We start from the raw sequence: 57,083 nt of genomic DNA on the forward strand, positions 1-57,083 counted from the left end.
ATCATGCAGATGTTGAGCAGCACTGGCGCGGCGGCATTCACCCAGAAACGGTCGAGCGAATTCAATATGCCGCCCAGCAGCGACACCAGGCTGATGAGGGCGAGATAGGGGAAGGTTATGCGCGTCAGCGTGACCGCCAGGTCGAATTTTTCCGGCCCGCCATCGGGGAAGCCGCCGGTCATCGCCCACACCACCGGCGCGGCCAATAGCATCATCAGGGCGGTGAACAGCAGCAGCACCGGAAACAGAATCGAAAGAACCTGCCCGGCAAAGGCGACGGCGACGGCCCTGCCGCTCCCTGCCGACTCCTTGTCGCCCTGCGCCATGGAGCGGTTGAACATCGGCACAAAGACGGCGGCGAACGCCCCTTCGGCGAAGAGCGCGCGAAACAGGTTGGGCAGCCGCCAGGCGATCAGGAAGGCGTCCGACGCCAGGCCCGCGCCCAGATAGCGCGCAACGAGCATGTCGCGCGCCATGCCCAGGATGCGGCTGACCAGGGTGAGGCCGCCGATGGTGGAGGTGGCTCTCAGCAGGCCCATGACATGATCCAATCCCGTTCGCCCCGAGCTTGTCGAAGCGCCGCTCTTCTTACAAAGAAAAGCGCGGCTTCGACAGGCTCAGCCCGAACGGGGCGAGGCGGCAGGCTCTTCAGGCGTTGCCGATCGGGGCGCTGGTCGCCTGCATCGCTTCGGCCTGCTGCAGGTAAAGCGCACCGAAATCGATGGGGTCGAGCAGCAGCGGCGGGAAACCGCCGTCGCGCACGGCGTCGGCCAGCACCCGGCGGGCAAAGGGGAAGATGAGGCGCGGCGCTTCGGCCAGGACGAACGGCTGAATCTGGTCGTCGGGCACGTTGCGCATGCCAAACAGCGCCGCATAGACCAGTTCGACGGCAAAGGCGGTGCCCGCGGGCGTGGTCGCCTTGACGTCGATCTTGAGCGACACTTCGGTCACTTCATCGCCCAGCTTTTCGGCGCCGATGTTGAACTGCACGTCGATGGCGGGCTGGTCCTGCCATTGATATACCGCCGGCGCGTTGGGGTTTTCGAAGGACAGGTCCTTCACATATTGGCTGATGAGCGCGATCTGGGGCGCGGTATCGGCGCCATTGCCGGGCGTGGTCACGGTGATGAGGTCGGCATCGTCGGCCATGTCTTTTCCTAGCTTTTCCCTGTTTCCCGGCGTAGCATATGGCGTCCGCCGACTTGACCCGCGCGCTTAGCAGGGCGTGGAGGGCAGAGCAATGGCGACGCCAAAGTTCGCCATCGCGCCATTTGAATCTGGCCGCAAACATGCCTATGTTGACGTTTGTTGTGCCGAAGGAAGGGTTCTCGCCCCCGTGTATGTCATTGTCATTCTTGCCCTGATCGCCGGTTTTCTGGCTCTGCGCCTCTATTCCGTGCTCGGCAAGCGCACGGGACATGAGCAACAGCCCGCGATCCGGCCCGCCGACGAGCGGCCCAAGGTCGCTGCCAAGGGCGGGGTCATGCAGCCACGCGCACTGGGCGATGGGGGCGTCGAGCCCGTTCGCCTCGCTGACGGAATGATCGCGCCGGAAGCGGAAAATGGCGTTCGCGCGCTGATCGCCGCGGATCGCAGCTTCGACGTTCCGCAGTTCGTCGAAGGAGCCAAGTCCGCTTACAAGATGGTGCTCGAAGCCTTCTGGCGCGGCGACCGCGAGGAACTCGCCTGGCTGTGCGATGCGGACGTGCTGGCGTCGTTCGACGAAGCGATCGCATCGCGCGAGGCGCAGGGCCATGTGCTCGACAATCGTTTCGTGCGAATCGAAAAGGCCCAGATCGTGGAGGCGGGGATCGAAGCGGGCATGGCCCAGGTCGCCTTGCGGTTCGAGGCCGATATCGCCGCGGTCACACGCGACAAGGATGGCAATGTCGTGGCGGGTTCGCTGACCGACGCGATCGGCACCAATGACATCTGGACCTTCACCCGCGATATCCGCAGCGCCGACCCCAACTGGAAGCTCAGCGAGACCGACGAGGCCGCATGACGTTGCGCACGACGGGCGGGAGCCTGCTGCTGGCGCTGCTGCTGTCGGGCTGCGCCGGGGGAATGATACCGCCATCCGCGACGGGACCCGGCCCGGCGGTATCACGTCCCCCCCGCTCGACGCCGCAGGGAGAAGTCGCGACCCGGCCGCAAGCGGCGACGCCCCGCGCGCCCTTGCCGTCAGCTTCGCCGCCCGCCGCCGCGATCGACCCCGCCAGCGCCGCAGGGATCGGGCTGACCAAGGGGCCGGCCATCGGCGACCTTATTCCGTCGGGCGAGCGGGCGCGGCTGGCGCTCCAGGCGTTCCGCATCTCCTGCCCGACCCTGATGCGCCGCACCGACGCCAGCGGCCTGACGCGGGGCAGCGACTGGAATACGGCCTGTGCGGTCGCCGGAAGCTGGCCTGAGGCAAGCGCTACGGAGTTTTTCGCGCGCCATTTCGAGGCGGTTCAGGTCGGCGACGGCGCGGCGTTCGTGACCGGCTATTATGAGCCGGAAATCGCCGGATCGCGCACGCGCCAACCGGGATACGACATACCGATCTATCGCCGCCCCGCCGACCTGATCGACGTCAATCTCGGCCTGTTCAGCGACAACCTGAAAGGCAAAACGGTTCGGGGCAAGGTGGATGGCACCGCGCTTGTCCCCTATGACGAACGGTCGCAGATCGTGGCCGGGTCGCTTGCCGGGCGAGGGCTGGAACTCGCCTGGGCGGCCGATCCGGTCGAATTCTTCTTTCTGCAGGTCCAGGGCAGCGGCCGGCTGAACCTGCCCGATGGCAGCGTCATGCGGATCGGCTATGACGGGCAAAATGGCCGGGACTATACCGGCATCGGCAAGCTGATGAAGGATCGCGGGCTGATCCGGGCCGGGTCGATGCAGGACATCATGGCCTATCTGCGCGCCGACCCGGCGGAAGGCGCTGCGATCATGAACGAGAACAGGAGCTTCGTTTTCTTCCGCGAATTGACCGGACCGGGACCCATAGGCGCGCTGGGCGTGCCGGTGACGGCGGAGGGAACGGTGGCCGCCGATCCCAAATATGTGCCGCTGGGCGCGCCGGTGCTGCTCTCGCTCGACCGCGCCGAACCCAACGGCATCTGGATCGCGCAGGATACCGGCGGCGCAATCAAGGGGCCTAACCGGTTCGACAGTTTCTGGGGTGCAGGCGCGCGCGCGCGCGGGATTGCCGGTGGCATGTCGGCGCGCGGCAGCGCGCTGCTGTTGCTGCCGATCGGAACCTATGCACGCCTGACGGGCCGTTGAGCCGGCGCGATGGGCCAGCGACGGCTCACGCCTGAAGAGCGTTCGTTATGGGAGGCACTGGCCAGCACGGTGCGGCCGATCAAGGGACGCCGGCCTGCGCCGCCGCCGTCGCGCGCCGTTGGCCCTGCCGATCCGCCAGCGCGGCTGATATCGGCTGCGACGCCGCAGGCGCGGCATGTTCCGTCGCCCCGGTCGCCCGCCGCCGTGCTCGACACGAGCTGGGAAAAGCGGATCAGGAGCGGCACGTTGGCGCCCGACCTCAGCATCGACCTGCATGGACACAGCCTGTCGGCGGCGCATGTGCGGCTGGACCGGGCATTGACGATGGCGTTGGCGCAGGGCGCGCGCACGCTGCTGGTCATTACCGGCAAGCCGCGGAAAAGCGACATGTCGGGCCATGGTTCGACGCGCGGCGCGATCCGCGCCGAAATCGGTCATTGGCTTCAGATCAGCGCGCATGCCGATGCGATTGCCAGCGTTCGCCAGGCTCATCCGCGCCACGGTGGAGAAGGCGCGCTCTACATCATCCTGCGCCGCAAAAAATAGCCCTGCTGCGCCAGTTACACTGACGGTTTCTTAACCAGCATCCTTCATATTTTGTCATCCGCATATGTCCCATGTGGATCCAGCGGTGAAGGAGGCAAATGCAAGGCGTGACATTGACGAGCCGTGCCACCGCCTTCGCTACGGGCGCGGGTGCCGTTGTCTTCATTCTTTCCCTGATATTGGGTTACAGTTTCGGCGATGGTGACGACCTGTTCACCGTCGGACGATCGCTGATTATCGCGATATTGTGCGGCACAATGAGCTGGGCATCGGCGCAGCGTACCGTTGCGACAACCGCCGGTGCGATCGACGCCGCGACCGACCGGCTGATCGCTGCCGCGCATGGCGATCTTCAGTCGCGCGTGCCTGCGCCGATAGGGTTGGAGCTGCCCGATCTGGCCGTGGCGATGGAAAGTCTGTTCAGCCAGGTTCGCACCAATCTGGACCATGTGCAGGCGCTCGCGCTGTTCGATCAGGTTACCGGCCTTGCCAACCGCACCAGTTTTTGCCGCCAGGTCGAACGCATCCTTGCCGAACGGGAGGACAGCAGCCCCGCCGCCCTGTTCTTCATCGATCTCGACGGGTTCAAGGCAGTCAATGACACGCTGGGCCATGCCGCGGGCGATCAACTGCTCGCGCGCGTCGCGGGCCGGTTGCGCGAAGTGGTGATGGCGCAGGTCGCAGGCGGCACCGGCGACGCCGTGGTCGGCCGTCTTGCCGGCGACGAATTCACGATGTTCTTCCCTCGCCTGCCGAACCGCGACGCCGCGCCGAAGATCGCGCGCGCGATCCAGTTCGCGCTGGGCGAGCGGTTCGATCTTGGCAGCCAGCATGTCGATCTGGGCGCGTCGATCGGCATCGCCTGCTATCCCGACCATGGCGACACGCTGTCGGCGCTGCTGCGGGCGGCGGACATCGCCATGTATCATGCCAAGCATGAAGGGCGCGGGCGAGCGGAGATGTTCACCAGCGCGCTGGCGCTGGAAGCAGCCGATCGTGCGGAGTTGGAGCGGGAATTGCTGCTTGCGCTGGAGCGCGACGAATTTCTGCTGGAGTTTCAGCCGCAGATCGAAGCAGCCACCGGGCGCGCCGTCACCGCCGAGGCGCTGGTGCGCTGGGCGCATCCCGAACGCGACCTTGTCATGCCCGGATTTTTCGTGCCGGTTGCCGAGGAAAGCGGCGTCATCGTCGCGCTGGGTGACTGGATCATGGGCCGGGTGTGCGAAACGGCGGCGCGCTGGCACCGCATGGGGCTGGAAAATCGGATCGCGATCAACATATCCATGCGCGAACTGGGTCAGGGCGATTTTTTCCTGCGGTTGCGACATGCGATGGCGACGCACGGCACGCCGCCCGCCACGCTGGAACTGGAGATCACCGAATCGCTGGCGATGGAGCTGGACGATCGGGTGCTGTCGCAGTTGCGCGCGCTGCGTGCCGATGGCATCCGGATCGCGATCGACGATTTCGGCACCGGTTATTCCAACCTGTCACGCCTCAAGGACCTGCCCGTCGATCGGATCAAGATCGACCGCAGCCTGGTCCGCGACATCGCGACATCGGCAGAGGCCCGTACCATTTGCAGCGCCGTTGTCGGCCTGATCCAGGGACTGGGACTGGAGGTCGTGGTCGAAGGGGTAGAGAGCCAGGAGCAGATGGACATGCTGCGCGTGGTCGGCTGCACGATATTCCAGGGCTATTATTTCGCCCGGCCAGCAGGCGAAGAGGCGTATCTCCATGCCTATGGCGGATCGGCAAAGGCGCTCCGTCACGGTTAGGCGTGAATGCTGGCCCGCTAATAATCCTTTGAATATCGCAGGTTGGCCGATGATCCGGTATTACCGCCGGTCTTGGACAACAGGCTCAACGTCTTCGACAGGGCGACTTCGAGCTGGGTGGCGGTAAAGCCCTTGGCGTCGGTGATGATCTCCACATAGACGTTGTTGGAGATATGCTGGCCAAGCGCCAGCGCGGTGCCGCGCCCGCTCTCCTCGTCGCTGCCCAGCACGCGCAGGCGATCCACGCCCGAGGCGGTTTGCAGCTTGCCCAGCGGATTGAGCCCCCCGCCCCCGCCCCGCAATCCGTTGAGCGCGACCGCCAGCTGGATCGCCTGCGTAGCCGAAAGGTTGGCGACGTTGGCGCCGAACAGGATGCGCGAGAGTATTTCGTCCTGCGGCAACCCCGGCGTGGAGCTGAAGGCGATTTCGGGCTGCTGCCCGGTTCCGGCCACGACGATTGCGGCGGTCACATTGTCGATCCGGGTTTCGGCGCGGATGTTGAGCGTCGGGTTGGTCAGTTGCCCACCGTTGAAACTCACGGTTCCCCGTTCCAGATCGAACCGCCGGCCCGAAAAGCTGTAGGTGCCGCGAATGACATCCAGCCTGCCCACGACGCGCGGCGCGGCGGTGGTGCCGGTAATGCGAATGTCGGTCTTCCATTCCGATTCAAGTCCCATGCCCGACACATAGACTTCATTGTCGGCTCGCACGCGCAGGTCGAGTTTCCAGAGGGCGGGGATGCCCCCGCCGGCGCGCACGGCGGCGCGCTGGTCCAGAATGTCGCCGCCTTCGCCCTTTCGCCGCACGCCCTGGAGCTGACGAATTTCCGCGCCTCCTTGAAAAGCGATGCGATAGCGTAGCTCGGGCAGGCGCAGGTCACCCTTGATCAAGCCGCCATTGGCCCGGGAATTGGTGATGGCCATGTCGCCGGTGACGACAGTGCCGAGCTGTTCGCTGCGCGCCAGCCGAGCGCGATCGAGCGAGACGTTGACCGCCATCGGGAAGCCGTCGGCGGCCGCCAGCCCGATCGTGCCGCTCGCCTTGACCGAACCGTCGCCGGCCCTCCCGGAAAAATCGCGTATGTCGAGGCGGTCGTTGGTGAAGCGGCCGTCCAGGCGCATCTGGGTGACGCGCGTGCCGAACGTTTCATTTTCATAGGTCAGCGCGTTGGCGCGGACGAGGCCATTGAGGCGCGGCGCATCGACGCGCCCGCTGAAATCGGCAGCGACGGCAATCGGGCCGGTCAACTGCTGATCGGCCTGCCCCGCGAAGGAAAACAGCACGTCCGCAGGGCCGGCGTAACGAATGCCGCCGCGCATGGGCGCCGCCATCAACTGCGCCGTCCAGCTTGCACCGGGGCCGGGCGGCGCGAGCGTGGCGATGAACCGGCCCAGCGTCGCATCGTTGCGGCGGATGAGCCCGCGCAGGTCTCCGCCCGCCGCCGACAGTTTGCCTTCCATGTTCATCGATACCGGATCGGACACCGCCGACAGGCTGGAACGGCGAAAATCGCTGACTGCGATGCGGGTCGTGGCGGTGGGGAAGGCGGTGCCGTTCCGGGCAAAGTCGAACGTTCCGGTCGCCCGTCCGCCGATGCCAAGGCCGGGGCTGGCGATATTGGCGATGGCAAGATCGAAATCCTTGAACCGCGCCTGCAACGCCGTCCTATCGCCCCAGCGTCCGGCCAGATCCACCTTGCCCTGCGGCATCGCCAGCGTGACCGGCTCCAGGCGATAGCCCGCCGCTTCGCTGCGAATGATCGCGGGCCTGGCGAGGCGGAAGTCGATGCCGCTGGCACGCCCCTTGAGCGCGAGCGCGTAAAGGCCGGGACGAAGCGCGGCATTGGCGGCGATGCTGAACGGCACTCCGCTGGAGCCGTCCGCGACCATCTGGGCGGTGCCGCGCCCCCCCTTGTAATTCACCTTCGCCCTGCCCTTGCGCAGGATATAGTCGCCATAGGCGGCATTGGCGATCTGGACGTCGGCGACGATCTGCGGCTGATCGTAAAGGATGATTGACCCATCGACCAGCGCGCGACCGATGACGATGTCGGCGCTGCCGGGGATCTGCGCGTTGCTCGCGGTGGCCTTGATGTCGACGCCCTGCGCCTTGCCGACATTGGCCAGCCGGATCGCGCCGTCGATGCCCGATCCGTTCATGCTGAGCTGGCCCGCGAAGGGACCGGCGGGCGTCTGGCGCACGGTGCCGGCGAAGTCGACCCCGGCAAATCGCGCTTTGGCGATATCTATGGTCAGCGGTCCGCGAGCGGTGCGGATCAGCATGTTGGTGAAGAAGGGACCATAGTCCGAAGCCCCCGTCGCTTCCAGCCGATAGCCGGCGGCTTCGCCATTCAGCCTGGCCACGACATCGCTGAGCTGCACGCCGACATGGGGCCGGGCGGCGCGCAATATCGCCTGCGGCCGATCGACCGTGCCGCGCACCGACAGCGCGAGCGGGCCATATTGGCGCGAACTGGCGGCAGCGTCGAAAGCGATGCCGCCATCGGTTTCATACCGGCCAGAGCCGGATATTATGGTGAAATTCGGTGCGGCTCCCTTCAGCCGGGCAAGGGTGAAGACGCCCTCGGGCGTCATGCCGATGCGGCCCGTGACCAGCGCATTGCCACCCAGGAAATCGCGCACCGACGCATTGTCCCAGCGGGCCGTGCGGACCCCGAATTTGCCCGACAGGCCAAAGCCGCCGCTGGGGCCGGGCACCAGTTCGACGTCCGTGGTCAGGTTGACGATGCCGATGCCGTCGATGCGATAATCATTGACCCTGCCCTTGAGCGCGCCGCGATACACGCCATTGGCCACATCGGCGAGTATGATCGCGGTAGCGTCTATCTTGTTGCTGTCGATCTTGAGATTGTCGCTGATCAGCTTGCCGCCCGCATAAGCGAAATCGCCCTTGACCTTCAGATTTTCCATCAGCCCGCCTGCCGCTGCGTTCAGCCCGGTCACGCGGCGCGCGGTTGCGTTGATGGGAATGCGGATGCGATCGGCGTCGATGACCGCCCGGCCGCTGGCTTTGAGCCCTTCGATCCCGGTCGCGTCGAAGGCGATCTGCGCGGCGCTGATGTCATAATCGATGAAGGGCGTCGCCATCGGCCCGTCCAGGATCACCGAAGCGCGCACGTCGCGGCCACGCACGTCGTCCATGATCGCGCCGGGGGTGAGCAGCGTGGCGTCGATCTTCAATGCGCCAAAGCGGCTGGCGCCAAGGTCGATCAGACCCTGCGCGGTGGCGGCGAGCGCCGACGACCGCAGGACGCCCTTGAGCGTCACGCGCCGTTCGTTGAGGCCCGCTGCCAGGGCAACGTCAAGCGCGGGGCTGGTCAGGCGCTGCACCGGACCAGTCATGATCAGGCCGGGGCGAACCGGGCCCCTGGCCGAAAAATCGCCGTCGCGCGCCGCCAGAGCGATATTCGCCAGTTCGCCCCTGGGCGATGTCGCGACGATGCGGCCGTTCCATGTCTGCCAGCTGCCCGCGCCGTCCAGCGTCGCGGTCATCCCGTCGGTCAGGCCGCCCATCGCCGCGATGACGCCGCCGGCGGGCGCGACAAGCCGGCCCTTCATTGCAAGCCGGTTCTGGGCCGGCACGGCATCCAGGCTGGCCTGCAACTGGTCGCCGCTGTCGACCTTGGCCAATGCCGACAATTGTGCACGTCCATCGGCGATGTGGGTGCGGGCATCTATGGCGATGGTCCGCTTCTGGCCGATAACGGGTCGGGCCAGCACGAACCGCGCGATCTTCAGCCGGTCGATGTCGATGTCGATGTCGGGCAGGATCGGGGCATCGGGATCGCTTTGCACGACATTGAATTGCGGGCTGCGGGCCAGCACGATGAGCGGGCTTTCCAGGCTGCGCACCGAAATATGGTTCTGGAGATAGCGGAACGGGTTCCAGTCGACCCTCACCAGCGGGCTGACCGCGAACACGCCCTTGGGGTCGCGCAGGACAAGATCATGGATCGTCATCGCACCGTAGATCGAACCGTCGATCCGCCCGACCTCGATCTTCATGCCCGATTCCATTTCCAGCGCGGCGATCTGGCCGACCAGGAAACGCTTGCCGGGCTGGGTGTTGAGGCCAAGCAGCAGGGCCACGACCAGGATGATGATCGCCGCGATCAGGCCGCTCGCGCCCAGGGCGACACGCTGCCACAGCGGGCGTTTCACGCGATCTGCGTGGTCGCGGGGCGCTTCGCTCGCCATCAGAAGGCCTGCCCTATGCCGACATAGAGCGCGAATTTGGATTCGCCCGGCTGCCGGTTGATCGGCATCGCGATGTCGGCGCGGAAGGGACCGAAATTCGTGTAAAAGCGGCCGCCGATGCCCACGCCGTAACGAATGTCGGAAAATTTGGGGATCGAGCTTTCATAGACCTGCCCCGCATCGACAAAGGCGACGACGCCGTAATTGCCGAAACGATATCGTCCCTCGACCGCGAATTCGTTGACCGACCGGCCACCGATCGGGTCGTCATTGATGTCCTTGGGGCCAAGCTGCTGGTAGCCAAAGCCGCGCACCGATCCACCCCCGCCGGCATAGATGCGCCGCGACGGCGCAATGGTGTCGCGCGCGACGCCGCCGATGGTGCCGATCCGCGTCCGGGCGGCGATGACGATTGCGTCGGTTACGGGATAATAGCCCGACAGGTCGAAAGTCGCCCGGCCATAAGGCGAAACATCCCCCTGGAGCGACGCTTCGGGCGAGACGCGCAAGGTAGCGCGAAAGCCGCTGGTGGGATTGAGCAGGTCGTTTGACCGATCATAGCCAAGCTGAACCGGCAGCGCGCCGATGAAATAGGTCAGCCGGTCGGTCGCCGCAGTGGCCGGGTCGATCGTCGTCTTTTCGTTGGAAAGCAAAATTTCGAAGCCATAGCTGTAGGTCCAGCGCTTCTGGAAGATCGGCGTCGACGCGCGCGATATGCTGGCGCTCAAGCCGGCGGTAAAAGCCTCATAGGCATCATATTTCTGGTGATTGAGGTTGATCGCGGCCTGAAAGGTGCGGTCGCGCTTGCCCGCATTGGACCGTCGGAATGTGCCAGACACGCCCTGTTCCTGCGTGCCCGCGACCACACCCGCGATCAGCGCGCCTTCGGGCGGGAACAGGTTGCGGTGGGTCCATGTGCCCTCGGCGCGGAAACCCTGACCGGTGCCATAGCCAAGCTCTCCCGCCAGCGTCCGGGGCGGCCCGGCTTCCTGCTCGACATGCAGATCGACATATTCGGTATCTTCCGCCGCAGGCGCGTTGGTGCGGACCGGCTCGACACCGATGCTGGAAAACAGGCCGGTCGCGACCAGCGCCTTGCGCAGGTCGTCGACCTTGCGGCTGTCATAGAGTTCGCCTTTGCGAAAGCGGCTGATGACCTTGATATGCTCGGCATCGAACGCCTGCTTGCCGGCGGTGGTGATGCCCCGAAAGCGACCGCGCGGGCCGGTGTCGACCGGCAGCGTATAGTCACCAGTCACGGTTTCGCCATCCAGCAGGATGTCGCGCGCACCGACCTTGGCGAAGGCATAGCCCATCTCGGGCAGTTTCAGCGCGACATTGGCCTCGGCGCCTTCGACCCGTTCGGCGATGATCGGATCGCCGGTCTTGAGCGGAAGGCTGTCGCGGATAAGCGCCTCCGGTACGGTCGGGCGCGCCTGAATGACGATCGCACCCAATCTATATTGCTTGCCCGGCGTGACGTTGACGATGGCGTCGAGCATGCCGGTCTTGTCGCTCGCCTGATCCAGCGAGGCCAGCGCGGTGGCATCATAATAGCCCTGCGAATGGAGCAGGCGCACGGCAAGCGCCTCATCCTCCCGGGCGCGGGCCTGGACCATGGCCGTGGTGTCGGCGCGTCCCTTGCCATCGGCCAGCGTCGAAGCCGCGCGGAATTCGTCTTCCAGGCCGATGGCATCCAGCCCTTCTATCTTCAGGCTGTAGCGCACGTCCGGCAGCTTTTCCTGACGGTTTTCGTCGCCAGCGACCGCATCGGGCACCGTGACGCTGTCGAGCGGAGGTAGCGGCTGCGACAGTTCGGCCTGCGCCTGCGGCTCGGTTGCGGGAGGCAGTTCGCGTTGCATGTCCGCCTGTGGCATCTGCTGCTCGATATAGCTGTCGACAGAAGGCAGCGGCGCGTCCGGGTCGTCGGACAGGGCCGGCAAACTCTGTTCGAACTGGTCGTCAGGCAGGATAGGAGGCTCGCTCGCGGGTGCCGTGGGCTGGGCAAAGGCTGCGGAGCCGATGGACGCCAGCATCGCCAGGATCATGGCATGCCGAGCGTGCGTCGCCTGTGTCGCCCTCATGAAATCCGCTGCCCCCGATCGTCACACGCCTGTCGGGCGCCAACCGCCAATACGTTCAAGGGTTTGCTTTGGTTCCCCGTCGTCGACCCGGCGCTTCCATCCGCCTGTTGGCCGGAGTAGGGGGACATATGGCGATAGCACTCAACATCACCCATTCGCTGCTGGGGCAGCCATGGCGGTGGCGCGGGCAGGGGGCCGACGCGCGCGAACCGGGCTACCGGCCCGACGATCTCGTGACCCAGCTGCTGATGGCGCGCGGCTGTTCGCGCGACACGGTGGAGGCGCACCGCAATCCCACGATCCGGCACTTCATGCCCGATCCAAGCCATCTGCGCGACATGGACGCGGCCGCGACGCGGCTGGCCGACGCGGTGGAGCGCGGCGAGGATGTCCGCATCTTCGGCGATTATGATGTCGATGGCGCAACCAGCGCGGCGTTGCTGATCCGGCTGCTGCGCGACCTGGGCCTGGCGGCGCGACCCTATATTCCCGACCGGCTGATGGAAGGCTATGGCCCGTCCGGCGAGGCGCTGGTGCGGCTGGCGGGCGAAGGCGCCAGCCTGATCGTCACGGTCGATTGCGGCGCGCAGGCGTTCGAGGCGCTGGAGATGGCGCGGGTGGCCGGCGTCGACGTGATCGTCGTCGATCATCACAAATGCGCGGCCGCGCTGCCGCACGCGCTGGCGCTGGTCAATCCCAATCGGCTGGACGAAAGCGCGATCGGAGCAACGCACGGCCATCTTGCCGCCGTCGGCGTGGCGTTCCTGCTGGGCGCGGCGCTGATCCGCGCATTGCGCGCGCGCGGATGGTTCGCAAGCCGGGCCGAACCGCGCCTGATGGACCTGCTCGACATCGTCGCGCTGGGCACGGTGGCCGATGTCGCGCAATTGCGGGGTCTTAACCGTGCATTCGTGGCCCAGGGACTCAAGGTGATGGCGGGACGGCGCAATGTCGGGCTGGCGGCGCTGATGGACGCCAGCCGGCTGGCGCGCGCGCCGCTCTGCCACGATCTGGGCTTCGCGCTGGGGCCGCGTATCAATGCCGGCGGGCGCGTGGGCAAGGCGGACCTGGGCGTGCGGTTGCTGACGACGCAGGACCCGATCGAGGCGGCTGAGATCGCGGCGGAACTGGACCGGCTGAACGAGGACCGGCGCGGTATCGAAGGCGGCGTACAGGCGGAGGCGGAGGCGCTGCTCGAACGCCAGGGCAATCGCGCGGTGGCGGTGGTCGCGGGCGTCGGCTGGCATCCGGGTGTCATCGGCATCGTCGCCGGGCGGATCAAGGAAAGGGCCGGGCGGCCCGCGATCGTGATCGCACTCGACGATGCGGGCGTCGGCAAGGGGTCGGGCCGCTCGATCGGCGGTGTCGATCTCGGCGCGGCGGTGCTGGCGGCCAAGGACAGTGGCCTGCTGGTCGCGGGCGGCGGCCATGCGATGGCGGCCGGGCTGACCGTGGCGGCGGACGGGATCGATGCGCTTGCCGATTTCCTCGACGAGCGGCTGGCGGACGCGGTGGCGCGCGCGCGCGACGACCGGGCATTGCTGATCGACGCGGTGCTGGCGCCGGCCGGGGTCAATCCCGATTTCGTCGCCGCGATCGAGGCGGGGGGGCCCTATGGCGCCGGTTGGCCAGCGCCACGCATCGCCGCCGGGCCGATGCGCGTAATAAAGGCGGATGTGGTGGGCAACGGCCATCTGCGCGCGATCATGGCCGGCGACGATGGCCGTTCGATCAAGACCATCGCCTTTCGTCAGGCGGACAGCGCATTGGGCCAGGCGATCCTGGGCGCGCCGCGCGACCGGCGGCTGTGGGTCGCGGGCCGGGCAAAGATCGACGATTGGGGGCCGCGCCCGGCGGCGGAGCTGCATCTGGAGGATGCCGCCTGGGCGGAGTGACACGACTGTGCGGAAGGGGGTTGACCCCGCCGCAGCCACCCCCTAATGCCGCCCTCGCTTGGACGCGACGCTGCCTGCCGGCGCGCTTCACGGCCCCATCGTCTAGCGGTTAGGACGCGGCCCTTTCACGGCTGAAACACGGGTTCGATTCCCGTTGGGGTCACCATCCAGGCACATTTCATGCCTTGATTCTGTGCGATCACCTCCACCCCCTTGCGGCGCGCAGTCGCCGGTGGTTGTGCCGTCCTTGCACTTCAGCGCCGCGCCTCCGCACCATCGGGGCCAGCAGCGGGGACCGGACACTCCTTTTCGTCCTGACGCTGTGCAACGCCTCGCGCCTTCGGGTGCGGGGCGTTGCTGTGAGGTCATTTACGCCGCTGACGATTCAAAATCGCTTTCCGGGTCAGCAGTCCGATAGCGGTGCAGCTTGCAGCTACGATCAGTAACCCGAGCCAGAGCCATGTGCTGTCACTCTGGCATGGCTGGGGAGCACCCTCACACCCGCCGCTCGTGTAGGTCACTACGAACAGGAACGGCAACCCGAAGATAATTCCGAAAATGCTAGCGACGGCACAGCCAATACGGCCAGCGCCCGTTGTCGGGCTGCGGTATCGTTCGTCGTTCATCTCAAGATGACTGCCACGCTTGCCAGGTTGGATTCAACTGAAACAGCGCGCCCATTCGCGGCGGCGCTAGAAATACGCTAGACGGTAACACGCAAAGCAAAACGGGCAGCTTTCGCTGCCCGCTAAGCGCTTGTAAAAGCTGGAATTTTTGGTCGGGACGAGAGGATTCGAACCTCCGACCCCCACACCCCCAGTGTGATGCGCTACCAGGCTGCGCTACGTCCCGACCGAGGGGCGGCACATATAAGCCGCCGCGCCAAGTTGCAAGCATAGTTTCCGTCCGCCGTTCGCGCGCCCTGCGCTGTTGCCACTGCGCCCCCATCTGTGTTAGCCGCGCGCCCTTGATCGACGGGACAAGGCTTGTCCCGCGACTACCGCAATGAAGAGGCGCAGGTCCCCATGTTCATCTCCCCAGCCTATGCCCAGGCCGCCGGCGGGCAAGCGTCCGGCGCCGGCATCGCCATGCAGATGCTGCCGCTGGTCCTCATCTTCGTCGTCTTCTATTTCCTGCTCATCCGCCCCCAGCAAAAGCGGATGAAGGAGCATAAGGCCAAGATCGATGCGGTGAAGAAGGGCGATCAGGTCGTCACCGGCGGCGGCCTCGTCGGCAAGGTGGTGCGCGTCGACGATATTTATGCCGATGTCGAACTCGCCCCCGGCATGAAGGTCAAGGCGGTCAAGTCGACCTTTACCGACGTCATCGACCCGATGACCGCCAAGCCCGCGAACGACTGAACCCCAACATGCTCAGCTTCCCGCGCTGGAAAGTCCTGGCGATCATCCTGCCGCTGTTGATCGGCGTGCTGTGCGCCATCCCCAGCTTCCTGCCCGACAGCACGGTGGCGCATCTGCCATCGGCGCTGCGCACGCGCGTCAATCTGGGCCTTGACCTGTCGGGCGGCAGCCATCTGCTGCTCGAAGCATCGACCGACGATGTCGCCAGGCAGCGGCTCGCCAATATGGAAGAGCAGATTCGCACCGAACTGCGCCGGGGCACGCCCCGCATCGCGGTCGGCGATATTTCCAGCCGCGACGGCAAACTGTCCTTCATGGTCCGCGATCCCCGCCAGGTCGACGCTGCCGTCGAACGCATCCGCCCGATGACGCAGGGCGCCGGGCTCACCGGCCAGCGCGATTTCAATGTAGAGGTCGTCAACAGTTCGACCATCGTCGTCACGCCCACCAGCGCGGGCATCGACAATGCGGTCAAGGGCGCGATGGAAGTCGCGACCGAGGTGATCCGCAAGCGCATCGACGAAATGGGCACGCGCGAACCCACGATCCAGCAGCAGGGCAGCAACCGCATCGTCGTCCAGGTGCCGGGATTGCAGGACCCCAAGGCCTTGAAGGATCTGCTCGGCCAGACCGCCAAGCTCGAATTCAAGCTGGTCGACACCGCCGCCGACCCGTCCGAAGTGGCGCAGGGCCGTGCGCCGGTGGGCAGCGAGATCCTGCCCTATCCCGGCAATCCGTCGGGCGTGCCGCTGATCGCGGTCAAGCGCCAGGTGATGGTGTCGGGCGAGGAACTGACCGACGCCACCCAGAGCTACGACCAGCAGACCAACGAGCCACTGGTGTCGATCCGCTTCAATGGCGCGGGCGGCCGCAAGTTCGGCCAGGTGACGTCGCAGAACGTCAACCGCCCTTTCGCCATCATCCTGGACGGCACGGTCCTGTCCGCGCCCAATATCAACGAACCGATCCTGGGCGGATCGGCGCAGATTTCGGGCAGCTTCACCGTAGAGAGCGCCAACCAGCTCGCCATCGCGCTGCGGTCGGGCAAGCTGCCGGTCGCGCTCGCGGTGGTCGAGGAACGTACCGTCGGGCCACAGCTTGGCGCGGACTCGATCCGCTCGGGGCTCATCGCCTCGATCATTGCCGTCACCGCCGTCGCCGCCTTCATGTTCGTCAGCTACGGCCGCTTTGGCATGTATGCCAACATGGCCGTCGCCATCAACGTGCTGGTGATCCTGGGCGTCATGGGCATATTGAACGCCACCCTGACATTGCCGGGCATCGCCGGGTTCGTGCTGACCATCGGCACCGCGGTCGACGCCAACGTCCTCATCTATGAACGTATCCGCGAGGAAAGGCGGCGCGGCCGCAACGTCGTGCAGGCGGTCGAACATGGCTACAAGGAAGCCAGCCGCACCATCTTCGAAGCGAACGTCACCCACGCCATCGCCGGCGGCATCATGCTTGCGCTAGGCTCCGGCCCGGTCAAGGGCTTTGCCATCGTGCTGCTGATCGGCATCGCGACCAGCGTCTTCACCGCCGTCACCTTCACCCGCATGGTCGTCGCGAACTGGCTCCGCCGCACGCGCCCGACCGACATCACGATATGATCTGGGCACCTCCCTCTCATCCGTTCGTCCTGAGCGTGTCGAAGGGCTTTGCGGAGCCGCAGGCGAAGCTGCTTCGCTACGTTCGGCGGCAGGCTTCGACTTCGCTCAGCCCGAACGGGTATAGGTAATGGCTATGAAACTGCTCAAACTCGTTCCCGACAACACCAACATCGGCTTCGTCGCGATGCGGAAATGGGCCTTTGCCCTGACCGCGCTGCTGACGGTGCTGGCTGTCGGCGCGACCGCTCACCGGGGCCTGAACCTCGGCGTCGATTTCGTCGGCGGCCTGATGATCGAAGCGAAATTCCCGCAAGCCGTCCAGACCGACAAGGTCCGCGCGACCATCGGTTCGCTGGGCGTGGGCGAAAGCTCGCTCCAGCAGTTCGGCGATCCCAAGACGGTTCAGATCCGCCTGCCGGTGCCCGAACAGGGCGGTGCGGGTGCGGCCAACGCTGTCGTTGAAAAGACGCGCGCGGCGATGATTGCCCAATTCCCCGGCGTCACCTTCTCCCGCTATGATACCGTGTCGGGCAAGGTATCGGGCGAACTCATCCAGACCGGCGTGCTGGCGGTGATGCTGGCGGTGTTCGGCATCGCCATCTTTTCCTGGTTCCGCTACGAATGGCAGTTCGGGGTGTCAACCTTCGTCGCGATCATGCACGACGTGCTGATGACGCTGGGCTTTTTCGCTGTCACCCAGTTCGAATTCGATCTCAACATCGTCGCCGCCGTGCTCACGATCGTGGGCTATTCGATCAACGACAAGATGGTGATCGACGACCGCATCCGCGAAAATATGCGCAAATATCGCAAGATGGACATGAAGGCGCTGATCGACCTGTCGGTCAACGAGACGCTGCCGCGCACGGTGATGACATCGGTCACGATCATGCTGGCGCTGGGCGCGCTGCTGCTGTTTGGCGGCCATGTGCTGCGTGGCTTCACCGCGGCGATGATGCTGGGGATCATCGTCGGCACCTACTCGTCGGTCTATGTCTCGTCCTCGCTGCTGATCAGCCTGGGCCTCAAGCCCGCGATCAGCGACCGCAAGTCGGCAGGCGGCATCGCCGCGCAGGCCGAGCGGGTCGGTCCCGCCGACGGGGCAAAGCCCTGAACGAACGGCGTATCGGTATCGAACTGCGCCGCGACGATGCGGGGCAGGGGCCGATCGTCACCGGCTTTTCCGGGCGCGGTTTCCGCGTGCGCGACGATGTTTTTCCCCGTGGCCTGCTGCTCTCGCCCCTTCGCGCGCTCGCCTGGGACGCGCCCGATAGCGTCGCCGCGCTGGATGTCGCTTCGCTTGGCGACCTGCTTGAGCTTGAGGTCAGGCCTGAATTTCTGCTGCTGGGCACTGGCGCCGGCATGCGCCAGCCGCCGCGCGCCTTCGTCCGTGCGCTCGATGCGCTCGATATCGGCGTCGAATCGATGGACAGCCGCGCCGCCGCCCGCGCCTGGGGCGTGCTGCGCGCCGAGGAACGCTGGATCGTCGCGGCGCTGATGCCGCTCTGATCGGTCATCATCCTGTCATGTCGTGCCGGTAACGACCTCCCGCCTTGCACAATCGCCCGTAGCTGCTTAGTCTCCACCTCAAGTTCCGGGTCTCCTTGGGCGCCGGCGATTGAGAAGTGAGACAGGGCCATGGTGCAGCACAGCCGCCCATCGCCGCACGATCTGGGGCCGTCCGGCGCGATGCCGGGCCAGCACGTCCGCCCGGCATCCAGCCAAGGCGCCCAGACCGCGGCCAGTTCCGCCCCCGTGCAAAGGGGGCTTTCGGGGAGTTTCCCGCGGGGGCGCCGCGCCTATGCGGCGATCGACCTTGGCACCAATAATTGCCGCCTGCTGATCGCCAAGCCGTCCGCCGACGGCTTCATCGTGGTCGATGCCTTTTCACGCATCGTCCGGCTGGGCGAAGGGCTGGCGGCGACCGGCCGGATCAGCGATGAAGCAATCGACCGCGCTATCGCTGCGCTTGGCATATGCGCCGACAAGCTGCGCCGCCGTCATGTAACGCTGGCGCGGTCGGTCGCGACCGAAGCGTGCCGCCGCGCCAGCAATGGCGGGGCGTTCATCGACCGCGTCTATCGTGAAACCGGGATCGCGCTCGACATCATCACCGCGCAGGAAGAGGCGCGGCTGGCGGTATTGGGGTGCCATGCCCTGCTGGAACCCGGCGATGGTCCGGCGCTTATCTTCGACATTGGCGGCGGGTCGACCGAACTGGTGCTGGTCGATGCCAATGGATCGGGGACGCCGCATATCGTCGATTGGGTCAGCGCGCCCTGGGGTGTCGTCTCGCTGACCGAAAGCGAAGCGTTCGATCATGGCGACCCGGCCGAGCGCCTCGCCGCCTATGGCCGGATGCGCGCCCGCGTCGCCGATGCCTTCTCGCCGCTAGCACGGCGATTGCCGCGCAATGCGGCCAACATCCGCCTGCTGGGCACCTCGGGAACGGTGACGACGCTCGCCAGCGTGCATCTCGACCTGCCACGCTATGATCGCCAGGCGATCGATGGCCTGATCGTGCCTTCCGAATCGATGCGTTCGATTTCCACGCGCCTCGCCGCCCTGTCGCTCGCCGACCGGCAGAAATTGCCGTGCATCGGCACGGAGCGGGCGGATCTGGTGGTGGCGGGCTGCGCGATTCTCGAATCGATTCTCGATATCTGGCCCGCCCAGCGGCTGGGCGTTGCCGACCGCGGTATTCGCGAAGGCATATTGCGCGGGCTGATGGACCGTGACAGGGCACCGTCATGAGTGTCCTGATATGAGTATCGCAATATGAGGGGCACGGGCGTCGGCCGGGTCAAGGTAAAGACCGCCAAGGGCCGCACCGCGCAATCGACGCGCTGGCTGGAACGGCAACTCAACGATCCCTATGTCCGCAAGGCCAAGGCGGAAGGCTGGCGCAGTCGCGCCGCCTTCAAGCTGATCGAACTGGACGAGAAATTCGGCTTTCTCAAAGGGTCGCGCGCCGTGGTCGATCTGGGCGTGGCTCCGGGCGGCTGGGCGCAGGTCGTCCGCAAGCAGTGCCCCAAGGCCAGCGTCGTCGGCATCGACCTGTTGCCGACCGATCCCATCCCCGGCGTCACCCTGTTCGAAATGGACTTCATGGATGACAAGGCGCCCGCGATGTTGCGTGACGCACTGGGCGACGCGCCCGACCTCATCATATCCGACATGGCGGCAAACACGGTGGGCCATGCGCAGACCGACCATCTGCGCACCATGGGCCTGGTCGAGGCGGCCGCCTGGTTCGCGATCGAAAACCTTCAGAAGGGCGGAGCCTTCGTGGCCAAGGTCTTTGCCGGCGGCACGGATTCGGAACTGCTGGGCATGCTCAAGAAGAATTTTGCGACGGTGAAGCACGCCAAGCCCCCCGCCAGCCGCAAGGGCAGCGTCGAATGGTATGTCGTGGCGCAGGGCTTCAAGGGCCGCGCCGAGCCTTGAAAAGGCTTCGGTGCAGACGGTGCGGCTTTTGGGTTGAATTTGCCATGGCCTGCTGGTAGGGCGCGGCCCACACACGGCGCGGGCTTGCCTGCGACGACTCATTATATTTGTTTTTCGGCCGACCCGTCGGAATGAGAAATTTTCCGACGGACTGGCCGTTTTTTGACCGGAGACTGACTGGCTTATGCAAATCATCGTTCGCGACAATAATGTCGACCAGGCCCTGCGCGCGCTCAAGAAGAAGTTGCAGCGTGAGGGCGTGTATCGCGAGATGAAGCTGCGCCGTCATTATGAGAAGCCGTCGGAAAAGCGCGCTCGTGAAAAGGCCGCCGCCATCCGCCGCGCGCGCAAGCTGGAACGCAAGCGCGCCGAGCGCGACGGCGCGAAGTAGGCGTCGCTGCTTCGGGCGTGGCGGTCGCCGCGCCCTGCCAGGCTGATTTTCTGACCTTCTCGACAAAGGGCGTCTTGCCATGTCCATCACGGCCGTTCCGCTTCGTCCCATCTCCAAAGGGTCTCTTTCCCGTCTGTGGATCGGTGTCGCCGCCGTCGCGCTTGCGGCGGGCGGACTCGCCTGGGCCGGTCAGCGAGGCGTTGCCGACACGCCCGCCAGCTTCCTCGCGAGCAATGCTGGTGAAGCGGGTGTCGTGACGACGGACAGCGGCCTGCAATATAAGGTGATCGAAGCGGGCACGGGCACGAGCCCGTCGACCGCCGATGTCGCGCTGGTGGGCTATAAGGGCGCGTTGCTGGACGGCACGACCTTCGATGAAAATCCGCAGACCGCGATGCCGATCGACGGCGTCGTGCCGGGCTTTTCCGAAGGGCTGCAACTGATGAAGAAGGGGGCCAAGTTCCGCTTCTGGATTCCGCCGCAGCTTGGCTATGGCGACCAGGCCGCCGGGCCGATCCCCGCTGGATCGGTGCTGGTGTTCGACGTGACGCTGCATGATTTCAAGTCAAAGGCGGAAATCATGCAGATGCAGCGGCAGGGCGGGGCAACGCCGCCGCCGGCCCCCTGACCGGGTCGGGCCGATCGCAGGATGAAGGAGGGGCCAGCCAGTCGGCCCCTTTTTTGTGCCTGGCGCTTATCCCTCGCCCGGTGCCGTCCGTGCCTCAAGCGCCTTGGAGCGCTCCTCCAGCCACACCTTGATCATCGCCACGATCGGATCGGCCAGAAACAGCCCCATGATACCGAACAGCGCGCCGAACAATATCTGCGCCGCCAGCACCAGTGCGGGGGCAAGGTCGGTGGCGCGCTTGGCGACCATCGGCACGATCAGGTAGCCGTCGATAATCTGTACCACCAGATAGACGAAGAAAGCGTAGAGGCCGACATCGGACCCCGCCGAGAAGCCGACGAGGATGATCAGCACGCCCGATATGATCGACCCGATGTTGGGAAGGAAAGCGAACAGCCCGGTCAATATGCCGAGCAGCCCCGCCATCGGCACCCCGCCCGCCAGCAGCAGCAGCCAGGTGCCGACGCCTTCCACCGCCATGCCGATCAGCCTGCCGAACATGAGCCGGCGCAGCGTCCAGCCCATCTTGTCGGCGACCGTATAGAAATAGGCGCGCCTCTCCATGGGCAGCATCCAGGCGAAACCGCGCTCGTACAGCTTGGGTTCGACCGCGATGAATATGGCGAGCACCAACATCATCACCAGGCTGGTGACGGCGCCGACGGCGGTGCCGACCGCCGCGGTCAGGCGCCCCATCGAACTCATCGCCTGGCCGGCGAGGCTCTTGAAATCCGCGGGAGTCGCGGTGACGCCCAATTGCTGCATCCATCCGCCGATGCGTGCGGCCTGCCCCTCGACGATCGTCCGCATCGCCTGTGCCTGTTCGGCGAGGCTCGATCCCGTCAGGTAAAAGGTGTAGGTCAGGAACGCGACCGCGCCCAGCAGCACGATCGCGAGCCGCCAGCCGCGCCGGATCGGCAGCACCCGGCCCAGCAGCCGCGCGCCCCCGTCCATCATCGTCGCCAGCACGAGCGCACCCAGGATCAGCATGATCGGTTGAGCCAGCAGCGCGACCAGCGCGATGGCGATCGCCATGGAAAACCACACAGCCGCGCGGCGCGCTTCATGTTGGGTCAGCGAACTGCGCAGTTCGGTGGGGCCGGGCCGTTCGATATGGTGCGTGTCGCTCAAACGCGGTCCCCGGTGGTTGCGAATTATTTCGGTGGTGCAACGCTGGCAGGGCGCAAGCTGTTCCCCGCGCGACCGCTCCTTAGCGATTCAATCCAGCTGAGCGGTGACCAGCCTGCCGCGCCATCCAGCGAAAAGGTGATGAATTCGGCGCGCCCGCCGATCGCTTCCCACGGCACTGGGCCACCCAGGCCATTTTCCGACAGCGGCGCGCGGCTGTCGGCGCTGTTGTCGCGATTGTCGCCCATCAGGAACACATGGTTGGCGGGCACCCGCACCGGCCCATACCAGTCGAGCGGACTCGGCCCCATGTCGATGGTCAGATAGGTTTTGCCATTGGGCAATATCTCCTGCCGTACGGGCAGTTCGCAAAATTCGCGGCCCTGCGCGTCGGCGATCAGCGCGCCGGGAAATTGCGTGGGCGGGCAGGGGGCGTTGGCGTCGACCGGCAGGCGGATCGGCTTCATCGCCTTCTGGCGAACCGCCACGCCGTTCAGCAGCACCTGGCCGCCGCGCACCTCGACGATGTCGCCGGGCAGGCCGATCACGCGCTTGATATAATCCTCGCGCCGGGCGTGCGGCGACACGATGACGATGTCGCCACGCTGGGGCATGCTGCCGAAGATGCGACCGGGCATATAGGACAGGGGATGAAAGCTGGGCGACACATAGGACCAGCCATAGGGGAATTTGCTCACCACCAGCCGGTCGCCCTTGAGCAGCACCGGCATCATCGATTCGGACGGGATGTAAAAGGGCTTGGCGACGAAGCTGTGAAAGGCCAGCACGGCCAGGATCAGCAGGCCGATGCTCTTGATCTCATGCCACCAGTCGACGCCGGTCCGTGCCGCGGTCGCCGGGGCCAGGTCCTGTGCTGCGGTCATGTCAGGCTCGTTCGCTGGAGGATCGTTCGTCATAGCGGCACCGCCTCGATGATGACGAAGGCCAGCGCCCAGGGATGATCGTCGGTCAGGGTGAGGTGAATGGCGGCGCGGTGCCCCGCCGGGATCATCGCGGCCAGCCGCTCCTGCGCCCCGCCGGTCAGGTTGAGCGTGGGCGCCCCCGACGGGGTGTTGACCACGCCGATATCCTTCATGAACACGCCCGCCTTGAACCCTGTGCCGACCGCCTTGGAAAAGGCCTCCTTGGCGGCGAAGCGCTTGGCCAGCGTGCCGGCCTTGGTAAAGGGGCGGCGATTGGCCTTGGCCTGCTCGACATCGGTGAAGACGCGCTGTTCGAACCGTGCGCCGAAACGGTCGAGCGAATGCTGGATGCGCTCGATGTTGCAGAGGTCGGAACCGAGGCCGATGATCATGCCATTCCTCCCCGGTACGGGGAGGGGGTTGGATGGAGGCCCGTGACTCCATCCAACAGCGAAGCGGTGGTGGAGGGGGGTAGCGCCAGAATCCGACAGGGAGCGGTAGGAGGCGCGCCGCCTCCACCAGCCTGCGGCTGGTTCCCCTCCCCGTGCCGGGGCGGAATCACCGCGCCAGGTCCATCTGCCGCCGCATCTCGCGAATGCTGCCCTCCAGCCCGCCGAAAATCGCCTCGCCGATCAGGAAATGGCCGATATTCAATTCGGCGATCTGCGGGATGGCGGCGATCGGCGCGACATTGTCGAAGGTCAGGCCGTGCCCGGCATGCGGCTCGATGCCGTTCTTGGCCGCCAGCGCCGCCGCGTCGGCGATCCGCCGCAGCTCGGCCGCGCGCGCTTCGCCGCTCAGATGGGCATAGGCGCCGGTGTGAAATTCCACCACCGGCGCGTCCAGCCGGATCGCCGCGTCGATCTGGCGCGCGTCGGCCTCGATGAACAGGCTGACGCGGATGCCCGCATCGCGCAGCGCCGCGACCATGGGCTTAAGCGTTTCAAACTGCCCGGCCGCATCCAGCCCGCCCTCGGTCGTGCGCTCCTCGCGCTTTTCCGGCACGATGCAGGCGGCATGGGGACGATAGCGCAGCGCGATGTCCAGCATCTCCGCCGTCGCCGCCATTTCCAGGTTGAGCGGCACGTTGAGCGCCGCCATCAGGGTGGCGACATCCGCGTCGCGGATATGCCGCCGGTCTTCGCGCAGGTGCGCGGTGATGCCGTCCGCGCCGGCCTTGACCGCCAGCAGCGCCGCCTTGACCGGATCGGGATGGTCGCCCCCGCGCGCGTTGCGAATGGTCGCGACATGGTCGATATTGACGCCAAGGCGCAGGGGGCTGGTCATGGTCGCGCTAGTTTTTCCGGCTGCCCGGCTTCGCCGCCGGCACCGCCGCCAGTTCGGGCGGCAGGCTGTCGGCATCATAGACCGGGAAATTGATGCTGACGAGCGGGTAGAAGGGCACGCCGAGCTCCACCTCGCCCGCCGACCGGTCGACCAGCGCGACTTCCGCGATCACAACTCCGCCATCGGCATGCACCGCGTCGATCGCCTGCCGCGACGAAAGCCCGGTGGTGACGACGTCCTCGACCATCAGAACCTTCTGCCCCGGCTGGACCGCAAAGCCGCGCCGCAGTTCGAACACGCCTTCGGGCCGTTCCAGGAACACGGCGTCCTTTTCCAGCGCGCGGCCGACCTCGTGGCCGATGATCAGGCCGCCCATCGCCGGAGACACGACCAGGTCGATCTCCTGGCGCAGCTCGCGCGGCAGTTTCTGTACCATCGCGCGCGCCAGCCGGCCCGCGCGCTCGCCGTTCATCAGAACGCGCGCGCATTGCAGATAGTTGGCGCTGCGACGCCCCGACGAGAGGATGAAATGCCCCTCCAGCAGTGCACCCGCCGCCCTGAATTCCGCCAGCACCTCTTCATCGGTCATTCCGCTTTTTTCCACATAAATGCGCCCCCGTGCGCAGCAGCCTGCGCGCGGGCCGAAATAGGCGGGGGCGGCATCGGTTGCAACAGCGAAGAAAATCTGCTCCTGCCCGCTTGAGGCATTAAAAAACCATGCCTATAAGCCGCGGCAGACCGACCGGGCGGGGAACTGCGCATATGCGCGCCCTGCGTCGTAGCGGCGCCAAGGGGTTACGGGGTATCGAGACGCTTATGAAGATGGTGAAATCGCTCCTTCTCGCCGGGTTGCTGGCCTTCGCGCCGGCAATGGCGATGGGCAATCAGGCGCTGGCGCAGGACAATGCCGCGACGGCCGCGCCCGTCGATGCGGATCCCCGCTCGTCGGACATGGGCGCGCCGGCCGATTCGGCCGATGCCAACGTCGCGAACGTCTCGGCCGCCGCGCCCGCCGCCAAGGTCGCGGGTCCGGCACGGATGCAGCCGACCGAAGGCATCGGCATGCCGATGCCGGGCGAAATGTCGATCCAGAAACAGTTCACCTCCACCGGGCACAGCGCCCGCTGGCTGCACGACGTGCTGCTCCTGCCGATCATCATCGTCATCTCGGTCTTCGTGCTGATCCTGATGATCTACGCGATGTTCCGCTTCCGCCGCTCGGCCAACCCCGTACCGTCCAAGACGGCGCACAACACGTTGATCGAGGTGCTCTGGACCGTCATTCCGGTCATCATCCTGCTGGTGATCGCGGTTCCCTCGATCGGTCTGCTCGCCGACCAGTACAAGCCCGCGCCCAAGGATGCGCTGACCGTCAAGGTCACAGGCTATCAATGGTATTGGGGCTATGAATATCCCGACGCCGGCATCCCCGAATTCGTTTCGAACCTGCTGCCGCCCGAAAAGGCGCTCAGCGCCGGCGAGCCCAACCTGCTCGCGGTCGACAACCGTCTGGTCCTGCCCGCCGGTCGCCCGATCAAGCTGATCATCACCGGCGCCGACGTGATCCATGCCTTTGCGGTGCCTGCGCTGTGGCTCAAGATGGATGCGGTTCCCGGTCGCCTGAACGAGAAGAGCTTCGTCATCGAAAAGCCGGGCGTCTATTACGGCCAGTGTTCGGAACTGTGCGGCGCGCGCCATGGCTTCATGCCGATCGCGGTCGAGGCGCTGCCTCCGGCCCAGTTCGACCAGTGGGTGCTCTCGCAGGGCGGCACGTTGCCCGGCGGCACCGCCGCGCCCGCCGCCGAGATGGGTCCGCAACAGGGTAGCGATCTGCCGGGTCCGCCCGCCGCCGCCCCCGCCAAGCTTTGATGTAAGGGCAGAAACGCCATGACAACCATTACCGCAGATCATCACGGCGATCACGCCCACGATCATCATGACGCCGATCACAAGCCCGCTTTCTTCCAGCGTTGGTTCATGTCGACCAACCACAAGGATATCGGCACTCTCTACCTGATCTTCGCGATCGTCGCCGGCATCATCGGCGGCGGGATTTCGGGCCTGATGCGCGTCGAACTGGCGCAGCCGGGCATCCAGTATCTCCAGACCTGGGCCAACCTGCAACATGACCTGATGGGCGTGGAGCCGGCAACGCTGGACCAGGCCTATCATCTGTGGAATGCGCTCATCACCGCGCACGGTCTCATCATGGTGTTCTTCATGGTGATGCCTGCGATGATCGGCGGCTTTGGCAACTGGTTCGTGCCGATCATGATCGGCGCGCCCGACATGGCCTTCCCGCGCATGAACAACATCAGCTTCTGGCTGCTCATCCCCGCCTTCACGCTGCTGCTCGGTTCGGCCTTCGTGCCCGGCGGCACCGGCTATGGCGCGGGCACCGGCTGGACGGTCTATGCGCCGCTTTCGACCAGCGGTTCGGCTGGACCTGCGGTCGACATGGCGATCCTGTCGCTCCACATCGCCGGCGCCTCGTCGATCCTGGGTGCGATCAACTTCATCACCACCATCCTCAACATGCGCGCGCCGGGCATGACCCTGCACAAAATGCCGCTGTTCGTCTGGTCGGTGCTGGTTACCGCCTTCCTGCTGCTGCTCGCGCTGCCCGTGCTGGCCGCCGCCATCACCATGCTGCTGACCGACCGTAATTTCGGCACGACCTTCTACGATGCGGCTGGCGGTGGCGATCCTGAACTCTACCAGCATCTGTTCTGGTTCTTCGGCCACCCCGAAGTCTATATCATGATCCTGCCGGGCTTCGGCATCATCAGCCAGATCGTCTCGACCTTCAGCCGCAAGCCCGTGTTCGGCTATCTCGGCATGGCTTATGCGATGGTCGCGATCGGCGTGGTCGGCTTCGTCGTCTGGGCGCACCACATGTTCACCACCGGCATGTCGGTCAATGTGAAGATGTATTTCACCGCCGCGACGATGGTTATCGCGGTCCCCACCGGCATCAAGATCTTCTCGTGGATCGCGACCATGTGGGGCGGGTCGATGAGCTTCAAGACGCCGATGGTATGGGCGCTGGGCTTCATCTTCATGTTCACCGTGGGCGGCGTCACCGGCGTGGTGCTGGCCAATGGCGGCGTGGACGATTACCTGCACGACACCTATTATGTCGTCGCCCACTTCCATTATGTGCTCTCGCTGGGCGCGGTGTTCGGCCTGTTCGCGGGTTTCTATTACTGGTTCCCGAAGATGTCGGGCCGGATGTACAATGAGTTCCTCGGCCAACTCCACTTCTGGGTCTTCTTCATCGGCGTGAACATCCTGTTCTTCCCGATGCATTTCCTGGGATTGTCGGGCATGCCCCGCCGCTATCCGGACTATCCGGCTGCGTTCGAACTGTGGAACAAGATCGCCACCAACGGCTATATGATCATGGCTACGGGCATGGGCATCTTCTTCATCAACCTGATCTGGTCGCTGGCCGCGGGCAAGAAGGCTGAAGGCAATCCGTGGGGTTCGGGCGCGACGACGCTGGAATGGACGCTGTCCAGCCCGCCGCCCTTCCATCAGTTCGAAACCCTGCCGGTGATCGACGAGACCGCGCATCATTGATCGCGCGACAACCGACCTGATCGGGGGCGGGCTGCGGCCCGCCCCCGACGTACGACAGCGATAATGCCCGCCAGCATCGGTCGGGCCGGAACGACCATGACGACCCTGACCTTCGCCCACGCCCATAGCCAGGTTCATTGGCCCGCCCACTGGCGCGATTTCGTCGCGCTCACCAAGCCGCGCGTGATGACGCTGGTGGTCTTTACCGGGCTTTGTGGTCTGCTGGCGGCTCCGGGTGCGATTCATCCGGTGCTGGCCTTCACGGCGATCCTGAGCATCGCACTGGGCGCGGGCGCTGCCGCCGCGCTCAACCAATGGTATGAAGCGGACATCGACGCCAGGATGAAGCGGACCGCCAATCGTCCGCTGCCTGCCGGACGGATGGATCGCCAGTCGGCGCTGCATTTCGGCGTCGGCCTCTCCTTCTTCTCGGTGCTGCTGCTCGGCATGGCGACCAACTGGTTCGCCGCCGCCGTGCTTGCAGTCTCGATCCTGTTCTACGTCCTCGTCTATACCATCTGGCTCAAGCCCCGGACGCCGCAGAATATCGTGATCGGCGGCGCGGCCGGGGCCTTTCCGCCGGTGATCGGCTGGGCGGCGGTGACGGGCGATGTTTCCGCGCTCCCGGTCGCGCTGTTCATGCTGATCTTCTTCTGGACTCCGCCGCATTTCTGGGCGCTGGCGCTGTTCGTCCGGCCCGACTATGCCGCCGCCGGCATTCCGATGCTGCCGGTCGTGTCCGGCGAGGTGGCCACCCGTCGGCAGATATGGCTGTACACCGCGATCATGGCCGTGGCCGCGCTCGCGCCCGTCCTCCTGAACCTGACCGGCCTGGTCTATGGCACCGTCGCGCTGATCGGCACCGCCGTCTTCGCGGTGCTGGCCTTCCAGGTCTATCGCAATCACGAACTTGATCCCGCGCGCATGCGGCCCGAACGGCGGCTGTTCAAATATTCGATTCTCTACCTCTTCATCCTGTTCGGCGCGATCGTCGCCGATCGCTGGATGCTCGCATGACGCCGGATGAGGAAAAGCTGGTCCGCGCCCGCCAGAAATCGCGCGCCATCGTGACAGCTGTGCTGCTGGCGGCGCTCGTCGTCCTGTTCTACGCGATCACCATTGCGAAGATCAGCAGCAGTCACGCGATATGATGACAACGCTTCCGCCTTCTCCGTTCGACCGCGACCGGCGCAATCGGCGCACGATGGTCATGATGGCAGGCGTGGGCCTTGCGATGCTCGGCCTGGGCTTCGCGTCGGTGCCGCTTTACCGCATCTTCTGCGAACAGACGGGCTTTGGCGGCACCACCGCACGCGCCGCGACCGACGTCGATGTGCACGAGGTCGCCGGCCGGACCATGTCGATCCGCTTCGATTCCAATGTCCAGCCGGGCATGCCCTGGCAATTCTACCCCGAACATCACACCGACACGGTGACGATCGGGCGCAAGAATATGGCGATCTTTATCGCCAGGAACATGTCGGACAAGCCGGTGACCGGAACGGCCGCCTTCAATGTCACGCCGACGCAGGCGGGCAGCTACTTTGCCAAGATCCAGTGCTTTTGCTTTACCGAGCAGACGTTGCAGCCGGGGCAGGAGGTGCGGATGCCCGTCCTCTACTTCGTCGATCCGAAAATACTGGACGATCCGGACAACAAGGATACGCAGCAAATTACCTTGAGCTACACCTTCTACCCTGTTGAGCAGGGCGGGAAGCCAAGCTAAGGCAAATCACTATAACGCGAACCGCGAACAGGGAAGAAGACCATGGCCGGCGCCAAGAACCACGATTATCATATCCTTCCGCCCAGCATCTGGCCGCTGTTCGGCTCGATGTCGGCGCTGGTGATGGCGTTCGGCGCGATCATGTGGATGCATCCCGACGCGATGCCCGCCGGCGGCGGCTGGGTTTTCTTCGCCGGCGTGACCGGCGTGCTGTTCACCTTCTACAGCTGGTGGGCCAATGTGATCGCCGAAGCCCATGCCGGTGATCATACCCCGGTGGTACAGCTTCACCTGCGCTATGGGATGATCCTGTTCATTGCCTCGGAAGTCATGTTCTTCGTCGGCTGGTTCTGGGCATTTTTCGACTTTTCGCTGTTCCCCAGCGAACTCGCGCCGATCGATGGCCTGTTCCCGTCCAAGGGCGTGGAGGTGATGAATGCGTTCGAGCTGCCGCTGCTCAATACGCTGATCCTGCTCTGTTCGGGAACCACCGTCACCTGGGCGCATCACGCGCTGATCCACGGTGATCGCGACGGCCTGATCAAGGGGTTGTGGTGCACCATCATCCTGGGCGCGGTTTTCTCGTGCATCCAGGCCTATGAATATGCCCATGCGCCCTTCGGCTTCGGCGGCACGCCCTACAGCTCGTCCTTTTACATGGCCACCGGTTTCCACGGTTTCCACGTCCTGGTCGGCACCATCTTCCTGATCGTCAATCTGGTCCGCGCCTATAAGGGGCACTTCACCCCGCGGCAGCATTTCGGGTTCGAAGCGGCCGCCTGGTACTGGCATTTCGTCGATGTGGTCTGGCTGTTCCTCTTCGTTGCCGTCTATGTCTGGGGTGGCTGGGGCGCGACCGTTCACGGCTGATCGACCCTTTTCCTGTCGACTGGGTGCGGCCGGGGAGCGATCCCTGGCCGTTTCCTTTTCCGACGGTCCGGGCTAAGCCCGTGCCGACATGATCGAACATCCCGCCACCACGCCCAGGCTGCGCCTGCCGTTCCTGCCCACGCTGCTGGTCGGCCTGGCCGTTCTCATCATGATTGGCCTGGGAATCTGGCAGTTGCAGCGCAGCGCCGAAAAGACGGCGGCGATCGCGATGGCCGCGTCCAATCCCGCACGCCCCGCGGTCAGCTTTCCCGCGTTGCCGCCGGTCCCGCGCGACCTGCTGTTCCGTCCCAGTTCTGTCATGTGCCTGCGTGTGGCCGGCTGGCGGACGGAGGCCGGCCGGGCAAGCGACGGGACGTCGGGCTATCGCTATATCGCGCAATGCGTGACCGGGGCCGAAGGGCCAGGGGCGCTGGTCGTCATGGGCGTGACGCCGCGACCGGACGCCGGCCCGGTCTGGACCGGGGGGCGCGTGGCCGGCTGGTTGTCCGAAGAACCCGATCATCGTCCGCTCATCGCGCGCCTCGCCGGCAAGGCGCCGCCGCTGCGGCCGATGCTGGTCGCGCGCACCGCGGCTGCGGGCCTCAAGCCCGCTGCGCCGCCCAGCGCCGCCGACGTGCCCAACAATCATCTTGCCTATGCGGTGCAGTGGTTCCTCTTCGCGGCGATCGCCATCATCATCTACATATTGGCGTTGCGCCGGCACATCGGGCTGAAATCGGCGTAAACGCTTGCCCCGGGACCTGCGCATCGTTACCGCGCTTTCCCATCATGCACTATGTCAGCACCAGGGGGAGCGCCCCAACGCTCAGTTTCGAGGATGTGACGCTTGCGGGCCTCGCTTCCGATGGCGGTCTCTACCTGCCTGAAAACTGGCCCAGCCTTTCACCGGCGGATATCGCCGCGCTTGCGGGCCTTTCCTATGTCGAAACGGCGGTTCGGGTCATGTCGCCCTTCGTCGCGGGCAGCCTGGACGAAGGCGAATTGCGCGGTCTGTGCGAAGCCGCCTATGGCCGCTTCAGCCACGGGGCCGTGACGCCTCTGGTACAGCTTGACCATCGCCATTGGGTCCTGGAACTGTTCCATGGTCCGACATTGGCGTTCAAGGATGTCGCGCTTCAGCTGCTGGGCGAATTGTTCGAACGCTTCCTGTCGCGCAGGGACGATCATCTGACGATCGTCGGCGCGACATCGGGCGATACCGGGTCGGCGGCGATCGACGCGGTCGCGGGGCGCGACAAGATCGACATCTTCATGCTGCATCCCGAAGGGCGCGTGTCCGACGTCCAGCGGCGGCAGATGACGACGGTGCGGGCGCCCAATGTCTACAATATCGCGATCGACGGCAGTTTCGACGATGCCCAGGCGCTGGTGAAGCGCATGTTCAACGACGCGGATTTCTCGTCGCGCTTCAACCTGTCGGCGGTCAATTCGATCAACTGGGCGCGGTTGATGGCGCAGGTGGTCTATTATTTCTATGCTGCCGTCCGCCTGGGTGCGCCGGGCCGTCCGGTCGCCTTTTCGGTGCCGACGGGCAATTTCGGCGACGTTTTCGCGGGCTATGTCGCGGCGCAGATGGGATTGCCGGTCGCCAGGCTCATCGTCGCGACCAATGTCAACGACATCCTGCATCGGGCGCTGTCCGATGGCGACTACAGCCAGGGACAGGTGGTGGCGACGGCGACGCCCAGCATGGACATTCAGGTCAGCTCCAATTTCGAGCGGCTGCTGTTCGACGCCGGTGGCCGGAACGGCGCGGCGCTCGCCGAACAGATGCGGGGCTTTGAGGCGAGCAAGGCGATGCGGCTGACCAATGCCCAGCGTGAAGGGGCGGCCGGTCTGTTCGCGTCCGCGCGGATCGATGTCGATGGCATGACCATGGCGATGCGCTGGGCGTCCGACACGGCGGGACAGATCATCGATCCGCATAGCGCCATCGGTCTGGCGGCGGCCCGCGAAGCGCAGGTCGACCCGGCGGTGCCCATCGTCACGCTGGCGACGGCGCACCCGGCCAAGTTTCCCGACGCTGTCGAGCGTGCCACCGGCATGCGGCCATCCTTGCCCAAGCGGGTCGGCGACCTGTTCGCGCGCGAGGAAAATTATGCCCGGCTGCCGGGCACGTTTGAAGCCATCACCGCTTATGTCGCGGAGCGCGCGACGCCGCGGGCATGAGGCTCGACACACTGATAGGCGAGCCCTGGGACGATTATGGCCTGATCGACAGCGGCCATGGGCGCAAGCTGGAGCGTTACGGCCGCTATCGCTTCATCCGGCCAGAGCCGCAGGCGATGTGGGCGCCGGCGACCGACGACTGGAATGCCGACGCCGAGTTCGTGCCGGGTTCGGACGAGGATGGCGGCGGGCGCTGGTATTATGACCGGCCCGTTCCGGCCGAAGGCTGGCCGCTTGCCTGGAAAGAGGTGACCTTCCAGTCGAGTTGCACGCCGTTCCGGCACCTGGGCTTCTTTCCCGACATGGCGCCGGTGTGGGACTGGATGCGCTTGGCGACCGCCGACAAGGCCGATGCCGGCATCATGAACCTGTTCGGCTATACCGGGGTCGGCACCCTGGCGATGGCGGCGGCGGACAAGCAAATGGTGCATGTCGATGCATCCAAAAAATCGGTGGCGCAGGCACGGGCCAATGCTGCGCTGTCGGGATTGGCGGACAAGCCGGTGCGCTGGATCGTCGACGATGCGGCCAAATTCGTCGCGCGCGAGGTGCGGCGGGGCAAGCGTTATGACGGCATCCTGCTCGATCCGCCCAAATATGGGCGCGGTCCCGATGGCGAATTGTGGCGACTGGAAGAGGATCTGCCGGGGCTGATCGTCAATTGCCGGCAACTGCTGGACGCCGACAGCCGCTTCCTGTTCCTGACTGTCTATGCGGTGCGTATGTCGGCGCTGGCGATCGGCGAACTGCTGAAGCAGGCGTTCGCGGACCTGCCCGGCACGGTCGAGGCAGGGGAACTGGCGGTGCGGGAGGAAACGCGCGGGCTGTTGCTGCCGACGGCGATCTGGGCGCGCTGGTCGCGATAGGGCATCGCGCGGAAAAGCGGGAAACTGGCGTGGCGCGCAGGGGACGCGGCGCAATATCGTTCGTCGAACAGGCTGGTCGCGTCGATCGACAGGTCAGCGCGCTTCGATGGCTTCGCGTGCCAGTTCGGCAAGGCGCTGCGCCGCTTCGCCCAGCGCGTCGGCGGTGCGCAGGATCGCGGCGACGCGGGGCAAAGCGGGCAATCGTTCATGCTCGATCGTCCGGCTTTCGCCCAGAAACAGGGGCGTGCGGCAGGTGATGCCAAGTCCGGCGTCCACCGACGCCTTCAATGTCGCGAGATTGGGCGTTTCCACCACGATCCGCCATGCAATCCCGGCATTGTCCAGCTCCCTGATGGCAGCCTCGCGGAATCGGCATGGTTCTTCCAGCACGACGAGGGGAATGACTGCCCGATCGGCAAGCGCCGCTTCGCCATACCAGCCGATCGGAGAAATCGTGACCGCGTGACTGTCGCTGGGCGCCGCAAAGCCGAGCAGAATGTCCAGTTCGCCCCGTGCGAGCAATGTCTGCAACTCGACCGTCCCGGCCACCCGCGCAAAAATCTGCGCCTGGGGATGCAATTCGGAAAAGCGCGACAGCAAGCCGGTCAGCAGATTGTCGGCGAAGTCCTGGACCATACCGATTCGCACCGGCCCGGCAAAGCGCCCGGAACTGACCGCCGCAACCGCCTCGTCATGCAACAGCAGGACGCGCCTGGCATAATCCAGCAGCACGCCTCCTATCGGCGTAAGGTTCAGCCGGCGCCCTTCACGCAGGAACAGCGTCTGCTGCACCAGTTCCTCCAGCCGCTTGATCTGCAGGCTCAGCGCCGACTGGGTGACGAAGACCCGATCGGATGCGCCCAGCATCGACCCGGCGTCGACGATGGCGACGAAACTGCGCAACATGTTGGTCGGTAAATTGACCGGCACGGCAAACCTCATTTTTTGACAGCGGCTGATCCCAGGCGGATCGACATGCCATCCATTTGCCGATAGCTATATATCAATCAAATTAATAGAGATTTTTGCGGCCGAAGGAAAAATTGGCAGCGTCAAGGCGGCGCCGCCGATGTGCGCGCACACGATAAGCCGCGCTGCACCGGGGCGCAGCGCGGCCTATTTGTTCCTTTCGCCAGCGCGAGGCGCGGCAAAGCCGGTTAGAGGAGGCCCGCCGCCTTAAGAGCGGTTGCGGTGTCTCCATAGACCACTTGCAGCTTTTGCGTCTTGCCATCGACGATCGTCCAGATTTCGATGAGAGGGATGGTCACCGATATGCCCGTGTTCCTGCCGGTCAGATCAAGTGCGCCCCACGCGACAACATTGTCGCCGCTGGCGATGATGTTGTGCTTTGTGAACTTCAATACCGAAAAATGTTCCAACACCTTGCCGATGACGGTCGGAAAGCCTTCGGCGCCCTTGTAAATGCCGCCATAAGGAAGGGATTCGGCTTCGTGAATCTCTGTATCGGGCGTGAAACTTGCCGTGAAGCCATCCGCGTCACCGCGCTCGTTCGCCGCGTAGGCAGCTTCGGCAATCTTGATATTTCGTTCTTCTACCGACATTGTTTCATCCTCTCATTCAACGGCAAATGGGCATGTTTATAGTTGACGGCTCATGCCTCTGATCAGGCGAAACTGCCAACGGCTGGGGGAGCATCACGCCATTGTGGAAGCGTAATTATAGCTTTCCATTTCAGTGTAAAACTTTTTTTCGTCGCGGTCCGATTGGCGCGGCGGCCAGGTCGGCGGGCGCAATGGCATTCGGCTCTGGCCGCAGCAGTGCTGGACAAGGAAGGGGAATTATCGATGACGGCCTGTACGGGCGAGCATCGATAACGCGCCTGCCGGAGAGAATGGCGATGAAAGTTTGAATGCACGACAATTGTGACAGGGGGCCGAGGATCGCACCGGTTGGTCGGATTTCGGCCTGGAGGATTATCGCGAAGGGCGCGAAATGCTGGTATCGGGCCTGAACGCCCAACTTGTCGTTCGACCGCATCGCGAACCGCCGTGCCCGACCAGCATCTTGTGTTCGAAGTGCCGCAGGGCACGGACATGGCCTCGCCCGTCATGGTCAATCCACGCCGGGACCAGGAGGACCTTGCTATCCGGCTGCGTCGGGAACTCGGCCTCTCCTGACTTCGGCCCGGCGCCGCCATGCTACAAGCTCGCGCCGCCGACGAAATCCCTGACATAGGGCGCGAGGTCGTCGCCGGCGAAGGTGCAGTAATAGCTGCCATAGCCGTCCCGTTCGACGACCTTGGCATGGGGTAGGGCCTTCTTCGCGCGTTCATGCCAGAAAAACACGATGTCGCGCTTGCCGCAGACCAGCAGGATCGGGCAGGTTACCCGACCGAGAATTTCGGGCATATTATGCTTGAACACCGCGCGATAGCCCCAATGCCATTGGGTGCCCGCGGTCAGCGTGTCGATCAGTTCGCTGTGATAGATTTCGGCCGGCACGGGATGAAAGGGTGCGTCCGGTTCGATCGGGGGAGAGCTGTCGCAATCCTTCACCACCCGCGTCCATGCGGTGATCGCCTGCGACCCCCTGATGTCGGGCGGATTGTCGTAGATATATTTGCTGTTGCGGGCGCTTTCCTCCATCGTCGGATAGGTCACGCCGGCCAGCATGATGCTGGCCACCCGGTCGGGGTGGGTCGCGGCCAGTTGCGATGACACATTCGTGCCGCCATGATGGCCGAAACAGTGGAATCGTCCGATGCCCAGCGTATCGATGGCCTCCATCATGACCTCCGCCATATAATCATATGACGGCTCGGCGGTGGGCATGAAGCTTTGCCCGTAATGGGGCAGGTCGAATGCATACATCGGACAGAAACCGTCCAGAGCGGTGATCAGGCTTTCGAACGATGACGACGAACTGGCGGTCATGTGGAAAAACAGGATGGGGAGGCCCTGGCCGCCTTCGCTGTATCGATAATGGATTTGGCCGTCCCTCGTGTCGACATAGCCCTTCCTTATCGGCATTTCATCCATCCTCCTTGTTCAGCTTTTGACTCCGCGCGGGCGGAACGGACCCATTGTTAATCGGCAAAGCGCTGACGCCAGCCTCAATCTGCACGCTCGGCTCAGGCGAAGCGAGCGGCCTCTTCGAACGGCAGGCGCGGCAGGCGCGCATGCGGGTGTGGCGTCTGGCCATGCCCAAGGTTCATCAGGAAGTTGGTGGTCCATCCCGTGCCGGCGAAGAATTCCGCGTCCACCAGATCCTTGTTGAAACCCGACATCGGACCGGCGCTCAGCCCCAGCGCGCGTGCGGCGAGCAGCAGGTAGGCGCCCTGCAGCGACGAGTTGCGAAAGGCGGTTTCCTTGGCGGCTTCCGGGCTGCCGGTAAACCATGAACGGGCGTCGGTGTGGGGGAACAGAAAGGGCAGCTTGTCGTAAAAGGCGCTGTCTTCCGCCACGATCACGGTCACCGGGGCGGACATGGTCTGGTCGACATTGCCGCTGGACAGGGCCGGGCGCAATCTTTCCTTGCCCTCCTGCGTGCGGATGAAGACGAACCGCGCGGGCGAACAATTGGCCGAGGTCGGGCCGAATTTCACCAGGTCATACAAGTCGCGCAGCAGATCGTCGGACACCGGCTCGTCGGTCCAGTGGGTAAAGGTTCGGGCCTGGGTGAACAGGATGTCGGTCGTCGTTTCAGGCATCGAAATTCCCTCATATCGAACATGGTTTCATGACGGGCTAAGCCAAACTGCGCGGCTTGTCCAAGGCATCCGACGGGCATCCGGCGCGGCGCCGTCGCCCGATCCGGGCTGGTGTTGCCCGGTTTTCAGGGTGTCGCGGCGGTCGTTGTCGTCATTGTCAGATGACGAAAAAGCCATGCGTTCCGTCACGCTTGAGCTGGTCGACCAGTCCATATTCCCAATCGAGATAGGCCTGCATCGCCGCTGCCGCATTGTCGGTGCCGACATAGGGGCGCTTGTAGATATCGTCGGCGGGCGTCAGCGGATTGTCGAAACCCGATTCCAGCGGGCGACCAGCCGCTTGCCAGGCGGCCGTGCCCCCCGTCAGCACGCGGGCGCGGCGGCTGCCGGCCAGATCGGCAGCCGCAAACATCGCCAGCGCGCCATCGGGGGAGGTCAGCACGATGTCCGCCGCATCGTCCAGCGCGGCCAGCGCCGCGTCCAGCCGGGCGCGGATCGCGAAGCGGGCGCCGGCAATATGCCCGGCGCGATGCGCTGGCGAAGGCGCAAGGTCGATCAGCGTCGTGCGCCCGGATGCCATTGCCGCCGCCAGATCGGCGACGGACAATGTGTCGACGGCCGGTCGCGGTGGCAGGGTGGGCGTCCAGGCACCGGTTTCCACCGCTTCTTCGGCGCTGCCTTCGACGACGTAAACGTCCCATCCCATCTGCGCGAGCCAGGATGCGCTCATATGCGCGCGCACGCCGCGATCGTCCCACAGGACGATGCGCGCGCCGCGCACGGGCGCGACCATGTCGGTTTCCTGCACCAGCTGCCCGCCCGGCACGTTGCGAAAGCCCGGCACATGGCCTGCCGCATATTCCTGCGTCGTCCGGACATCGAAGCGATACAGCGTCCGCCCGGTGTCGGTGGCGAGGCGGGCGACCTGATCGCCGGTCAACAGCCGGACCCCGGCACGATAGGACACGTCGCGCGCCCGTTGCAGCGCGGCTTCGCCCGCTTCCGCCCCGACGTCGGGCGCCTGCCGGGTTTCGCCATGCTCCAGCTCCAGGCCCTCCAGCGTCCACCCGATGGTGCCGTTGCGCAGCGCGAAGACGGGGTTGGGAACCCCGGCATTGATCAGCGACTGGGCGCCGATGATGCTGCGCGTCCGCCCGGCGCAGTTGACGACGATGGTCGTTTGGGGGTCGGGGGCCAGCGCCCGCGCCCGCAGGACGAGTTCGGCGCCCGGAACGCTGGTGCCGCCGGGGATGCTCATGACCGCATATTCGTCGGGTCGCCGGGCATCCATGATCGCCACGTCCGCCTTTGCCCGCAACATCGCGTCCAGGTCGAGCGCGGGGAGCAGGGGGGTGTGCCGCCGTCCTTCCACCACCTCGCCAAAGGCCTTGCTGTAGGAATTGACGTCCTGGAACAGCTCCCCGCCATCGGCCTCCCAGCCCGCCAGGCCGCCTTCCAGCGACCGCACGTCGCTATAGCCCAGCGCCGCCAGCCTGCGCGCCGCGATCTTCACCAGCCCCTCGCCATCGTCATACAGGACGATCGGCACGTCCCTGCGCGGCAGCCGGTCGATCGCCTCGACCTCGATCTGTCCCGCCGACATCTGCGATGCGAACAGCGGGTGGGAAAGGGCGAAGGGGGCTTCTTCCCGCACATCCAGGATCGCGATTTCCTGCCGGGTCAACAGGTGGAAGCGAACGTCGGCGGGGGTCATGGATTGGGTCACGAATCTTCTTTCGACAGGTCCCAGATATTGGGAAGCGTTGCACTGGAATAGCCCGAAATGAAGGGCTTTGTGCTTCCATCCAGCCCGTAGACGGTACGGGTTACGGCGCCGATATTGGCGCCATAGACATGGATGCTGATGGAAGGCCGGTCATCATAATGGTTTCGCACCTGATGGATGTCGCCCGTCGCGGGCGATAGCGTTTCGACCTCGCCGGGCTTCAGCCTCAGGACCGGTCCGACCGGCCGGGGAATGCCGGCATCGTCCAGCGCATAATTTTGCGCGACTTCCGATCCGCGCAACATGCCGATCAGCCCCCAGGTGCCGTGATCATGGATCGGCGTCGATTGCCCCGGCCCCCACACGAAGCTGGCGATCGAGAAGCGCTGGCGGCTGTCACAATGCAGCAGATATTGCTGATAGGTTTTCGGGCTGGGCACGGCGCAATCGGTGGGCAGCCAGTCGTCATGCGCGACGAGTTGCGCCAACAGGCCTGCCCCCTGCGCCAGCAGCGCCTGTTCGCCGTCGATCCGCTCGATCGCGTCGGCGAGCGCTCCAACGAAATCGCGCAGGCGCGACAGGCGCGGTGGACGGGCAATGGCGTGAGGGTCTTGTTCGATCATCGGGCGACCTTAAAACAGCATCATGGCTGCGGCCAATGACAAGAGCAGCGCGACGACCGACGCGCCCACGATCACCATCAGCGGCTTCATGCCGCTCGACAGCAGCGATGCGAGGGGAGAACTGATCCCGGCCGCCGTGATGGCCGCGGCGATCAGCGTCGTCGCAAGGCCGCTCAGCGCCGAACCCAGGGCGGGCGGGATCATAATGACGGAATTGACGATGACCAGCAGCAGGAAGCCGGCCAGAAACCACGGCACCTTGCCGATCATCCGGCGCTCGCCGTCGCGCCGGGCAACGGCAAAGGCGACGATCGCCAGCACGGGCATCAACAGCGCGACACGGCTGAGCTTGACGATCGTCGCCGTCTCGCCCGCCCGTTCGGAATAGGAATATCCTGCGCCCAGCGCCTGTGCCACGTCATGGATGGACGCGCCCAGGAAAAATCCGGCTTCCTGGTCGCTCAGGTCAAGGATATGCGCCAGCATCGGGTAAAGCGACATGCCGATCGCGCTGACGGCGGCGATGCCGACAAGGACGATCGACAGATGGGCGGGATTATCGCGCCGGCTGTTGAGCACGACAGACAGCGCCGCCGCCGCTGACGCGCCGCAGATGGCGACCGCGCCACCCGCCAGCGTCCCGAAACCCGCGCCAAAGCCCAGCATCCGCGCAATGGCGATGCCCGACAGCAATGTTGCGGCGGTGATGACGGTCACGGCGCAGAGCGCGGCCGGGCCAAGATCGGCAATTTGCGACAGGGTGATGCGCAGCCCGATCAGCATGATGCCGACGCGCAGCAATGTATGCGACGCCAGGCCCAGCCCCTTGCGCAGGCGCGGGTCCTGATTGAGGAAGCTGAGCGAAAGCCCGATCAGCAGCCCCATCAGCGCCAGCGGCGGGCCATAATGGCTCGACAGGAAGCTTGCGGCCAGAACGGCTGCGGCAGTGACGGCCAAGCCTGGCCAATAGGTGCGCAGCGAACTGGTTTCCTGCTCGTACAGTTCGCAATAGAGATCGGCCGCCGTTACCGATAGGGGAACGGCATGGCGTGGCATCGTCGTGCTACTGTCTTCGTTCGCCAGCTTGGATACCCTTTTGCAATGCCTCAGGCTTGAATGTCGGGCTTGTGGACGGCGGCCATCGCCTCTGCAATTGAGTTTCTTTAAGACCCTATATGGGAAACGCTCAAGCACCAAGGCGCGGGCCGTTGCCTCTTGTCCGTTTCGACAGGTTGGTGGAGAATATGAGCGGCGCTCATGAGCCACTGACGATTATTCGTTTGAGATCGGCCCGGCAAATTTTCATCAGCGTCGTTGCGGTGCCTTGCCGTCGCCGACCGCGGGCGGTCGATAGCGGGTCGGTGGATCAACCTGATATTGGGGTTTAGCGAATGTCCATGAAACTTTACGGCGCATCGGGAAGCTGCGCTCTGGTCGCTTTGTGGGCGGTGGAGCAGGCGGGGGCCGACTATGAACTGGTTTCGCTGAACCTGGGGGCAGGGGACCAGCGCCATCCGGCCTTCCTCGCCCTCAACCCGCATGGCCGGGTCCCGGCGTTGGAAACGGACGGCGCGGTCATCACCGAACTCAACGCCATATTGGTCTATCTGGCCGCACGCTTTCCCGGTGCGGGCATCCTGCCGATGAACGATGTGCTGCTGCTTGGCCGCACGATGGAATTGCTGTGCTGGTTTTCATCCACCGTCCACGTCCATGTCGCCCAGTGCTTTCGCGGCGAGCGCTTCACCGACGACGCCGATGTCAAGGACAAGCTCAAGCAATCGGGCAAGGTCCGTCTGGCTGCGGCGCTGGCTGAACTGAACGAGACGATCGGGCAGCGCGGGGCATATCTCAACGGCGACGGGTTCAGCGCCGTCGACATATTCAGCATCGTCGTGTGGCGTTGGGTGCAGCGGCTGGAGATCGACTGTTCGGCTTTCGGTCGCTGGACCGGCAAGGTTCAGCATGACATGGCCCGGCCCGATGTCGTCCGCGCGCTCGAACGGGAAGCCAACGCCGCGCCGCCATCCTGGGTTGCCGCCGCCCGGGCAAGCTGAAACCATTTCATGATCCCAAAGGAAGATGCGTCTTCACCCATCGGCCGCCACCGCCTGCCACCGCCCGCCGATGCCTGCTTGCTCCGTTCCGGTCCGATAGGATAGGATGGCGCGAAATATTGTCCGACAGCGCGCCTGCCTCATGCGACCATCGGGCAGGGCAGGCTTACAAGGCACATGGAGAGGGTCAGAAAGCTCCAGTGCCGACAACCGGGATAATGGCCGCGCGACCGTGGCCGGGATGGGGATGAGAGATGCAAGTGAACCTGCCGACCAATTTGCTGCGAAGTTTCGTGGCGATAGCCGACACCGGTTCCATCGTCCGCGCGACCGACAAGATTTTTCTCACCCAATCCGCGCTCAGCCTGCAAATGAAGCGCCTCTCGGAAATCGTTCAGGTGCCGCTGTTCCGGCGGGAGCAGGGAACATTGGTGCTCACCGCCTCGGGGGAGCGGCTATTGGGGTTGGCGCGGCAGATACTGGACCTGAACGACCAGGCGGTGGACAGTCTCGACCGCGCGGGGCTGCACGGCCCGGTGCGCATCGGCATCGTCCAGGATTTCGGGGACGACATTCTGTCGGGCGTCCTGCCGCGCTTCGTTCATCTCAATCCCGAAGCGGAACTGCAGATACGGGTCGGCAATTCGCGCGAGATCAAGGAACTGCTGTCGGCCCAACTGATCGACATCGCGGTTTATTACTCGGTCGAAGCGGACGATTTCACCGTTTCACCGGCGCAAATGATCTGGCTTGGCGATCCCCGGCTGGTGGAACGCGAACGGCTGCCGCTCGCGTTCATGGCCAAACCCTGCCTCGCGCGCGACTGCGCCATTGCCGCGCTGGAAGCGGCCAATCGTCCCTACCAGGTCATTGTCGAAACATCGAATATTTCGGCGCTGCGTGTCGCTGTCGAGGCGGGGCTTGCGCTGACATGCCGGTCTTCTGCCTTTCTGGGGCATCGCTTTTCGGCCGTCGAGGTCGATAGCCTGACGCTGCCGACCTATTTCATCGCGGTCAGGACGCTGCCGTCGGCTCATGGCGCGATTGCCGGGCTGGCCGACCTGATCACCCAGGCCATCGAAAATCTCGTCTGCCCTCCGTTCGATCTGGAAGCGGCCTTTGGGGTGCGGGAAGCGGTGGACGCCTGAGCGGCGCGCGCCGTTTTTCACGGCCATCATGAACCATTGCAATGTGAGAGTTTGTAAAACTCACTTGATGCGACCCGCACCACTCAATTAGCTGCGATCAACCCTTTGATCCGAACGGAGACGTCTCATTCTGTACCTGGCATCGGTCATCGGTCCCTGTCGTCATTATCATGGATAACGGCATATGGGTCGGTATGAAGGCCTGTCGACCGGATTTCGCATGGAGGCCGGTCGGCGACAGACAGGCAACGCGCAGCGCTTACAAGGATGCCCATGATGGTTAGCGACGCGGATACAGCCACGAACGAAGCCTTCGCCCAAGAGCAGGGGCGTCAGCGATCATCCGCACCGCCGCAGGAATCGCGGCAGGTCACCGCTGCCTGGTATGCGCTGGCTGTCCTGTGCATCGTCACGCTCCTGTCGCAGCTTGACCGGCACGTCACCACGATCATCGTCGCGCCGCTGAAGCAGGAATTCAGCATGAGCGACACCCAGTTCGGGCTGCTCCACGGCTATGGTTTCGCCCTGACCTATGCGATTTTCGGCATTCCGTTCGGCCGGCTGGTGGATCGCAAGAGCCGCCGGAACATCATATTGTACGGCTTGCTCGCCTGGAGCCTTTTCACGTCCTTATCCGCCTTTGCTGACAGCTATGCCCAGTTGGTCATATTGCGGACCGGTGTGGGCATTGGCGAAGCCGTGCTGGGGCCGGCCGCCTATTCGCTGCTCATCGACTTTTTCGAACCGCACAAGCGCGGGCGTGCGACGGGCATCTACTATATGGCGATGTCGGTTGGCGGCGGCGCGTCCCTGTTCCTTGGCGGCGCCCTGCTCCAGCGCATTCCCCCCATCGGCCTCGACCTTGGGGGCCTGATAACGCTCGAACCCTGGCGTCTGCTGTTCCTTTTCGCGGGCCTCCCCGGCATTTTCGCCTGCCTGCTCATGCTGACCATACAGGAACCCGTGCGCCGGGGCATGGTGTCCGGCGAGACCGCGTCGATCCGTGATTTTCTCGACTATGCGTGGAAGAATATCGCGCTGCTCGGCCGGATATCGGCTGCCGGAACCCTGGCTGCCCTGGCCGGCTATGGGTCGGGCGCCTGGGCGCCGACCTTGCTCGAACGCCGCTTCGGCCTTCCGCCGGCCAGCACCGCGTGGGGCATAGGCACGGCGATAATCGTCGGCTCGATTCTGGGCACGGTGTGCGGCGGATGGCTGTCCGACCGCATGATCAAGCGGGGCAAGCTCAGCGCACGAACCCACCCGATGTTCTTTGGCTACATCACCTATATTCCGGCCGCCACCTTCGGTTTGATGCCCAATCCCTGGCTTGCGGTGCTGGGTTTCGGGCTGTTGCTGTTCAGCGTCGCGATGGTGCAGAGCGCTACTCCGCTGGCGCTGCAGGAAGCGGTGCCGGCGCACATGCGCGGGCAGATCGTGGCCCTGCAATATCTCATCCTGGCGCTCTGCAGCATCGGCCTTGGTCCAACGCTCGTGGGGCTGATCACCGACCTGGTGTTCAAGTCGGGCGACATGCTCGGCTGGTCGCTGCTCACTCTCGCGCTGCCGATCGCGCTCATAGGGTTCATGCTTTGCGGCTGGGGGCTCAACGAACGCGCCTACCGGATTCTGAAGGACCGGCAGGCAGGATGAACACAGCAGGATCCGACAGGTGCCGTGACGGACGGAAGGATATAGAAATGCCTGAACTTTCAACATTCAACACCAACGATCTGATCGATTCCACCATCAGCGATCCGTGCGTGCTGGACCCGGATTTCCCCTGCGAACAATTCATCACCCATTTCATCAGCCAGGGGTCGGTCGTCCACGCCACCGTCTGGATCGCGCAGGGGAAGGAGGCGAAGGGAACGCTCATCCTCAGCCCCCAATGGTATGGCGGCGACCGGCTCGAAAGCGTCATCATTCCGCTCATGACCGCCGGCATCAACGTCATGACCTTTCATCCGCGCGGGATGTGGGACAACCAGCATCGCTACACGCTGACCGGCGCGGTCGACGATCTGCTGGCGGCGGCGGACTATGTGCGTTCCGCCAGCACCAGCGAGATCCAGACGTCGCAGGGTCGCGCATGGCGCACCGATCCGTCGCGGATCGCTGTCATGGGGCTGAGCGGCGGGGGCGGCAATGTGAGTTTGTCGGCCTGTGCGGAGGATCCGTTGATCCAGTCGGTCATCGCCGTCGCATCGAACAGCATGGCCCCGGCCAGTCCCGAAGCGACCGAGCAGGTACAGGCCATCAATCGCCGCGCAAGGGCCATGTCGGCGGGCCGCATCGACGTGGAGGGCGTTTTGCAGTCGATGACGCCCGCCGATTATGACCGGATGCGGCCGACGGTTCGGGCGGTGGACCTGGTTGACAAGAATGTCCTGCTGGTAGGCGCCATGCGGGATACCGTCGCGCCGCTGGCAACGTCCCACCGGCCGATTGCCCAGGCCATGCGCGACGCGGGCGTGCGGGTTTTCGATGAAGTCATTCTGGATACCGATCACGGCTTCCTGACCAGGCGGATCGCGCTCGCCAGGCTGACGATACAATGGCTGCGGCAAAGATGCGGGTTCTAGCTGCAAAAACGATGAAGGCGCCATGGCCCATGGTCCGGGCGCGCGAACTGGATTTGGAAGGATTGCAAGATGGCGCAGCTCGCCGATATCAGCCGTGACACCATTGCCGTGCCTGGCCCGGTCGAACGGGTCAGGGCGCTCCAGCCGCTGATCGCGCTTCACGCGGATGAGGCCGATGCGCAGGGCCGCATCGTCGCGCCGGTGTTCGATGCGCTCAAGGATGCCGGTCTCTTCCGCCTCACCGCCGCCCAGCGCAGCGGCGGCGAGGGCGCGACGATGCGCGACTTTGTCGAAACGGTCGCGGAAATAGCCAAGTCGAGCGCGGGCATGGCCTGGGCTTATGGCCTGCTGGCCGGCACCACCGGCATGATCGCCTCGCTGCCGGAAGCGCAGACACAGCTACTTTTCAAGCAGGGCGATGAGCTTGGCTGCTTCGTCGGTTCGAAGGGCGGCGTCGCCACCAGATCGGGCGACGGCTATCTGGTAACGGGTCAATGGCCCTATGCGTCGGGGTGCCTCCATGCCGACTGGGCGTTGTGCGGCGTGATCGTGCGCGACGAACAGGGCGCGCAGATCGATTCGGGCAATGCCTTCATCGACCTTTCGAGCGACCAGGCGGGCATCATCATGGACTGGAAGGTGGCGGGCCTGTCCGCGTCGGGGAGCAACCGCGTCAAGGCCGACGGCCATTATGTGCCCGCGGCGCTGTTCATCCAGGACAACGACTTGGCCAATAGCGCGGCGTATATCGATAAAGGCCGCATCGAGCCGCGCGACCTGTGGCCGGTCGAGCCGCAATTCGGGCTGACCGTGCTGCCCGCCATGATGGGCGCGGCCGCCGGGATGCTGGAAGGGGTGCGACAGAAGATGAACGACCGCCCGATCCTTGCCTGGGAATATGCGCGCCAGTCCGATTCCGAACAGTTGCTGGCAAAGCTGGGCGAGGCGGCGATCAAGATCGATTCGGCGTGGCTGCATGTGTATCGCGCGTGTGACGTCGTCGACCGGATTGCGCAGGAACGCGAAGTCACGAAGATGGAAAAGGTGCGCACGCAAACCGATTGCGGTTACGCCATGCGCCTGATCCGCGAGGCGGCGGACATCCTGCTCGATATCGCCGGACCTGGGGCGTTCACGCTGACGAGCGCCGTCCAGCGGCTGTGGCGGGACCTCAGCATCGGCTCGCGCCACAATGCGCTCAATGCCGGCCTGTCTCTCGAACTGCTTGGACGGGCGCTGGTCGGTGCCAAATCCAACATCAAGAACATGCCGGAGATCTGACCCGACACCGGCGAAGCCGCGGCCGCGCCTGTGCAAGTGCTACCGGCCTGTCGCTGACCCTGGGGCACAAAAAGGGGCGGCTCCACTACAGGGAGCCGCCCCTTTCTGATATGGGGGGTGTCAGGCGCCGAGCGGCGTCGGATCGCCAAATGGCCCCTTGCGCTTGCGCGTGCGGGGTATGGAGGACCCGGCGGCGGGCACAGTCGACGGCTTGATCGTGGTTCCGTCGTCGCGCGTGATTTCGCCCCGCTCCAGCAACGCCTTGATTTCGTCGCCCGACAGCGTCTCATATTCCAGCAGTGCATTGGCCAGCAGATGCAACTGCGCTTCATGCCCGGTCAGCACTTCCTTGGCGCGGGCATAGCCCTGCTCCACCAACCCGCGAATTTCCTTGTCGATCAGCTTGGCGGTCTCGTCCGACATATGGACGCGCTGGCTCTGTGAATAGCCCAGGAACGTCTCGCCCTGCTGCTCTTCATATTGCAACGGCCCCAGCTTGTCGGACATGCCCCACTGCGTCACCATGTCGCGCGCCAGCTTGGTCGCGTACTGGATGTCGCCCGACGCGCCGCTCGACACCTTGTCATAGCCGAAGATGATTTCCTCGGCCACGCGCCCGCCCATGGCGACGGCCATATTGGCATGCATCTTGTCGCGATGATAGGAATAGCTGTCGCGCTCCGGCAGGCGCATGACCATGCCCAGCGCACGGCCGCGCGGAATGATCGTCGCCTTGTGGATCGGGTCGGACGCCGGTTCATGAACGGCGATGATCGCGTGGCCGGCCTCATGATAGGCGGTCATCTTTTTCTCGTCCTCGGTCATGACCATAGACCGGCGTTCGGCGCCCATCATCACCTTGTCCTTGGCCGCTTCGAACTCGTCCATCGCGACCAGGCGCTTGCCGCGCCGCGCCGCCATCAGCGCGGCTTCGTTGACCAGGTTGGCAAGGTCCGCGCCCGAAAAGCCCGGCGTGCCGCGCGCGATGACGCGCGGTTCGACATCGGGCGCCAGCGGCACCTTCTTCATATGGACGGCCAATATCTTCTCGCGGCCCTCGATGTCGGGGCGGGGTACCACGACCTGACGGTCGAAACGGCCCGGCCGCAGCAGCGCGGGGTCCAGCACGTCCGGGCGGTTGGTCGCCGCGACGATGATGATGCCCTCATTGGCTTCGAACCCGTCCATCTCGACCAGCAACTGGTTCAGCGTCTGCTCGCGCTCGTCATTGCCGTTGCCCAGGCCCGCGCCGCGATGACGGCCGACCGCGTCGATTTCGTCGATGAAGACGATGCAGGGCGCATTTTTCTTCGCCTGCTCGAACATGTCGCGTACGCGGCTCGCGCCGACGCCGACGAACATCTCGACGAAGTCCGAACCCGAAATGGTGAAGAAGGGCACGCCCGCCTCGCCGGCGATCGCGCGGGCCAGCAGCGTCTTGCCGGTGCCGGGCGAACCGACCAGCAAAGCGCCCTTGGGAATCTTGCCGCCCAACCGGGCGAATTTGGTCGGGTCCTTCAGGAATTCGACGATTTCCTGCAATTCCTCGCGCGCCTCGTCGATGCCCGCGACATCGTCGAACGTCACGCGACCGCTTTTTTCGGTGAGCAGCTTCGCCTTGGACTTGCCAAAGCCCATCGCGCCCGAACTGCCGCCCTTCTGCATCTGGCGCAGCACGAAGAAGGCGATGCCCAGGATCAGCAGGAAAGGCAGCGACTGGTAGAGCATGATCTGCCAGAAGCTCGGCCCTTCCTCGGCCTGGCCCGAATATTTGACGTTATAATCGTCCAGCAGCGTCGCCAGCGTGGGATCGTTCACCGGAACGGTGCTGAATTTCTGACCGTTGGAGAGGGTGCCGGTGATCCGGTCGGGCGCGACCTCGACTTCCTTGACCTGGCCTTCCTGCACCTTGGCGCGGAATTCGGAATAGGCGATGCCGGTGCCGCCGTTCGACGCCGAACGGCTGTCGAAGATCGACACGAACAGCAACAGGGCGATGATCACCCCCGCCCATATCATCGCGCTCTTGATCCAGGGGTTGGCCTGGGGGTCCTTATCGTCGTTCATGGCACTCTCTTTCGCCCAACAAGATAGGGGCGCTCAGCCAAAGCGCAAGCTGGCAGACGCCCGCCCGGACGGCGAAACCGCGCTGCCGCGCCGCGCCGGGCCTGGTCGACCGGTCCGGGTGTCACCCGGCTGCGGCGACGATGGCGATATAGCTCAACACCATGGCCGATCCGATCGACAGGCCGCATAGCATATAGCCGACATAGAGCAGCATTGGCGGGTGCGGCCGGGCCAGCTTGCGGTTACGCTGCGCTGCCGTAAGAACGATGCTGGCCAACAGGCCATAAGTTAATGCTGCAAACTCGAACATGGCCTAAATCCGCTTGAATGACCTGATCCCTCGATGGCGACAATGCTTGAAAATGGTCATCGCGGTGCAACATTTCGATGGAGCGTTGCGTGCAAGCGATATGCTGCGGAACCTTCTATGAGGTCGTGCGCGGGGGAGCGGGCACCAAAGTCCAATGCTCGCCGCCGATGATCAGATGATTGCCGATGCTCGCCTTGCCGCCGGCCATCGCGCAGGCGACCAGCCGGTCGAGCGCGTCGCCGCGCGGCGGCGGTGCGAGAGGATCGGCGATGCCGATCATCATGATCAACAGCCGGCGAAGGATTTCGCGCGGAAAATCGGTGCGGTCGAGCCGAACGGCGCTTCCCTGCTGCGTGACATGCCGCTCGGCAACGGTCCGCACCATCCATATGAGCGCCTCTTCCGCTTCCGCCAGCGCACAGGCGCTGCGGCTGGCCGCCTGCGGATCGAGCCAGTCTGCTGCCGCCAGCCGGGCGCGGAGCGCCGCCCGGTCGAACCGAAGGTCGGCATTGCTGGGGTCATCGACATGGGGCAGGCCGGCATCTTTGGCATAGGCCAGCAATTGCGCCTTCCTCATCCCCAGCAGCGGGCGAAAGACCGGGCCGGACCGCCGGCGCACGCCCGCCAGCCCCGCGATCCCCGATCCCCGGTTGAGGCGCATGATCATCGTTTCCAGCTGATCGTCGGCATGATGGGCGGTCAGGATATAGGCGATGCCGTGCTCGGCGCGCCATCCTTCCAGCAAGGCATAGCGCACCGTTCGCGCCCACGCCTGGACATTGCCCTTGACCGGCGCGGAGGGGCGCAGCGTGGCATGCGGCACGCCGTGCGCGGCGCACCATTGCGCCACCATCGCGGCTTCGTCCGCCGCCTCCGCGCGCAGGCCATGATCGACCGTGGCGGCCGCGACCCGACCGGGATAGCATCGCGCCGCCAGCGCCAGCAGCGCCATGCTGTCTGGCCCGCCCGAAACCGCCACGCCCAGCCGCGTCGCGCGCTCGTCGGGCAGCAGCGCCATCGCCTCGCGAAAGCGGGCCTCCACGCTGTCGGTCATGTCGGGCGACCGCGCATCATCAGCTGCACTTGGCGCGCGTACGTCCCTTGTCCATGAGGCCGCGCACGGCGGACGACATCGTCGCGCCATAGACCTGCTCCAGTTCCGCATAGACCTTGCAGGCATCGGCGGGCTTCTTCAGCTGGATCAGCGCTTCGCCCAGATAGGCCAGGCTGTCGGCGGCGCGATCGCCGCGCGGGCGCTTCTGGTAATTTTCGTAGAAGGCGACCGACGCCAGCGCCGGCTTGCCATCGTCCAGATAGGCCCGGCCGAGCAGGTTGCTCGCGCGGCTTGCGACCGAACTGTCGCCATGCTTGTCCACCGTCGCCTTCAGTTGCGCCTGCGCTTCGGGATAGAATTTCGCATCCCAGAGCCGATAGCCATAGGTATAGGCGTCGAGCGCCGCGTCGCCGGTGTCGGGCCGCTCGATCGCTGCCACCGCCGTCGTGCGCGCCTGGCTGGCGGTCGCCGTGGGTGCGGGCGCTGGGGTCGTGGGCGCGGCGACGGGTCGCGCAGGCGCGGCCGCCGGTTCGGCGGCGGCTGGCCGTGCGGCAGGCGTGTCGGGCGCGAGCAACCGGCCCTCGGTCTCGCTCTTGTACCGGTTGAACGCCTCTTCGAGCTGCTTGATCTTGTAGCTGTTGACCTCGGTAGCGCCGGTCAGTGTCGCAAGCTGCGATTCCAGCGCCGACACCCGCGCCATCAGGTCGACGACGGGGGTGTTCGCCGGGCTGCCGGGCGCGATGGTCGGCGCGGCGGGGCGCGTGATTTCCGCTTCCATCGGCGCGCCGGCGGGAAAGACCTTGCGCTGCACCGCGCGCATTTCCTTTTCCAGCCGGTCGACACGAGTCTCAACCGGCGCCTTCTGCGCGATGGCGGGCGTGCCGATGGCCAGCAACGCGGGCGCGCCCAGCAGGCACGCCGAGAGGGCATAGGAAGAATGGCGCATGGACAGGTTCCCCGACTGATGGCTTGGGTTTAACCATAAGCGCTAATTCGCCGCCGTAAAGCGGCTGTTGCGCTTCAGGGCGCGGGCGCGGGCGCTATGTCCGGTTCGGCCGGTGCGGCCGGCTCCGATGCGGTCGGTGGCGCCGGTGCCGTCGGCGCTGCGGCGGCCGGCGCGTTCGACCCGACCGGCCGGCTGGCCCACCCGGCTGCTGGCCCGGCAGGAGAGGGGGCGGGCGCCGCGCGGTCGGCGTCCGCCGGCGTGGGCGTCGTCGCCCGCGCCAGCAGCGCGGACGCGCTGATCGGCACATCGGCGATGGTGCGGTCCGGCGGGCCAAGCGGCGGCACCGCCTTGCCCCCCACCGTCACCGCCAGCGCCTGTGGCCGGCCGGTCAGGATCATCGCATCGCGCGCCTGGGCAGGCAGGGTGAAGGTCTCGCCCTTCTTCATCAGCCCCTCCTTCATGCGGGTGCCGGCATCGTCATAGATGCGCAGCCACACATCTTCCAGCGCGGTCAGGACCACGGCGGCGTCAGTCGGAACGGCGGACGGACGCGGGGCAGACGGCTTGCCCTGCGCCACCGTGTCCGGCGCGACCGCTTCGCTGTCGGGCGTCTGCAACTGCATGCGCCAGACACCAAAGCCGATGGCGACGATCAGGGCGATGCCAAGCGCGGTCCACGCCAACATGCGTGACGGCACCCTGGCCGGATCGACCGGTTCGAACATTTCATAGCGGTTGGCGCCCAGGTCCGAAGCGTGGACCGCGCGCCGCACCCGCGCGGCGATATCGACCTCGTCGATGGCGACGGCACGCGCATAGGCGCGGGCAAAGCCGATCGCATAGGGGATGCCGGGCAGCGCCTCATAATCGTCCCGCTCGATAGCTTCGAGCTGGCGCTGCGCGACGCGGGTGCGGATGGCGATGTCCTGCAGGCTCAGGCCCAGCGCTTCCCGCGCGCGGCGCAGCGTCGCACCTGGGCCATCCATATCCAGCGAACCCTGAGAGACGCCTTCGACGGCGCCGTCGATATGCTTTTGATCTGCCATGCTGCTCCGCGACGATTATGCTATCTTGTCTCACTGGGACAGCGGCGTTGTCAACGCCGCCGACGGTCAGTTCAGCTCCACTTGCCGCGCCCTTGCCCATTCCGTCAGCCGGGACCGGATGTCGGTGACGCCGCTCGCCAGCATCTCGCGCATATCGCCTTGCAACTCGCCTGCGTCGATTGATCGGATCATCGCCTTTACCGGACCTACCGATGCCGGCGTTATCGACAGGCGGCGTATGCCCAGGCTCACCAGCGCCATCGCCTCCAGCGTCCGGCCGCCCATTTCCCCGCACACCCCGACCGGAACGTCATGCGCCTCGCACGCGCGCACGACGCGGTCGAGAAAGCGCAATATCGCAATGCTGAGCCAGTCGTAGCGCTCGGCCAGCTTGGGGTGGGCGCGGTCGGCGGCGAACAGGAACTGGGTCAGGTCGTTGGTGCCGATCGACAGGAAATCGACGCGCGGCAACAATATGTCGAGCACTTCGGCCAGCGCCGGCACTTCGAGCATCGCGCCATAGCGCACGGCGGTCGGCAACTTTCGCTTCTGCCCGGCCAGCCATGCGCGCTGTCGTTCGACCAGTGCGCGCGCCTCCTCATATTCCCACGGTTCCGACACCATCGGGAACATGACGTGCAGCACCTTGCCCGCCGCCGCTTCCAGCAGCGCGCGGGCCTGCGCCTTCATCAAGCCGTCGCGGTCGAGCGCAAGGCGCAGCGCGCGCCAGCCCATCGCCGGATTGTCCTCCAGTTCCTCATCCTCCTGCCGCATATAGGGCAGCGCCTTGTCGCCGCCGATGTCGACGGTGCGAAAGATGACGGGGCGGTCGCCGGCGGCGTCGAGCACATCCTTGTACAGCCGCTGCTGCTTTTCGCGCTGGGGCAGGGTGGCCGACACCAGGAACTGGAATTCGGTGCGGAACAGGCCGATGCCGTCCGCGCCGACCAGATCGAGCGCCTGCGCATCTTCGCGCAGGCCGGCATTGACCATCAACTCCACGCGCTGCCCGTCCTTGGTCACCGACGGCAGGTCGCGCATCGCCACGAATTCGGCGCGCCGTTTCTGGGTGACGTTCAGCTTGTTTTCGAACGCCTCGTCCATGTCGGGGGTCGGGCGGATGATCAGGCGGTTGCCGATGACGTCCATCAGGATGAGGTCGCCTTCATTGACCTTGTGCCGGATGTCGCGCACGCGGCCGAGCACCGGTACGCCCATCGCGCGCGCCACGATCGTCACATGCGCGGTCAGCGATCCTTCCTCCAGGATCACGCCCTTCAATCGCCGCCGGTCATATTCGAGCAGTTCGGCCGGCCCCAGGTTGCGCGCGATCAGGATGGCGTCCTGCCGCAGCCCCATCTGCGCCGCGGTGCCCAGTTGCCCGGACACGATCCGCAGCAGTCGGTTGGCCAGGTCCTCCAGGTCGTGCATCCGGTCGCTCAGCAACGGATCGTCGATCTGGCGCATCCGCATCCGCGTGCGCTGCTGCACCCGTTCGATCGCGGCTTCGGCGGTCAGGCCGCTGTCGATCGCTTCGTTGATCCGCCGGGTCCAGCCTTCGTCATAGGCGAACATCTTGTAGGTTTCGAGCACCTCCTGATGTTCGCCGTCGACGCCGAATTCGGCCGCGCCGGTCATCCGGTCGATCTGCTCGCGCATTTTGGTGAAGGCGGAAATGACTCGCTGCCGCTCCGCCTCGGTATCCTCGGCGACGGTATGTTCGATATGGATGCGCGGCTGGTGAAAGACGACATGGCCGCGCGCCATGCCCATCACCAGTTGCAGGCCGGTCATGATGTTCGATCCGGTTTCCTGCACGCGCAGGTCTCCGGGATGGTCGTCGGCCAATTCGGCATTGGCGATCAGCTCGGACAGCACCATCGCCACCGTCTGCAACGCCTCGATTTCCACCTCTTCGTAACGGCGCGGTTCGACATGCTGAATGCACAGCACGCCGATCGCCCGTTCACGGCGCACGATGGGCACGCCGGCAAAGCTGTGGAACAACTCCTCGCCGGTTTCGGGGCGATAGCTGTAGTCGGGATGCGACGCCGCCTCGTCCAGGTTCAGCGTTTCGACATTGGTGGCGATCAGCCCGACCAGGCCTTCGCCCATCGCCATGCGCGTGACATGGACCGCTTCCTGCTTGAGGCCGCGGGTCGCAAACAGCTCCAGCACGCCTTCGCGGACCAGGTAGATGGAGCAGACCTCGCTCGACAGCGACTGGCCGATGATCTCCACCACCTTGTTGAGCTTGGCCTGCGCGCCCGTGCGCGCGGCCATGACTTCCTGCAACAGGACGAGAATCTGGCGGGCGGCGGCGGCGGGCGACTGGGGCATGATATTGCGCTATCAGATAGCGACTGTCCTTTCCAAGGCGTTTCGTATCCGGTCGCCGGACGACGCGGCGGCGCGCCGCATTTTGCGCCGAAACGGTGACCGGCAGATCATTATTTGCCAAAATTTCCCAATCGGGCAAACGGGCATTGCGGAAATGCGCCGCTCTTTCGTTAGTCACATTGTAACACGGGCCATTCCAGACTGAGGGGATAGACGACATGACCATGATGTTGGACAAGCAGGCGAAGGAAGATTTGATCGATCGCGGCTATTCGCGTCGGCAGTTGGGTCGCATCGCCGCTATTCTGGGCGCGGGCGCCGCCGCCCAGTCGATGCTGGTCGCGCCGGCCCTGGCGCAGCAGCAGGCCGGTCGCGGCATCAAGGGCGCGGTGCGCATCGGCGCCAACGAATGCTGGACCGGGCCGTTTCCGTCCGGCGTCGCGGCGATGGCCGAAGCCGCCCAGTTCGGCAACTGGTACGACCCGGACAATTATCGGGGGGATCTGATCAAGACCGTCGCCGCGGTCGAGGGCCTGCCCGAAACCCATATCATGCCCTGGCCCGGATCGGGCGGCCCGCTGGTCAGCATCGTCGCGGCCTATTGCTCGCCGACCAAGGGGCTGGTCACCGCCGATCCGACCTTCGAATCCGCCTGGCGCACCGCAGCCTATATGAAGGCGCCGATCGCCAAGGCGCCCCAGGCCGTCGGCAAGGGCCATGACGTAAAGGCGATGCTCGCCGCCGATCCCAATGCCGGCCTCTATTATATCTGTTCGCCCAACAACCCGACCGGCACCGTCACGCCGCTCGCCGACATCAAATGGCTGCTCGACAACAAGCCCGCCGATTCGATGCTGCTGGTGGACGAAGCCTATCTCCACTTCTCCGACGCGACGAGCGCCGCGACGCTGATCGGCGCCCGCAAGGACATCATCGTCATGCGGACCTTCTCCAAGCTGTTCGGCATGGCCGGGGTCCGCCTCGGCCTCACCTTCGCCGATCCGTCGGTGCAGGAACGGATCATGCTGTTCGGCCCGGCGGCTGGCGGCCTGGCGATCACGGCGATGCATTGCGGCAACGCCGTCTATACCGAAGCCGCGCTCATCAAGGCGCGCCGCGCGGAAATGATCGCCAATCGCGAAGAAACGATCGCCTGGCTCACCAAGAAGGGTATCGAGGTGCACCCCGGCAGCCAGGCCAATATGTTCATGGTCGACTGGAAAAGGCCCGCGAAGGAAATGCAGGCCGCGCTGCTTGCGACCCCCGAAAAGGTGCAGATCGGCCGCAGCTGGCCGATCTGGCCGACCGTGGGCCGCGTAACCGTGGGGTCGGCCAGCGACATGGCCGCCTTCCGCTCGGCGGTCGCCAAGGTGATGAACGTCTGAACCAGGGATCGTCGAGATCCGCGAGGGGGGGCGTCCGGCGATCCGTCGGGCGCCCCCTCCGTTATGGAGCGCGACGGCCTGCGCGCATCGCGCGAACGATCGGGATCGCCTGATGTCCGCTCAGGGCGAACGGCCATGACTGAAATCTCGATATTCTAGCTGTCCGTATGCGCCGGGCTTGGCATCGGCGGCGGTCGCCCGTTCCTCAATTGCGCCGCGCGGGCCTGGGTGATCACCCGCATGCTTTGCGGCGGGACACCGAATACCCGGACAAAGGCGCGGCGCATCCGGTCGGCGCTGCCAAAACCGACCTGGCGGGCGATGGCCGATGGCGGCAGGTCCGACCGGCCGACCAGCGCCAGCGCCGCCTCCAGCCGGATGCGCTCGACCGCCTTGGCCGGCGTCTGCCCCAGCGCGGTGGTGAAGGCGGGGACGAAATTGCGCGGGTGCATGCCCATATGTTCGGCCATTTGTTCGACCGATAGCGTCTCGTTCAGGTTGCGCCGCGCCCATGTGACCAGGCTTTTGAACCGCTCGTCGCCGTCGATGACCTGGCCGTCGCCGACGGGCCGGTGATGGCCCAGCAATTCGCGCGTCGCTCGCTTGGCGGCGTCGTGCCCCAGATCTTCGTCGATGATCCTCTGGGCGATATCCGCGCCGCCCATGACCGATGTGGATGTCCAGAATTTGCCGTCGCGGACGATGAATTCGTCGCCTTCGACCTGGATGGATGGGTAGATGTCGGCCAGTTCGCCGTTCAGCGACCAGTGGCTCGTCACCCGATGCCCGGTCAGAACGCCCGACGCGGCCAGGATCACCGTCCCGCTCGAAACGGCAGCGACATGGCGACAGCGGGCGCTCTGATGGCGTATGAACGCAGCGATCGCGGGCGACCGCTCGGCTTCGAAGCAGGCGTAACCGCCGCAGATGAACAGAATGTCGAGCTGTTCGACCTCGTCAAAGGCCATGGTATCGACGCAGACGCCGGCGGACGAGTGGACCAGCTGCCCCTGTTCCGACAGCAGCATGGCGCGATAGACCGGCGC

The 57,083-nt window shown here is 65.2% G+C and carries 51 protein-coding genes, 2 tRNA genes and 1 pseudogene (2 of these 54 cut by a window edge); 29 read left to right on the plus strand and 25 right to left on the minus strand.

What is annotated here, in order from left to right; all coding sequences use genetic code 11:
* Window positions 1-539, minus strand: partial view of a murein biosynthesis integral membrane protein MurJ gene (gene murJ, locus WG908_RS05645; protein WP_340185598.1) — the start only. 1,048 nt of this gene lie to the left of the window's left edge; 539 of the gene's 1,587 nt are visible here — the first part of the coding sequence; it begins with the start codon at window positions 537-539; its stop codon lies beyond the left edge, outside the window.
* Between the two features lie 109 nt (window positions 540-648).
* Window positions 649-1,149: a protein-export chaperone SecB gene (gene secB / locus WG908_RS05650; RefSeq protein ID WP_340185599.1), complete on the minus strand. Its 501-nt coding sequence runs from the start codon at window positions 1,147-1,149 to the stop codon at window positions 649-651.
* 187 nt (window positions 1,150-1,336) lie between these two features.
* Here secB and WG908_RS05655 point away from each other — a divergent pair, with 187 nt between their 5' ends.
* The 4 genes from WG908_RS05655 to WG908_RS05670 all read left to right on the plus strand — a co-directional run bounded on the left by WG908_RS05655 (window position 1,337) and on the right by WG908_RS05670 (window position 5,594).
* Window positions 1,337-2,005, plus strand: coding sequence for a Tim44/TimA family putative adaptor protein (locus tag WG908_RS05655; protein WP_340185600.1), 669 nt, complete (start codon window positions 1,337-1,339; stop codon window positions 2,003-2,005).
* Window positions 2,002-3,270 carry a murein transglycosylase A gene (mltA, locus tag WG908_RS05660; RefSeq protein ID WP_340185601.1) on the plus strand — a complete coding sequence of 423 codons (1,269 nt, stop codon included), beginning with the start codon at window positions 2,002-2,004 and terminating at the stop codon, window positions 3,268-3,270. The genes WG908_RS05655 and mltA overlap by 4 nt, the downstream gene beginning before the upstream one ends.
* A 9-nt stretch (window positions 3,271-3,279) precedes the next feature.
* A complete protein-coding gene (locus WG908_RS05665; protein WP_340185602.1) occupies window positions 3,280-3,816 on the plus strand; it encodes a Smr/MutS family protein in 537 nt (178 codons plus the stop codon).
* A 98-nt stretch (window positions 3,817-3,914) separates the two neighbouring features.
* Window positions 3,915-5,594, plus strand: coding sequence for a putative bifunctional diguanylate cyclase/phosphodiesterase (locus tag WG908_RS05670; protein ID WP_340185603.1), 1,680 nt, complete (start codon window positions 3,915-3,917; stop codon window positions 5,592-5,594).
* A 17-nt stretch (window positions 5,595-5,611) separates the two neighbouring features.
* Here WG908_RS05670 and WG908_RS05675 read toward each other — a convergent pair whose 3' ends face one another.
* Entirely contained in the window at window positions 5,612-9,811 is a 4,200-nt protein-coding gene (locus tag WG908_RS05675) for a translocation/assembly module TamB domain-containing protein (RefSeq protein ID WP_340185604.1), read from the minus strand.
* A complete protein-coding gene (locus tag WG908_RS05680) occupies window positions 9,811-11,895 on the minus strand; it encodes an autotransporter assembly complex protein TamA (RefSeq protein WP_340185605.1) in 2,085 nt (694 codons plus the stop codon). Before WG908_RS05680 ends, WG908_RS05675 begins: the two co-directional genes overlap by 1 nt.
* A 128-nt stretch (window positions 11,896-12,023) precedes the next feature.
* On the opposite strand from WG908_RS05680, the gene recJ reads away from it, so the two are divergent.
* Both recJ and WG908_RS05690 read left to right on the plus strand, forming a co-directional pair.
* Window positions 12,024-13,790, plus strand: coding sequence for a single-stranded-DNA-specific exonuclease RecJ (recJ, locus tag WG908_RS05685; protein ID WP_340185606.1), 1,767 nt, complete (start codon window positions 12,024-12,026; stop codon window positions 13,788-13,790).
* Window positions 13,791-13,881: 91 nt separating this feature from the next.
* A tRNA-Glu gene (locus tag WG908_RS05690) sits at window positions 13,882-13,956 on the plus strand.
* Window positions 13,957-14,565: 609 nt separating this feature from the next.
* On the opposite strand, the gene WG908_RS05695 is transcribed toward WG908_RS05690, so the two are convergent.
* Window positions 14,566-14,642, minus strand: a tRNA-Pro gene (locus WG908_RS05695).
* 173 nt (window positions 14,643-14,815) lie between these two features.
* On the opposite strand from WG908_RS05695, the gene yajC reads away from it, so the two are divergent.
* From yajC to WG908_RS05735, 8 genes are all read left to right on the plus strand, one after another.
* Window positions 14,816-15,151, plus strand: coding sequence for a preprotein translocase subunit YajC (yajC, locus tag WG908_RS05700; RefSeq protein ID WP_340185734.1), 336 nt, complete (start codon window positions 14,816-14,818; stop codon window positions 15,149-15,151).
* An 8-nt stretch (window positions 15,152-15,159) separates the two neighbouring features.
* Window positions 15,160-16,761, plus strand: a complete 1,602-nt coding sequence (secD, locus tag WG908_RS05705) for a protein translocase subunit SecD (RefSeq protein WP_340185607.1) — start codon at window positions 15,160-15,162, stop codon at window positions 16,759-16,761.
* 133 nt (window positions 16,762-16,894) lie between these two features.
* Window positions 16,895-17,875 carry a protein translocase subunit SecF gene (gene secF, locus WG908_RS05710; RefSeq protein ID WP_340185735.1) on the plus strand — a complete coding sequence of 327 codons (981 nt, stop codon included), beginning with the start codon at window positions 16,895-16,897 and terminating at the stop codon, window positions 17,873-17,875.
* Between the two features lie 53 nt (window positions 17,876-17,928).
* Window positions 17,929-18,270 (plus strand): Mth938-like domain-containing protein, encoded by a 342-nt coding sequence (locus WG908_RS05715; RefSeq protein WP_340185736.1) that lies wholly within the window; start codon window positions 17,929-17,931, stop codon window positions 18,268-18,270.
* 129 nt (window positions 18,271-18,399) lie between these two features.
* On the plus strand, window positions 18,400-19,515 hold the full coding sequence (locus WG908_RS05720) for a Ppx/GppA phosphatase family protein (RefSeq protein WP_340185608.1): 1,116 nt from the start codon (window positions 18,400-18,402) through the stop codon (window positions 19,513-19,515).
* Between the two features lie 24 nt (window positions 19,516-19,539).
* Entirely contained in the window at window positions 19,540-20,208 is a 669-nt protein-coding gene (locus WG908_RS05725; protein WP_340185609.1) for an RlmE family RNA methyltransferase, read from the plus strand.
* 184 nt (window positions 20,209-20,392) lie between these two features.
* The gene (gene rpsU / locus WG908_RS05730) at window positions 20,393-20,599 is read left to right on the plus strand and encodes a 30S ribosomal protein S21 (protein ID WP_174272504.1); all 207 of its coding nucleotides are present in this window, start codon (window positions 20,393-20,395) and stop codon (window positions 20,597-20,599) included.
* A 79-nt stretch (window positions 20,600-20,678) separates the two neighbouring features.
* Window positions 20,679-21,227 carry an FKBP-type peptidyl-prolyl cis-trans isomerase gene (locus tag WG908_RS05735; RefSeq protein ID WP_340185610.1) on the plus strand — a complete coding sequence of 183 codons (549 nt, stop codon included), beginning with the start codon at window positions 20,679-20,681 and terminating at the stop codon, window positions 21,225-21,227.
* A 66-nt stretch (window positions 21,228-21,293) separates the two neighbouring features.
* Here the strand turns inward: WG908_RS05735 and WG908_RS05740 are convergent, their stop codons facing one another.
* The 5 genes from WG908_RS05740 to pyrE all read right to left on the minus strand — a co-directional run bounded on the left by WG908_RS05740 (window position 21,294) and on the right by pyrE (window position 25,154).
* On the minus strand, window positions 21,294-22,358 hold the full coding sequence (locus WG908_RS05740) for an AI-2E family transporter (RefSeq protein WP_340185611.1): 1,065 nt from the start codon (window positions 22,356-22,358) through the stop codon (window positions 21,294-21,296).
* 23 nt (window positions 22,359-22,381) lie between these two features.
* On the minus strand, window positions 22,382-23,239 hold the full coding sequence (gene lepB / locus WG908_RS05745) for a signal peptidase I (RefSeq protein WP_340185612.1): 858 nt from the start codon (window positions 23,237-23,239) through the stop codon (window positions 22,382-22,384).
* A gap of 29 nt (window positions 23,240-23,268) precedes the next feature.
* Complete coding sequence (gene acpS, locus WG908_RS05750; protein ID WP_340185613.1) at window positions 23,269-23,670, minus strand: holo-ACP synthase; 402 nt, start codon at window positions 23,668-23,670, stop codon at window positions 23,269-23,271.
* 166 nt (window positions 23,671-23,836) lie between these two features.
* On the minus strand, window positions 23,837-24,565 hold the full coding sequence (locus WG908_RS05755; RefSeq protein WP_340185614.1) for a pyridoxine 5'-phosphate synthase: 729 nt from the start codon (window positions 24,563-24,565) through the stop codon (window positions 23,837-23,839).
* Between the two features lie 7 nt (window positions 24,566-24,572).
* The gene (gene pyrE, locus WG908_RS05760; RefSeq protein WP_340185615.1) at window positions 24,573-25,154 is read right to left on the minus strand and encodes an orotate phosphoribosyltransferase; all 582 of its coding nucleotides are present in this window, start codon (window positions 25,152-25,154) and stop codon (window positions 24,573-24,575) included.
* A gap of 227 nt (window positions 25,155-25,381) precedes the next feature.
* Here pyrE and coxB point away from each other — a divergent pair, with 227 nt between their 5' ends.
* The 9 genes from coxB to WG908_RS05805 all read left to right on the plus strand — a co-directional run bounded on the left by coxB (window position 25,382) and on the right by WG908_RS05805 (window position 33,799).
* Window positions 25,382-26,434, plus strand: coding sequence for a cytochrome c oxidase subunit II (gene coxB / locus WG908_RS05765; RefSeq protein WP_340185737.1), 1,053 nt, complete (start codon window positions 25,382-25,384; stop codon window positions 26,432-26,434).
* 18 nt (window positions 26,435-26,452) lie between these two features.
* Complete coding sequence (ctaD, locus tag WG908_RS05770) at window positions 26,453-28,147, plus strand: cytochrome c oxidase subunit I (protein ID WP_340185616.1); 1,695 nt, start codon at window positions 26,453-26,455, stop codon at window positions 28,145-28,147.
* Window positions 28,148-28,243: 96 nt separating this feature from the next.
* Window positions 28,244-29,164 (plus strand): heme o synthase, encoded by a 921-nt coding sequence (locus WG908_RS05775; protein ID WP_340185617.1) that lies wholly within the window; start codon window positions 28,244-28,246, stop codon window positions 29,162-29,164.
* Complete coding sequence (locus tag WG908_RS05780; RefSeq protein WP_340185618.1) at window positions 29,161-29,298, plus strand: cytochrome c oxidase system small membrane protein; 138 nt, start codon at window positions 29,161-29,163, stop codon at window positions 29,296-29,298. The genes WG908_RS05775 and WG908_RS05780 overlap by 4 nt, the downstream gene beginning before the upstream one ends.
* Window positions 29,298-29,873, plus strand: coding sequence for a cytochrome c oxidase assembly protein (locus tag WG908_RS05785; RefSeq protein WP_340185738.1), 576 nt, complete (start codon window positions 29,298-29,300; stop codon window positions 29,871-29,873). The genes WG908_RS05780 and WG908_RS05785 overlap by 1 nt, the downstream gene beginning before the upstream one ends.
* A gap of 42 nt (window positions 29,874-29,915) precedes the next feature.
* Window positions 29,916-30,743: a cytochrome c oxidase subunit 3 gene (locus WG908_RS05790; protein ID WP_340185619.1), complete on the plus strand. Its 828-nt coding sequence runs from the start codon at window positions 29,916-29,918 to the stop codon at window positions 30,741-30,743.
* An 88-nt stretch (window positions 30,744-30,831) separates the two neighbouring features.
* A complete protein-coding gene (locus WG908_RS05795; protein ID WP_340185620.1) occupies window positions 30,832-31,488 on the plus strand; it encodes an SURF1 family protein in 657 nt (218 codons plus the stop codon).
* A gap of 44 nt (window positions 31,489-31,532) precedes the next feature.
* Window positions 31,533-32,933 (plus strand): threonine synthase, encoded by a 1,401-nt coding sequence (gene thrC, locus WG908_RS05800; RefSeq protein ID WP_340185621.1) that lies wholly within the window; start codon window positions 31,533-31,535, stop codon window positions 32,931-32,933.
* Entirely contained in the window at window positions 32,930-33,799 is an 870-nt protein-coding gene (locus WG908_RS05805) for a class I SAM-dependent methyltransferase (RefSeq protein ID WP_340185622.1), read from the plus strand. Before thrC ends, WG908_RS05805 begins: the two co-directional genes overlap by 4 nt.
* A 93-nt stretch (window positions 33,800-33,892) precedes the next feature.
* Here the strand turns inward: WG908_RS05805 and WG908_RS05810 are convergent, their stop codons facing one another.
* The 8 genes and pseudogenes from WG908_RS05810 to WG908_RS05845 form a co-directional block, all read right to left on the minus strand.
* Complete coding sequence (locus WG908_RS05810; RefSeq protein WP_340185623.1) at window positions 33,893-34,729, minus strand: LysR substrate-binding domain-containing protein; 837 nt, start codon at window positions 34,727-34,729, stop codon at window positions 33,893-33,895.
* A 227-nt stretch (window positions 34,730-34,956) separates the two neighbouring features.
* Window positions 34,957-35,361, minus strand: a complete 405-nt coding sequence (locus WG908_RS05815; RefSeq protein ID WP_340185624.1) for a nuclear transport factor 2 family protein — start codon at window positions 35,359-35,361, stop codon at window positions 34,957-34,959.
* A 597-nt stretch (window positions 35,362-35,958) separates the two neighbouring features.
* Window positions 35,959-36,789 (minus strand): alpha/beta fold hydrolase, encoded by an 831-nt coding sequence (locus WG908_RS05820; protein ID WP_340185625.1) that lies wholly within the window; start codon window positions 36,787-36,789, stop codon window positions 35,959-35,961.
* Between the two features lie 101 nt (window positions 36,790-36,890).
* Complete coding sequence (locus tag WG908_RS05825; protein ID WP_340185626.1) at window positions 36,891-37,469, minus strand: malonic semialdehyde reductase; 579 nt, start codon at window positions 37,467-37,469, stop codon at window positions 36,891-36,893.
* Between the two features lie 157 nt (window positions 37,470-37,626).
* Window positions 37,627-38,076 (minus strand): rhodanese-like domain-containing protein, encoded by a 450-nt coding sequence (locus WG908_RS05830; protein ID WP_445326672.1) that lies wholly within the window; start codon window positions 38,074-38,076, stop codon window positions 37,627-37,629.
* A gap of 21 nt (window positions 38,077-38,097) precedes the next feature.
* Window positions 38,098-39,183 (minus strand): annotated as a pseudogene (locus tag WG908_RS05835) (rhodanese-like domain-containing protein); the annotation flags it as partial.
* 8 nt (window positions 39,184-39,191) lie between these two features.
* Window positions 39,192-39,818, minus strand: a complete 627-nt coding sequence (locus tag WG908_RS05840) for a cysteine dioxygenase family protein (protein WP_340185627.1) — start codon at window positions 39,816-39,818, stop codon at window positions 39,192-39,194.
* A gap of 9 nt (window positions 39,819-39,827) precedes the next feature.
* On the minus strand, window positions 39,828-40,874 hold the full coding sequence (locus tag WG908_RS05845; protein ID WP_340185628.1) for a YeiH family protein: 1,047 nt from the start codon (window positions 40,872-40,874) through the stop codon (window positions 39,828-39,830).
* A gap of 335 nt (window positions 40,875-41,209) precedes the next feature.
* On the opposite strand from WG908_RS05845, the gene WG908_RS05850 reads away from it, so the two are divergent.
* From WG908_RS05850 to WG908_RS05870, 5 genes are all read left to right on the plus strand, one after another.
* Entirely contained in the window at window positions 41,210-41,875 is a 666-nt protein-coding gene (locus WG908_RS05850; RefSeq protein ID WP_340185629.1) for a glutathione S-transferase family protein, read from the plus strand.
* 254 nt (window positions 41,876-42,129) lie between these two features.
* Window positions 42,130-43,023 carry a LysR substrate-binding domain-containing protein gene (locus tag WG908_RS05855; RefSeq protein WP_340185630.1) on the plus strand — a complete coding sequence of 298 codons (894 nt, stop codon included), beginning with the start codon at window positions 42,130-42,132 and terminating at the stop codon, window positions 43,021-43,023.
* A gap of 273 nt (window positions 43,024-43,296) precedes the next feature.
* Window positions 43,297-44,676: an MFS transporter gene (locus tag WG908_RS05860; protein ID WP_340185631.1), complete on the plus strand. Its 1,380-nt coding sequence runs from the start codon at window positions 43,297-43,299 to the stop codon at window positions 44,674-44,676.
* 47 nt (window positions 44,677-44,723) lie between these two features.
* Complete coding sequence (locus tag WG908_RS05865; protein WP_340185632.1) at window positions 44,724-45,608, plus strand: alpha/beta hydrolase family protein; 885 nt, start codon at window positions 44,724-44,726, stop codon at window positions 45,606-45,608.
* A gap of 69 nt (window positions 45,609-45,677) precedes the next feature.
* Window positions 45,678-46,889 (plus strand): acyl-CoA dehydrogenase family protein, encoded by a 1,212-nt coding sequence (locus WG908_RS05870; RefSeq protein WP_340185633.1) that lies wholly within the window; start codon window positions 45,678-45,680, stop codon window positions 46,887-46,889.
* Between the two features lie 120 nt (window positions 46,890-47,009).
* Here WG908_RS05870 and ftsH read toward each other — a convergent pair whose 3' ends face one another.
* From ftsH to ptsP, 6 genes are all read right to left on the minus strand, one after another.
* Window positions 47,010-48,956 carry an ATP-dependent zinc metalloprotease FtsH gene (ftsH, locus tag WG908_RS05875; RefSeq protein WP_340185634.1) on the minus strand — a complete coding sequence of 649 codons (1,947 nt, stop codon included), beginning with the start codon at window positions 48,954-48,956 and terminating at the stop codon, window positions 47,010-47,012.
* Window positions 48,957-49,077: 121 nt separating this feature from the next.
* The gene (locus tag WG908_RS05880) at window positions 49,078-49,266 is read right to left on the minus strand and encodes a hypothetical protein (protein WP_340185635.1); all 189 of its coding nucleotides are present in this window, start codon (window positions 49,264-49,266) and stop codon (window positions 49,078-49,080) included.
* Window positions 49,267-49,381: 115 nt separating this feature from the next.
* On the minus strand, window positions 49,382-50,320 hold the full coding sequence (tilS, locus tag WG908_RS05885; protein ID WP_340185636.1) for a tRNA lysidine(34) synthetase TilS: 939 nt from the start codon (window positions 50,318-50,320) through the stop codon (window positions 49,382-49,384).
* A 19-nt stretch (window positions 50,321-50,339) separates the two neighbouring features.
* Window positions 50,340-51,266, minus strand: coding sequence for a tetratricopeptide repeat protein (locus WG908_RS05890; RefSeq protein ID WP_340185637.1), 927 nt, complete (start codon window positions 51,264-51,266; stop codon window positions 50,340-50,342).
* Between the two features lie 74 nt (window positions 51,267-51,340).
* Window positions 51,341-52,312 (minus strand): helix-turn-helix domain-containing protein, encoded by a 972-nt coding sequence (locus tag WG908_RS05895; RefSeq protein ID WP_445326669.1) that lies wholly within the window; start codon window positions 52,310-52,312, stop codon window positions 51,341-51,343.
* A gap of 66 nt (window positions 52,313-52,378) precedes the next feature.
* On the minus strand, window positions 52,379-54,652 hold the full coding sequence (ptsP, locus tag WG908_RS05900; RefSeq protein ID WP_340185638.1) for a phosphoenolpyruvate--protein phosphotransferase: 2,274 nt from the start codon (window positions 54,650-54,652) through the stop codon (window positions 52,379-52,381).
* A gap of 218 nt (window positions 54,653-54,870) precedes the next feature.
* Here ptsP and WG908_RS05905 point away from each other — a divergent pair, with 218 nt between their 5' ends.
* Window positions 54,871-56,037: a pyridoxal phosphate-dependent aminotransferase gene (locus WG908_RS05905; RefSeq protein WP_340185639.1), complete on the plus strand. Its 1,167-nt coding sequence runs from the start codon at window positions 54,871-54,873 to the stop codon at window positions 56,035-56,037.
* A gap of 155 nt (window positions 56,038-56,192) precedes the next feature.
* On the opposite strand, the gene WG908_RS05910 is transcribed toward WG908_RS05905, so the two are convergent.
* A protein-coding gene (locus WG908_RS05910) for a GlxA family transcriptional regulator (protein WP_340185640.1) crosses the window boundary here: on the minus strand, window positions 56,193-57,083 show its 3' portion. The gene runs 96 nt beyond the window's last position; the window shows 891 of its 987 coding nt (coding positions 97-987); its start codon lies off the right edge, out of view; its stop codon occupies window positions 56,193-56,195.

Source organism: Sphingobium anseongense (genome assembly GCF_037725245.1).
Lineage (GTDB): Bacteria > Pseudomonadota > Alphaproteobacteria > Sphingomonadales > Sphingomonadaceae > Sphingobium.

Excerpts from the sequence above, each read along its gene's own strand:
- WG908_RS05880 (WP_340185635.1), bottom strand. The coding sequence starts at position 49,266 with ATGTTCGAGTTTGCAGCATTAACTTATGGCCTGTTGGCCAGCATCGTT.
- coxB (WP_340185737.1), top strand. The coding sequence starts at position 25,382 with ATGAAGATGGTGAAATCGCTCCTTCTCGCCGGGTTGCTGGCCTTCGCG.
- thrC (WP_340185621.1), top strand. The coding sequence starts at position 31,533 with ATGCACTATGTCAGCACCAGGGGGAGCGCCCCAACGCTCAGTTTCGAG.
- WG908_RS05790 (WP_340185619.1), top strand. The coding sequence starts at position 29,916 with ATGGCCGGCGCCAAGAACCACGATTATCATATCCTTCCGCCCAGCATC.
- WG908_RS05890 (WP_340185637.1), bottom strand. The coding sequence starts at position 51,266 with ATGCGCCATTCTTCCTATGCCCTCTCGGCGTGCCTGCTGGGCGCGCCC.
- WG908_RS05675 (WP_340185604.1), bottom strand. The coding sequence starts at position 9,811 with ATGGCGAGCGAAGCGCCCCGCGACCACGCAGATCGCGTGAAACGCCCG.
- WG908_RS05670 (WP_340185603.1), top strand. The coding sequence starts at position 3,915 with ATGCAAGGCGTGACATTGACGAGCCGTGCCACCGCCTTCGCTACGGGC.
- ptsP (WP_340185638.1), bottom strand. The coding sequence starts at position 54,652 with ATGCCCCAGTCGCCCGCCGCCGCCGCCCGCCAGATTCTCGTCCTGTTG.
- WG908_RS05865 (WP_340185632.1), top strand. The coding sequence starts at position 44,724 with ATGCCTGAACTTTCAACATTCAACACCAACGATCTGATCGATTCCACC.
- secD (WP_340185607.1), top strand. The coding sequence starts at position 15,160 with ATGCTCAGCTTCCCGCGCTGGAAAGTCCTGGCGATCATCCTGCCGCTG.
- WG908_RS05850 (WP_340185629.1), top strand. The coding sequence starts at position 41,210 with ATGTCCATGAAACTTTACGGCGCATCGGGAAGCTGCGCTCTGGTCGCT.
- ftsH (WP_340185634.1), bottom strand. The coding sequence starts at position 48,956 with ATGAACGACGATAAGGACCCCCAGGCCAACCCCTGGATCAAGAGCGCG.
- recJ (WP_340185606.1), top strand. The coding sequence starts at position 12,024 with ATGGCGATAGCACTCAACATCACCCATTCGCTGCTGGGGCAGCCATGG.
- WG908_RS05755 (WP_340185614.1), bottom strand. The coding sequence starts at position 24,565 with ATGACCAGCCCCCTGCGCCTTGGCGTCAATATCGACCATGTCGCGACC.
- WG908_RS05725 (WP_340185609.1), top strand. The coding sequence starts at position 19,540 with ATGAGGGGCACGGGCGTCGGCCGGGTCAAGGTAAAGACCGCCAAGGGC.
- ctaD (WP_340185616.1), top strand. The coding sequence starts at position 26,453 with ATGACAACCATTACCGCAGATCATCACGGCGATCACGCCCACGATCAT.
- WG908_RS05805 (WP_340185622.1), top strand. The coding sequence starts at position 32,930 with ATGAGGCTCGACACACTGATAGGCGAGCCCTGGGACGATTATGGCCTG.
- WG908_RS05665 (WP_340185602.1), top strand. The coding sequence starts at position 3,280 with ATGGGCCAGCGACGGCTCACGCCTGAAGAGCGTTCGTTATGGGAGGCA.
- yajC (WP_340185734.1), top strand. The coding sequence starts at position 14,816 with ATGTTCATCTCCCCAGCCTATGCCCAGGCCGCCGGCGGGCAAGCGTCC.
- lepB (WP_340185612.1), bottom strand. The coding sequence starts at position 23,239 with ATGACCGCAGCACAGGACCTGGCCCCGGCGACCGCGGCACGGACCGGC.
- WG908_RS05825 (WP_340185626.1), bottom strand. The coding sequence starts at position 37,469 with ATGCCTGAAACGACGACCGACATCCTGTTCACCCAGGCCCGAACCTTT.
- secB (WP_340185599.1), bottom strand. The coding sequence starts at position 1,149 with ATGGCCGACGATGCCGACCTCATCACCGTGACCACGCCCGGCAATGGC.
- WG908_RS05815 (WP_340185624.1), bottom strand. The coding sequence starts at position 35,361 with ATGTCGGTAGAAGAACGAAATATCAAGATTGCCGAAGCTGCCTACGCG.
- WG908_RS05785 (WP_340185738.1), top strand. The coding sequence starts at position 29,298 with ATGACAACGCTTCCGCCTTCTCCGTTCGACCGCGACCGGCGCAATCGG.
- tilS (WP_340185636.1), bottom strand. The coding sequence starts at position 50,320 with ATGACCGACAGCGTGGAGGCCCGCTTTCGCGAGGCGATGGCGCTGCTG.
- acpS (WP_340185613.1), bottom strand. The coding sequence starts at position 23,670 with ATGATCATCGGCCTCGGTTCCGACCTCTGCAACATCGAGCGCATCCAG.
- WG908_RS05775 (WP_340185617.1), top strand. The coding sequence starts at position 28,244 with ATGACGACCCTGACCTTCGCCCACGCCCATAGCCAGGTTCATTGGCCC.
- WG908_RS05905 (WP_340185639.1), top strand. The coding sequence starts at position 54,871 with ATGACCATGATGTTGGACAAGCAGGCGAAGGAAGATTTGATCGATCGC.
- WG908_RS05795 (WP_340185620.1), top strand. The coding sequence starts at position 30,832 with ATGATCGAACATCCCGCCACCACGCCCAGGCTGCGCCTGCCGTTCCTG.
- pyrE (WP_340185615.1), bottom strand. The coding sequence starts at position 25,154 with ATGACCGATGAAGAGGTGCTGGCGGAATTCAGGGCGGCGGGTGCACTG.
- rpsU (WP_174272504.1), top strand. The coding sequence starts at position 20,393 with ATGCAAATCATCGTTCGCGACAATAATGTCGACCAGGCCCTGCGCGCG.
- WG908_RS05860 (WP_340185631.1), top strand. The coding sequence starts at position 43,297 with ATGATGGTTAGCGACGCGGATACAGCCACGAACGAAGCCTTCGCCCAA.
- WG908_RS05735 (WP_340185610.1), top strand. The coding sequence starts at position 20,679 with ATGTCCATCACGGCCGTTCCGCTTCGTCCCATCTCCAAAGGGTCTCTT.
- WG908_RS05845 (WP_340185628.1), bottom strand. The coding sequence starts at position 40,874 with ATGCCACGCCATGCCGTTCCCCTATCGGTAACGGCGGCCGATCTCTAT.
- WG908_RS05870 (WP_340185633.1), top strand. The coding sequence starts at position 45,678 with ATGGCGCAGCTCGCCGATATCAGCCGTGACACCATTGCCGTGCCTGGC.
- WG908_RS05680 (WP_340185605.1), bottom strand. The coding sequence starts at position 11,895 with ATGAGGGCGACACAGGCGACGCACGCTCGGCATGCCATGATCCTGGCG.
- WG908_RS05895 (WP_445326669.1), bottom strand. The coding sequence starts at position 52,312 with ATGGCAGATCAAAAGCATATCGACGGCGCCGTCGAAGGCGTCTCTCAG.
- secF (WP_340185735.1), top strand. The coding sequence starts at position 16,895 with ATGAAACTGCTCAAACTCGTTCCCGACAACACCAACATCGGCTTCGTC.
- WG908_RS05720 (WP_340185608.1), top strand. The coding sequence starts at position 18,400 with ATGGTGCAGCACAGCCGCCCATCGCCGCACGATCTGGGGCCGTCCGGC.
- mltA (WP_340185601.1), top strand. The coding sequence starts at position 2,002 with ATGACGTTGCGCACGACGGGCGGGAGCCTGCTGCTGGCGCTGCTGCTG.
- WG908_RS05840 (WP_340185627.1), bottom strand. The coding sequence starts at position 39,818 with ATGATCGAACAAGACCCTCACGCCATTGCCCGTCCACCGCGCCTGTCG.
- WG908_RS05780 (WP_340185618.1), top strand. The coding sequence starts at position 29,161 with ATGACGCCGGATGAGGAAAAGCTGGTCCGCGCCCGCCAGAAATCGCGC.
- WG908_RS05820 (WP_340185625.1), bottom strand. The coding sequence starts at position 36,789 with ATGCCGATAAGGAAGGGCTATGTCGACACGAGGGACGGCCAAATCCAT.
- WG908_RS05855 (WP_340185630.1), top strand. The coding sequence starts at position 42,130 with ATGCAAGTGAACCTGCCGACCAATTTGCTGCGAAGTTTCGTGGCGATA.